This window comes from Pandoraea commovens (assembly GCF_902459615.1).
GTDB classification, from domain to species: domain Bacteria; phylum Pseudomonadota; class Gammaproteobacteria; order Burkholderiales; family Burkholderiaceae; genus Pandoraea; species Pandoraea commovens.
In genome coordinates this window covers 288,358-344,638 of the sequence record NZ_CABPSA010000006.1, presented here as the reverse complement: position 1 = coordinate 344,638, position 56,281 = coordinate 288,358, and the positions used below count along the sequence as shown (strand labels likewise).

The following is a 56,281-nucleotide window of genomic DNA, read 5'->3' as shown; positions in this document are numbered from 1 at the left end:
CTGTCGGCGTCGCCCGCGATGCGCGAGCCCAGCCACGGCAGCACTTTGAACGAATACGCGTCGTACGCCTTTTCCAGCGGCTGCCAGACCTTCGAGAACTCCAGCACCATGACCTTGCCGCCCGGCTTGATCACGCGGCGCATTTCCGCGAGCGCGGCGTCCTTGTGGGTCATGTTGCGCAGGCCGAACGCCACGGTCACCACGTCGAAATAGTTCGACGGGAACGGCAGCTTCTCGGCGTCGCAGAGCAGCGACGGCGTGACGATCCCGTCGTCGAGCAGGCGATCGCGGCCCACGCGCAGCATCGATTCGTTGATGTCGGTGTGCCAGACTTCGCCGGTCGGGCCCGCCGCCCGTGCGAACGCTTTCGACAAGTCGCCCGTACCGCCTGCGATGTCGAGCACCTTGAAGCCGGGGCGCACAGCGGCGCGTCCGATCGTGAAGGCCTTCCAGATGCGGTGCAGGCCGCCCGACATCAGGTCGTTCATGATGTCGTACTTGCTCGCGACGGAATGGAACACCTCGGCAACCTTGCCAGCTTTTTCCTTCTCGTCGACGGTCGTATAACCGAAGTGGGTCTGATCACCCATTGCACATCTCCAAAATCAGGTAAGCGGGCACACACTCGCGTGCGTGCGGCGCCGGGGCCTCAATGGTGGTGACAGCCACCGGCCGCCGGCGACACCATCGGCGTGTCGCGATCGACACCCGCTGCCGCAAGCTTGTCCAGGTATTCCTGCCACAGCGCGTCCTGACGCACGCACAGCTCGTAGAGGTAATCCCACGAATAGATGCCGGTGTCGTGGCCGTCCGAGAAGACGGGACGCACGGCGTAATTGCCGATCGGCTCCAGACCGTTCAGCGTGACGTCACGCTTGCCGGTTTGCAGCGTCTCCTGCCCCGGCCCGTGCCCACGCACTTCCGCCGACGGCGAGAGTACGCGCAGCAATTCGAACGGCAGGCGGTAGGTCTTACCGTCCTCGTAACCGAGTTCCAGCACCTTTGATGCGCGATGCAGCGTCAGGGAAACGGGAATCGGCGTGTCTTTCTCCAGCCCAGCCATGATCTTGCTCCAGAAAATTCGGTCGCCGCGCGCACATGCCGCGCGAGTGCCGCATACGGCACATCGGCGGGCAGTATAGCCGCTCGGGCGTGCTCAGTCAGGCCTCTGCATCAAGCAGGCCAGCCCGGCATGCGTTCCAATTCTGCCACGATGGCCTCGCGCAACGCCGGTAGCCATGCCGAGCGCTCTGCGATGACCGCCTCCGGCAGTTCGCGCTGCGGCGCGCTCCAGACCGAACCGGGAAAGTGGATGTCGTCGCGATAACGCGGAATCACGTGCCAATGCACGTGCGGCACCATATTGCCCAGGCTCGCGACGTTGACCTTGTGCGGCGACATCACCGTGCGTTGCGCGGTCTCGACGGCGAACACGGCGCGCATCACATGCTCGCGCGCCGCCTGCGGCAAATCGCTCATCTCCGCGACGTGCTCGCTCCAGATCACGCGCGCGAAACCCGGATAACCGGGCTCGCTCGCCAGCACCACGCGCAGCACAGGATCGCGCCACACCACTTCGCCGCCGTCACCAGCGCAAAACGGACATTCCATGATGATTCTCCCTCCCGTTGGCCTGTCGCGCTGCCGTCCCAAATGCGATGAAAGCAATGAAGGGACGGCACACGTCAGTGCTTCTTTCCTTTGCGGCGCTTACCGGTGGCCGGATCGACCGGCCCCAGAGCGAGTTCGGCGAAGTCGATTTCGCTGAGCAGCTCGCGTAGCGTTTCGTCGTTGATGCGGTGCGTAATGCGCAGACGCGACAGCTCCACACGCTCCGCCTGCAACGCGGCGGCCCGCAGGCGCCGCTCCACCTCGACCTCACGCACCGCGCGCTCACGCATCTCTTCGGTCGCCGTCGCAGCGTTAAGGGTTCGGCGATACCGGCCCATCACCCGCGCCGCCGCTTCCGCGCACACGGCCGTATCCAGTTCGTCACCCGACTTGGCGATCATCTTCTGCAGCGACTCCACCGCGCGAATCGCGGCCTCGGACGCCGCCAGCCGCGCCTCACCCATCTCGCGATTGCGCGGGTCTTCGACCGGCCAGCGCACGCCGCGCAGCAGGATCGGCAACCCGAGGCTGCCACCGATGAGCGAAAGCAGAATCACGCCAGCGGCGAGAAAGATCAGCAGATCGCGTCCCGGGAACGGCGCGCCGCCCGGCAGCGCCAGCGGCACGGAGAGCGCACCGGCCAGCGTCACCGCCCCGCGCACACCGGAAAGCGCCGTCACGCCGGTGAAGCGCATGCCCGGCTTCATCGTGATCTCGCCGCGACGCATGCCGAGGAAATACATCACGCGCCACGCCGCCCACACCCAGCAAAAGCGCAGGACGATAAGCACGGCGGAGATCGCGCCGACGTAGAACATCAATTCGCCGAGATTCGTCAGCGTTCCCCACAGATGCTCGCTCGGACGCAGCGCCGCGCGCACGATGTCCGGCAGTTGCAGGCCGAGCAGCACGAACACCGAGCCGTTGAAGACGAATTCGAGCATCGACCACACCCCGTTGCCGAGAATGCGCGTCGCTGTACGGGAGTTAAGCAGATCCGTCGAACTCACCGTCATGCCCGCCGCCACTGCCGCCAGAATCCCGGAAAAACCGAAGTGCTCCGCGAGCAGATAGGCGGCGAATGGCATGAGCAGCAGAAGCAGCACGACAGTCGCGGGCTCTTCCGTGGAGGCGTCCAGCACACGGCGATGGAATTGCGTGAACAGCCACGTCACCGCCCAGCCCGCGAGCAGGCCGCCCAGCGCGATGACGAAAAAGGAGAACGTGGCGTTGCCGATAGAGAAGATGCCTGTGGTCGCGGCCACCAGTGCGAACTTGAACGCGACGAGGCCCGACGCGTCGTTCATCATCGCCTCGCCTTCGAGTACATGCATAAGCCGCGTGGGCATGCGCATGCGCCCGGTGAGCGCAGAGACGGCGACGGCGTCGGTCGGCGAGAGCACGCCGCCGAGCGCGAACGCGACGGCCAGCGGAATCGACGGGATCATCCAGTGGATGAAGTAGCCCACGCCGAGCACCGTGAAGATCACGAGGCCGAGCGCCATCGCGACGATCGGCACGCGCAGGTGCCAGAACTCGCGCTTGGGCATGCGCCAGCCGTCGGCAAACAGCAGCGGCGGGATGAACAGCAGGAAGAAGATCTCGGGATCGAGATCGATGTGCAGACCCGCGCCCGGATAGGCGAGCGCGGCGCCCACGGCGATCTGCACGAGCGGGACAGGCAGGAATCTGACGAAGCTGACCAGCACGCCGGTCAGCGCCACTACGAACAGCAGGATCAGTGCTGTGTAGACTACCTCCATGCCACCTCCGTGGTCCGTCGGTCAATCATCGGCCGCGTCCCCCAGAGGCGCACGAGGGGTGAGAGGTGCATCAGACCAGCACGCGTTCGATGCCGCCGTTGTTTGCATCCTTGACGTAGTCCACCAGCCACTGATCGCCCAGAATGTGCTTGGCGATCTCGACGACGATGTAGTCGGCGGTGACATCGGCATCGTCGTTGTAGCGCGACAGACCTTGCAGGCACGACGGGCAGCTCGTCAGGATCTTGACGTCTTCCACCTTACCGTCCGCTCGCAGCTTCGCCGCGCCCTTGCGCATTTCCTCTTCCTTGCGGAAGCGGATCTGCGTCGAGATATCCGGACGCGTGACCGCCAGCGTACCCGATTCGCCGCAGCACCGATCGTTCTTCTCGATCTTGTAGCCGTCGTTCTCGCTGCCCATCAACTGGTTCACGAGCTTGACCGGGTCCATCGTCTTGATCGGCGTGTGGCACGGATCGTGATACATGTAGCGCGTACCGTTCACGCCTTCGAGCTTCACGTTCTTCTCAAGCAGGTACTCGTGGATGTCCACGATACGGCAGCCCGGGAAGATCTTCTCGAATTCGTAACCTGCGAGCTGATCGTAGCAAGTGCCGCACGACACCACCACCGTCTTGATATCGAGGTAGTTCAGCGTGTTGGCCATGCGGTGGAAGAGCACGCGGTTGTCCGTCACGATCTTCTCGGCCTTCTCGCCCTGCCCCGATCCGCGTTGCGGATAGCCGCAGCACAGATAGCCCGGCGGCAGCACCGTCTGCACGCCCACGTGCCAGAGCATCGCCTGCGTGGCGAGACCGACCTGCGAGAACAGGCGCTCCGAGCCGCAGCCCGGGAAGTAGAACACCGCTTCCGAATCCACCGTGGTGGCCTTCGGGTTGCGAATGATCGGCACCACCTTGTTGTCTTCGATGTCGAGCAGCGCGCGCGCCGTCTTCTTCGGCAAGTTGCCCGGCATCTTCTTGTTGACGAAGTGGATCACCTCTTCGCGCAGCGGCGGCTTGCCGACGGTTGCAGGCGGGTGTGCCGTCTGCTTCTTGGCGATCTTCTTGAAGATGTCCGCACCGAAGCGTTGCGCCTTGTAGCCCCAGTCGATCATCACCTTGCGGGTGATGTTGATCGTCTCGGGGTTGGTCGCGTTCAGGAAGAACATCCCGGCGGCCGCGCCCGGATTGAACTTCTTTTTGCCCATCTTGCGCAGCAGGTTGCGCATATTCATCGTCACGTCGCCGAAGTCGATCTTGACCGGGCAAGGCGTGGCGCACTTGTGGCAGACCGTGCAGTGATCGGCCACGTCGTTGAACTCGTCCCAGTGCTTGATCGACACGCCACGGCGCGTCTGCTCTTCGTACAGGAACGCTTCGATGAGCAGCGACGTTGCGAGAATCTTGTTACGCGGGCTGTAAAGCAGGTTCGCGCGCGGCACGTGCGTGGCGCACACCGGCTTGCACTTGCCGCAGCGCAGGCAGTCCTTCACGCTGTCGGCAATCGCGCCGATGTCCGATTGCTGCATGATCAGCGACTCGTAGCCCATCAGCCCGAAGCTGGGCGTATAGGCGTTGCGCAGATCGGCGGGCAGTTCGGGCAGATTGAGCAGCTTGCCCTTGTTGAAGCGCCCTTCCGGGTCCACGCGCATCTTGTACGCGCGGAATTCGCCGATTTCGGCTTCCGTCAGGAACTCCAGCTTGGTGATGCCGATGCCGTGTTCGCCCGAGATCACGCCGTCGAGCGAGCGCGCGATGTCCATGATGCGGGCCACGGCCTTGTGCGCATCCTGGAGCATCTCGTAGTTGTCCGAGTTCACCGGGATGTTCGTGTGCACGTTACCGTCGCCAGCGTGCATGTGCAGGGCTACGAACACACGACCGTGCAGCACGCGCTTGTGGATCGCCTGCGCTTCGTCGAGGATCGGCTTGAACTCGCCGCCCATGAAGATCTGACGCAGTTCGGCACGAATCTCCTGCTTCCACGAAATGCGCACCGTGCGATCTTGCAGCAGATCGATGAGACGCGTTTCCGGATGCTTGTTCAGACGGTCGTTCAGCGCGACGTTGATATCGCGAATGCCGTGACGATTGAGCAGCGGGATGGCGTCGGCGAGCGACATTTCGAAGTTGTCGCGCAGGTACTCCCAGCGAGCGCGCACCTCCCGCAGCATCGTGAGCGCCGTCTGCACGCGATCTTCGAGAAGTTCGGCCGACGGAATTTCGTTCGCGTCGTCTGTCTTGCCGAGCGGCAGATTGCCCGCTTCGAAGAACGTTTCGAGCGCGTCGACCAGTTGCAGCTTGTTCTTGAGCGAAAGCTCGATGTTGATGCGTTCGATGTGATCCGTGTACTCGCCCATGCGATGCAGCGGAATCACCACGTCTTCATTGATCTTGAAGGCGTTCGTGTGACGCGCGATGGCGGCCGTACGCGAGCGGTCGAGCCAGAACTTCTTGCGCGCCTCGGCCGACACGGCGACGAAACCTTCACCGCTCTTGCCGTTGGCCATGCGAATGACTTCCGACGTCGCTTGTGCGACTGCGTTGTCGTCGTCGCCGACGATATCGCCGATCAGCACCATCTTCGGGAACGCGTTGCGCTTCGACTTCGTGGCATAGCCCACTGCGCGCAGATAGCGCTCGTCCAGATGCTCCAGACCGGCGAGAATCGCGCCGCCCGCAGCCGTCTGCGCGAACATGTAGTCCTTGATTTCGACAATGCTCGGAATCGCTTCCTTCGCCTGGCCGAAGAATTCCAGACACACCGTGCGCGTGTGCGCGGGCATCTTGTGCAGAATCCAGCGCGCGCTCGTGATCAGGCCGTCGCAGCCTTCCTTCTGAATGCCCGGCAGACCGGCGAGGAACTTGTCCGTGACGTCCTTACCCAGACCTTCCTTGCGGAAACGCTTACCTTCGATCTCCAGCATCTCGGTCTTGAGCAGCACTTCGCCCGGGGCCTGATTGCCGTCGAACCATTTGAGTTCGAAGCGAGCGACCGGGATGTCGTGAATCTTGCCGAGGTTGTGATCGTGACGCGTGACTTCCAGCCAGTTGCCCTGCGGATCGACCATGCGCCACCAGGCGAGGTTATCCAGCGCGGTGCCCCACAGCACGGCCTTCTTGCCACCGGCGTTCATGGCGACGTTGCCGCCGATGCACGAGGCATCGATCGACGTCGGGTCCACCGCGAACACCAGACCGGCGCGCTCGGCGGCTTCGGCCACACGGCGCGTGACCACACCTGCGCCCGAGAAGATCGTGCCGACCGGCTTATCGACGCCCGGCAGTTGCAAGTATTCGACCTCGTCGAGCTGTTCCAGCTTTTCCGTATTGATGACGGCCGAGAACGGCGTGAGCGGAATCGCGCCGCCCGTGTAGCCCGTGCCACCTCCACGCGGGATCACCGTCAGCCCCAGTTCGAAGCAGCCCTTCACCAGCGACGCCATTTCGGCTTCGCTATCCGGGGTCAGCACCACGAACGGATATTCCACGCGCCAGTCGGTCGCGTCCGTCACGTGCGAGACACGCGACAGACCGTCGAACTTGATGTTGTCGCTGGCGGTCGTGCGACCGAGCACCTTCTTCGCGCGACGGCGCAGTTCCGCCATCTTCTCGAACTCGGCGGCGAAGTCCGCCACGGCGCGGCGTGCGGCCACTTCCAGTTGCTCGACGCGGGCAGCGCGCTCGCGGCCATGCGCGTCGGCGTGTTCGGCCACGTCGGCACGGCGACGCTTGTCGATTTCGTTCAGACGGTGGTCGAGCGCGTCGATCAGCAGCTTGCGGCGCTTCGGATTGTCGAGCAGGTCGTCTTGCAGATACGGGTTACGGCGTACCACCCAAATGTCGCCGAGCACTTCGTACAGCATGCGCGCCGAGCGGCCGGTACGGCGTTCGGCACGGAGTTCGTCGAGGATCGCCCAAGCGTCCGCGCCGAGCAAGCGCATGACGATTTCGCGGTCCGAAAACGACGTGTAGTTGTAAGGAATTTCACGCAGACGCGGGGGTTGAGCGGCTACGGCATGCTTAGCGTCGTGCGGCTCGAAGGCAGGCAAGGGTGCGTTCATCTTGTCGGGCTCGTCATTGCGGCGGTGCATCCGCCGTCGGCGTTCGTCTCGCGGGACGCGCCGAAAGTCAAAATCGGGTATGCGCTGGGCGTGCCGACCGCAGGCGCAAGGGGTGCGCGCGGGCCGGCAACGGTCAATCTGCGGTCAACGAGATCGACGACTGCCGTGCAAGGACGCCGATGACGAATCGTGTTCGGTCATCGGGCAGAAGCACAGAGGGGTGAGGCAGTTGGTGCGCATGCCCAGATCTTTCTTCCGGCTTGGGAAAGTGTTGGTAGGGGAATGTAGGTCGAATTGTACTTCATTGCACCGCAACACGTCGGCGCCGCGCCGAAAACCCCTGCGTGACGCGTCAATCCACTCTTTTCCATCGCACTTCCATCGCACGTGAACCTGCTGCGCGCCTCATCGCTACGTTGATGGCGGCTTCACAACGACGCCGACGCCAGCACCCACCCCTCACTTTCACCATAAAAGCACACCGCTATATTCCTTTAGATACAACGACTTGCGCCGTACTTCTGAACTGAAATTTCCAAGGAATGGGAGTATGTTCTACCCGTCCCCCGACTTATCCACCCATCAAGAGGTGTTTCCATGGCTTCGTTCCAACTGAACGGCAAAACGGTGAAGGTCGACGTCGACCCCGCCACTCCCCTGCTCTGGACCTTGCGCGACGCGCTCAACATGACCGGCACCAAGTTCGGTTGTGGCATGGCGTTGTGCGGTGCCTGCACCGTCCATCTCGACGGCCAGCCCATCCGTAGCTGCGTCACCCCTGTGTCTGCCGTCGAAGGCAAGAAGATCACCACCATCGAGAACGTCGGCGCCGATCCGGTCGGCGCTGCCGTGCAGGCTGCATGGGTCAAGCACGACGTGCCGCAGTGCGGCTACTGCCAGAGCGGCCAGATCATGTCGGCCACCGCCCTGCTGCGCGATAACAAGTCGCCGAACGACGAACAGATCGATACCGCGATGGCGGGCAACATCTGCCGTTGTGGCACGTACGCCCGCATTCGCGCGGCCATCAAAGACGCCGCATCGTCGCTGGCCTGAGGCGAGGAGACACCAACATGCGTGAACTTCGTTTCTCCCAACGTCCCGGCGTTGCCGTGGGCGACTTCACCGGCGTGAGCCGTCGTGGCTTCCTCAAGACGTCCGCCATTGCAGCGGGCGGCCTGATGCTGGAAATGTCGCTGCCCGGCATGATGCGCACGGCCAGTGCACAGGGCGCGGCCCCGGCAGCGGTCGTGCCGTCCGCCTTCGTGCATATTGCCCCGGACGACACTGTCACCATTCAGGTCAACCGACTCGATTTCGGACAAGGCGTGCAAACGGCGCTGCCGATGCTCGTTGCTGAAGAACTCGATTGCGACTGGTCGAAGGTCCGTGGCGAGCTGGCCCCGGCGGCCGACGTCTACAAAGACCCGATGTTCGGCATCCAGATGACGGGCGGCTCCGGCTCCATTGCGCACTCTTGGATGCAGTACCGGCGCATTGGCGCGTCGGCGCGTGCGATGCTGATTGCGGCGGCAGCCCAGCAATGGAAAGTCCCGGCCGACCAGTTGCGCACCGAAAAGGGCGTCGTGCTCGGCCCGAACGGTAAGCGCGCCACCTACGGCAGTCTCGCCGCTAAGGCGCAGGCCATGCCGGTCCCGGCCAACGTTGCGCTCAAGGATCCGTCCGCCTTCCGCCTGCTCGGCAAGCCGACGGGTCGTCTGGACGCCAAGGCCAAGTCAACCGGCACGCCGATGTACGGCATGGACTTCAAGCTGCCGAACCTCAAGGTAGCGGTCGTGGCGCGTCCGCCGGTGTTCGGCGCCAAAGTGAAGACGTTCGACGCCAAGGCGGCGAAGGCCGTCAAGGGTGTGCGCGACGTCCTTGAAATTCCGGACGACCGTGGCGGCACCGCCGTTGCCGTCATCGCCGATGGCTACTGGCAGGCGAAGACTGGCCGCGATGCGCTCAAGGCCGAATGGGACACCAGCGGCGTCGAGCATGTCGACACCACGGCGCAGTTGGCCAAGTACAAGGAAATGGCGAAGACGCCGGGCACCGTCGCCATCGACGCCGACGTCTCCAAACTCAAGGGCGCACCGAAAACCCTCGTGGCCGAGTACAGCTTCCCGTACCTCGCCCATGCCCCGATGGAACCGCTGAACTGCACGGTGCAGATCTCGGGCAAAGGCGCGGAAGTGTGGACCGGCACGCAGTTCCAGACCGTCGATCAGGCGGCCATTGCGCGCACGCTCGACCTCAAGCCTGAGCAGGTCAAACTGCATACGTTGATGGCAGGCGGCGGTTTTGGCCGTCGTGCGGTGCCGACGTCGGACTACGGCGTCGAAGCCGCGCAGGTCGCGAAAGCGTGGCACGGCGCGGGCCATCGCGAGCCAGTCAAGGTCATCTGGAGCCGGGAAGACGACATTCACGGCGGCTACTACCGTCCAATGTACGTGCACCGTGCCGAGATCGGTCTGGATGCCAAGGGCAACGTGCTCGCGTGGAATCACACCATCGTCGGCCAGTCGATTCTGGCGGGCACGCCGTTCGAGAAGATGATGGTGAAGAACGGCATCGACGGCACGAGTGTCGAGGGCGTCTCCGGCACACCGTACGCCGTGCCGTTGCGTCTGACGCTGCACAGCCCGAAGGTGAACGTGCCGGTGTTGTGGTGGCGTTCGGTGGGCAACACCCACACGGCATTCGTGATGGAGACGTTGATCGACGAATTGGCGAAGAATGCGGGCCAGGACCCGGTCGCGTACCGCTATGCGTTGTTGGGCGACAAGCATCCGCGTCACCGTGACGCGTTGGCATTGGCCGTGGAGCGCTCGGGTTACGGCAAGACCAAACTGCCCGCAGGGCAGGCATGGGGTGTGGCCGTACATGAATCGTTCGACTCGGTGGTGGCGTACGTGGTGGTGGCAGAGATGCCTAACGGTGCATCGGGTGCACCGCGTCTGGTGAGTGCCACGGCGGGCGTGCATTGCAACTTCGCGGTCAATCCGTTGACGGTTGCAGCGCAGGTTGAGGGTGCGGCGTTGATGGGCTTGGGCACAACGTTGCCGGGTGCGGCGATCACGCTCAAGGATGGCGAAGTCGAGCAGAGCAACTTCCACCAGTACACGGTGGCGCGTCTGACGGACATGCCCGCGATCAATGTGCACGTGGTTAGCTCGGGCGACGCACCGACGGGGATGGGCGAGCCGGGTCTGCCGCCGTTGGCACCGGCGTATGCGAACGCCGTGTTTGCGTTGACGGGCAAACGTCAGCGCGCGTTGCCGTTCGAGGTCACAAGCGCGTAATCACTAGCCACTAGCGCACTAGCGTACGAGCGCGTAAGAAGGTGGGTCCTGGGAAAGCATGATGGTGAGCCGGACCGGGGCCCCTTTCTGAACCGAGTTGGGTTTATGTCTGAGGGGCGGAAAGGGGCTCCGGTCCGGCCTCCGGACTTCGTGAGAACCGCCGAAAGCGGCCTCACTCAGCCGATGAGCAGATGCTTGAATGGCGCGAAGATGCCTTGCCAGAACGATTCGGGCACACGCAGCATCAGGTAGGTGATGGCGACGTAGCGGAGTGTCTTGCCGATGGCGACATAGATAAGGCATGAACGCCACGAGAGCCGGAGCCATCCGGCAAGGGTGCAGAGTGGATCGCCGACGACGGGCAGCCACGAAAGCAAAAGCAGCGGTGGTCCGAAGCGTCGCATCCAGCGGGTGTAGCGTTCGTTCATGGGCGCTTTGCCGTCCGCGTCCCCTTTGCCTGCCTTCGCCTGCGGCACATCGACAACCACGGCGACACCACCGACCGCCGCCGCCCGCGCATGCGCCCGTCGGCGCGCCTTGAGCCGCACGAACGCGCGACGCGCCGCGAACCCCATCCACCAGTCCAGCATGCCGCCGAGCGTATTGCCCACGCTCGCCACGACAATGGCCGTCCAGAACATATGCGGATTGAGCGCCACGTAGCCGAAGAGCGCGGGTTCCGAGCCCATCGGCAGCAGCGTGGCGGAGAGAAACGACACCAGAAAAATGGCGGGCAGGCCCACGCCGGGCAACGCCAACACGCCCAGCAACCAGGTGATGAACGACTCCATGCAGCTCCGCAGAAAGCAAAATCCGACCGAAAAGCATCGCAACGCCATCGCCCCCGACCGACCAGACGGTCAGTCAACGACACCGCGAATGCGTGCACACGCGTTTGGCAGAAACAAAAAGTCTGGCGCATAATGCGTGACCATGACCCGACCCTCGACGCCGCCCGTGGCCATTCTACTGGCAGGCGGACTCGGTACCCGCTTCGACGCGGCGGGGCGCCGGAACAAGCTGCTCGCGCCGCTACCCGGAGATCCCCTGAACCGACCCGTTGCCCTCGCCAGCGCCCACGCGCTGCTGGCTGCATTGCCGCGCGTAATCGCGGTGGTGCGACCGGACTCGGCCGAGCTGGAGAACGTGTTGTTGCAGGCGGGTTGTGAAGTCGTCATGAGCCACGCTACCAAGCGCGGCATGGGTGCGACCCTCGCGGCGGGCATCAACGCCGCCTCCGACGAAGATCCGCCCCCGGGGCTCGAGCATCTCGACGGCTGGCTCGTCGCGCTGGCCGACATGCCCTACATCCACCCGAATACCCTGCGCGCGATTGCAAACGGCCTCACGTCGCCCGAAGCCATCGTCGCCCCGAGTTATCAGGGACAGCGCGGCCATCCCGTCGCGTTCGGTTCCGCCTATACCTCACGTCTTGCCGCCCTCGATGGCGACATCGGCGCGCGCGACCTGTTGATTAGCGAGCACATTACGATCGTCGATGTCGACGACGCCGGAATCGTGCGCGACATCGACACCCCAGACGACCTACGCTAGGGCGCGCACTCCCCTTTCCAGTTTTTCCCCGAAAGACCAAGCGCGACCGCCCCGGCGGAAGTGCTGGTCTATCATTGTCCTTTTGTTCCTTGATGTGCCTAACCTGAAGAAGCCCTAAATCATGTCTGACGCAGCTCCCGACTATCTGAAGAAGATCCTGACCGCCAAAGTCTACGACGTCGCCTTTGAGAGCGAACTCGAACCGGCTCGCACGCTTTCCATGCGGCTGCACAATCGAATTTATCTCAAGCGCGAAGACAACCAGACGGTGTTCTCCTTCAAGATTCGGGGCGCGTACAACAAGATGGCCAATCTCAGCGAGGCCGAGCGCGAGCGCGGCGTGCTGACCGCGTCCGCCGGGAACCACGCGCAGGGCGTTGCCTACTCGGCGGCGCGTCTGGGCTGCAAGGCCGTCATCGTCATGCCGGTCACCACGCCGCAGGTCAAGATCGACGCCGTGAAAACCCACGGCGGACGCGCCGTCGAAGTCGTGCTCGCGGGCGACTCTTATAGCGACGCCTACGCGCACGCCATGACGCTGCAAGCCGAACGTGGCCTGACCTTCGTGCCGCCGTTCGACGACCCCGACGTTATCGCCGGTCAGGGCACCATCGGCATGGAAGTCCTGCGTCAACATCAGGGCCCGCTGCATGCCATCTTCGTGCCCATCGGTGGCGGTGGACTGGCGGCCGGTGTCGCGGCTTACGTCAAAGCCGTGCGTCCTGAGATCAAAGTCATTGGCGTGCAATCGGTCGACTCCGACGCGATGGCGCAATCCATCCACGCTGGCGAGCGCATCCTGCTAAACGACGTCGGTCTGTTCGCTGACGGCACCGCCGTCAAATACGTCGGCGAAGAAACCTTCCGCCTGTGCAGCGAGTATCTCGACGAAGTCGTGCGTGTCGACACCGACCAGCTCTGCGCCGCCATCAAGGATGTCTTCCAGGACACGCGCAGCGTGCTGGAGCCGTCCGGCGCGTTGTCCGTGGCAGGCGCGAAGCTGTATGCCGAGCGCGAAAAGCTCAAGGGCGAAACACTCGTCGCGATCACCTCGGGCGCCAACATGAACTTCGACCGCCTGCGCTTCGTCGCGGAGCGCGCCGAAGTCGGTGAAGCACGCGAAGCGGTGTTCGCCGTCACCATTCCCGAGGCACGCGGCAGCTTCAAGCGCTTCACCGAAGTGGTGGGCAGCCGCAATGTGACCGAGTTCAACTACCGAATTAGTGAAGCGTCCAGCGCCCACATCTTCGTGGGCATCCAGATGCACAACCGCGACGAAGGCGAGCGCATCAAGGCCGGTTTCGAGCGTCACGGCTTCCCGACGCTCGATCTGTCGAACGACGAACTCTCCAAGCAGCACATCCGCTACATGGTGGGCGGCCGCTCGGCGTTGGCCAGCCACGAAGTGCTGTACCGCTTCGAGTTTCCGGAGCGTCCGGGCGCGCTGATGAAGTTCCTCTCGGCCATGAGCCCGAACTGGAACATCAGCCTGTTCCATTACCGGAATCAGGGCGCGGACTACAGCAACATCCTCGTGGGGATTCAGGTCCCGAACGACGAGAAGGCCGCGTTCCGCGACTTCCTCGCAACGCTCGGCTATCCTTACTGGGACGAAAGCGACAACCCCGTGTACAAGCTGTTCCTCGGGTAAGTCGCGACGCACTCATTCACGCACTCAGCCACTGACACACGACAGGAAATCGCCGCCGCCATGCCCATCACGCTCGAGAACAAACTCGTTGTCGCGATCTCGTCGCGCGCGCTGTTCGACTTCGAAGAGGAGAACCGCGTGTTCGACGCGGGCGTGGCGAGCGGCGACGATCAGTCGTACATGCAGTATCAGCTCGACCGTCTCGACACGCCCGCCCCGGCGGGCGTCGCTTTCCCGCTCGTACAGAAGCTACTCGCGTTCAATCAGGGCGGTGATACCAGCAGTGCGAATGGAACCAATCGCGCCAGCGGTGCCGGTGACACGAAAGACAAACATCGCGTGGAAGTCGTGGTGCTCTCGCGCAACGATCCCGTGAGCGGCATGCGCGTGTTCCGCTCGGCGCGACAACTCGATCTCAAGATCGAGCGCGGCGTGTTCACGCGCGGGCGCGACCCGTTCGGCTATCTCAACGCGCTGGGGGCACATCTGTTCCTGTCGGCGAACGAGCGCGATGTGCGCGGCGCGCTTGCCGCCGGTTTCCCGGCCGCACGCGTGTATCCGGACTCTGCGAAAAAAGCCGAATTGCATCCCGACGAAATCCGCATCGCTTTCGACGGCGACGCGGTGCTCTTCTCCGACGAGGCGGAGCAGGTCTTCCAGCGCAACGGCCTCGACGCCTTCCAACAGCACGAAATCGAGCGCGCCGCCACGCCGTTGCCCCCCGGCCCGTTCAAACCGCTGCTGCTCGCGCTGCACCGTTTGCAAGCCCTCGCAGGCCATGAAGTGCCGGTCAAAATCCGCACCGCGCTCGTCACAGCGCGCTCGGCCCCGGCCCACGAGCGTGCCATTCGCACGCTGATGGACTGGAAAATCGACATCGACGAGGCGATGTTCCTGGGCGGGCTGGACAAAGGCGCATTCCTGCGCGAGTTCGAGCCCGATTTCTTCTTCGACGATCAGACTCGCCACTGCGAATCGGCGGCCCGCGTCTCCCCGACCGGTCACGTCATCAGTGGCATCGCCAATCATGACCACGCCTGAACAATCCTCGCTCGGCAAGGAAGTTGCCTACACCGAGCAGTACGACCCGTCCCAACTCTTCCCGATCGCCCGTGCGCCCGCGCGCGCCGAAATCGGCGTACCCGACGCCCTGCCGTTCTTCGGCGCGGACATCTGGAACGGCTACGAACTTTCGTGGCTCAACGAGAAGGGCAAGCCGCAAATCGCGCTGCTGACCGCGATGGTGCCCGCCGATTCGCCGTTCATCATCGAGTCGAAGTCGTTCAAGCTGTATCTTGGCTCGTTCGCGCAGACGAAGCTGGCGAATGTCGACGCCGCGCGCGCCCTGATCCAGCAAGACCTGTCGGAAGCCGCAGGCGCTCCGGTCCAGGTGCGACTCGTAGAGCCGAGCGGCTTTGCCAAGCTCGAACTCGACGAACTCGACGGCTTGCTCGTCGACCGGCTCGACATCGATACCGACATCTACGTGCCGGATGCGTCGCTACTCACCGCCGCGTTCGACGAAGCGCCCGTGGACGAAACGCTCGTGTCCAACCTGCTCAAATCGAACTGCCCGGTCACCGGCCAGCCCGACTGGGGCAGCTTGCAGATCCGCTACGTCGGCCCGCCGATCAATCAGGAAGGCTTGCTCAAGTACGTGATTTCGTACCGGCGTCACACCGGCTTTCACGAGCAATGCGTGGAAGGGATCTTCATGGACATCATGCGTCAGTGCAAGCCGACTCAGTTGGCGGTCTACGCCCGCTACACGCGACGCGGCGGACTCGACATCAATCCGTTCCGTACCAACTTCACGTTGCCGATGCCGGACAACGCACGTACGGCGCGTCAGTAAGCGAAACCGGGGCTGTCATCCCAGATAGCCCAGCTTCGCCATCAGTTTCAACGCGGCGTTCCTGACGTTGGCGTATTTCGGCTCGCCGTCGCAACGCACCAGCGTCTGCCTCATCGCCTGGCACGCGCCGTCGAACTGGCGCAGCTCGATCAGACACTCCCCCACGCGATACATCGGCCCGGGGGCGTCCTCGTCCAGGAGCGCCGCCGCCATGAACAGCGGCAGCGCCGCCTCGGGCTCGCCCTGACGTTGCATCGATAGCGCGAGCGCCACCGCGTAGTCCGCTTCAAGCGGACACGCTGACAGCAGCGGCGCAAAACACTCGATGGCCTGAGCAAAGTCGCCTCGCTCAAACGCCCCGTAGCCACAGCGATAGACGGCGTCGCACTGCGCAGCATCCCATGCGCCGGGGCGCGGCAGATCCATCGCCTCGCGTTGCGCTTCGGCGTCGCGCACCGCCGCCAGCGCTGCGTCGATCTTTCCGGCCATGAACGTCGACGAGGGCGCATGGCCCGCACATTCCAACGGATCGTCAGACATAGTCACGTGACCCGACCTCCCTCGGCGACTCGAATTGCACGCGCGTGCTCAACGACGTCATCTCACGCCCGGCCTCGCGCCGCTTCTTCAGGCACAGACAGACCTGCCCCAGCCCGAAAGTCACGGCGAGCGTCGACAACCCTGCCATCCCTCCGCCGACGCCCACGCCGATCCAACGATCCTGCGGCGTGACCTCCGAGTCGTCGTCCGAGGCGGAGGCTTCGAGGCAGTAATACGCGCCGGTCGCCAGCCCCAGCAGGCCAAGTACCGTAATCGCCACGCCGGTCAGTCCGCCCGACAGCCCACCGCGCCCCAACCGGCTCATGGTCTGGGAGCGTAAGCGGACGTCATCCGGCGTCACGGGGAAATCGATAGTGATGCGGGCGTCTTCGGCGGACTCGATGGCAGCGCGGTGCGTATGCGTAGCCGGTGCGCTCGGCCCTGTCTCGCCGATGGGTCCTGATCTCACGATGACCTCCTTTCAGGTTAGGAGGCTGAAGATTGCGCGCTTATGCGACAACGAACCATCGAAGGCAAACCGCAGACTTTGCGAAACGGTAACGTCCGTCTCGGTCAACCGGAAGGCGCAACGTCCAAATGAAAAAGCCGACGATGATCGTCGGCTTTCTTCAGATGCTCTCAGTCAGGCAGCGGCGACTTACGCAACCGGCTTCTTGTACGCCACGCAATCCACTTCCACCTTGCAGTCGATGACCATGCTCGACACCACGCAAGCGCGGGCGGGCGGATGATCCCCGAAGTACTCCTTGAACACCTTGTTGAACGACGCGAAGTCACGCGGGTCGTCTAGCCACACGCCGATGCGCATGACATGTTCGGTGCCGTAACCGGCCTCGGTCAGAATCGCGATCATGTTCTGGATCGCCTGATGCGACTGGGCGACGATGCCCCCGTCGATCACTTCGCCGTCTTTCATCGGGGTCTGTCCCGAGACGAACAGGAAGCCGTCGGCTTCGGTCGCGCGTGCAAAGGGCATGCGCTGGCCGCCAGTGCCCTGCCCGCCTTCCACGCCATATCGTTTGATGCTCATCATCGCTCCTTTCAACGAATCGTTTTCAACAACACCGGCTCAGAACAACAGTTCAAAGCACCGGCTGCGGCGTGCCGCGACGCACAAAGCGTCCGGCACGCGCGTTCTGCGTCGGTGCGCGGTCCTGCCACGAGAGCACACCGTTGACCCACACCGCCGAAATGCCATACGCGGGTTGCATCGGATCGGTAAACGTCGCGGCATCGGCCACGGTCGCCGGATCGAACAACACCAGGTCGGCCCAATACCCTTCACGCACAAGTCCACGCTCGCTCAGACCGAAACGCTCGGCGGAAAGCCCCGTCATCTTGTGGACGGCTTCCGCCAGCGGGAAAAGTGACTGCTCGCGGCTGTAACGTCCCAGCACGCGCGGGAACGCACCCCAAAGGCGCGGGTGCGGCAACGGATCGTTAGGCAGCCCGTCCGAGCCGACCACCGTCGCCGGGTGACTCAGAATGCGGCGCACGTCGTCTTCTTCCATGCAGTGATACACGGCGCCTGCCGGTTGCAGACGCTTCGCCGCTTCCATCAGATCGACGCCCCAGTCGGCAGCAATCGTCGCGAGCAGCTTGCCGCCCTGATCGGGATGCGACTGGGACCACGTAACGAGAATGTCGAAGTCGTCGGTGACTTGCTTGAGATCGAGCGTCGACGAACTCGCCGTGTATGGATAGCAGTCGCAGCCGACCGGCTGAAAGCGCTGTGCCTTGTCGAGTGCTTCGAGAATTTCGGTGCTGCGTCCCCAGTTGTCGACGCCCGCACACTTCAGATGCGAGACGACCACCGGCACGCGCGCATGACGTCCGATGCGGAAGGCTTCGTCGAGCGCTTCGAGAATCTCGGCGAATTCGGTGCGCAAGTGCGTCGCATAAAGACCGCCCGCCTCAGCCAGCGGTTCGGCCAGCGCGAGCACTTCCTCGGTCGGTGCGGCATTCGCGTTCGCGTAGGCCAGTCCCGTCGACAAGCCCAGCGCGCCGTTGTCCAGCGCTTCGCGCAGTTGCGCGCGCATGCCTTCGATTTCGGCTTCCGTCGCCGGGCGGTCGAGACGATCCATATGGTTGTTGCGCAGCGCAGTGTGGCCGATCAGCGCCGCCACATTGATCGACGGTTGCGCCTTTTCCAGCGCTTCGACATAGGCCGCGAAGGTCGGGTACTGGAATGCACTCGCCTCGCCCAGCAAGTTCATCGGATCGGGCGGATCGCCTTTGAGCGTGACCGGCGACGCGCTGATGCCGCAGTTGCCGACGACGACCGTCGTCACACCTTGCGACAGCTTCGGCGTCATTTCCGGCGCGCGCACGACGTTGGTGTCATCGTGCGTATGGACGTCGATGAAGCCGGGGCTCAGCACGTTGCCGTTGCCTGCGACGACTTGCTTCGCCTGCCAGCCCGAGCGCTCCCCCGCTGGCGTAATCGCGTGAATGCGGCCGCCGCGCAACGCCACGTCGAAACGGTCGTCCGTCATGGGTGCGCCGGAGCCGTCCGCCAGACGAACGTCGGTGATCAGCGTATCGACCGTGCGATCGGCAAGATTTTCGGTGCGGTCAGTCATGGTCAGTCTCCCAGAGGCTGGCGATCGCCGCCGCCCCGATGTGTGTCGAGCACATATTTGATTCGTCGCAACAGCGCCTGACTCTGCGGCTTGGCGAGCAGCGCCAGTTCCGTAGCCAGCACGTCCATGGCAAGCAGCATCGCGTAACGCGACGACGACGGTTTGAAAATGAAATCGGTTTCCAGCGCGCGGATCGGCAACACCTCGTCGGCGAGCGCTGCCAGCGGCGACCCCGTCGCGGTGACGGCAACGACCTGCGCCCCGTATTCGCGCGCAATTTCGCAGGCGGATAACAGCTCCGGCGTGTGACCGCTCACCGAGAAGGCGAGTACGACGTCGTCGCGTCCGAGCGTACCCGCGACCATCCGAGCCAGCACGGCGTCCTGATAGCTGGCGACCGGGCGGCCCAGACGCACAAGACGGTAGCGCGCCTCGTCGGCCAGCAGCGACGACCCGCCACCCATCCCGAACGCGTACACCATGCGCGCCGAGAGCAGTCGCGTGGCGGCACGTCGCACGGTATCGGGCTTGATGAGTCCGCGATGCACCTGCAACGTCGTCTGAATATCGTCGGCAATCCGGTCGATGGTCTCGCCGCCACCGTCTTGCCCGCTGGCCGCACTCGCGCCGAGAAAGCGCTGGCCGACGACCGCCGCCTGCGCCAGTCGCAGCTTGAGGTCGCGCACGTCGCGGCAACCCATCGCCTTGGCGAAGCGGGTCACGCTCGCCTCGCTCACGCCAGCGCGCTCGGCAAGCACGTTGATCGACGCTGCGGCAGCGCCCGCCACGTCTTCCAGCACGACCTGCGCGACTTTGCGTTCTGCCTGACTCAGGGCGTCGCTGCGTTCGGCGACGCGGGTCACGATATCGAAGGTTTCGGCCATATATCCGGTCTGTGCGGCGTCTCAACGGTCGGACGCCCAATATTTGTTACTTTATAACAAAACTGTCAAACGCTGGTAATTAAACGCTATTATAGGAGCCATCCAGCAGCTTTCAGCGCACAGACATGAGGAGATATGGGAATGAGTGATACAAACTATCAGCACGGTATGATCGATACCCTCAACAAGGGTCTGGGTGCGCTGGACGCGCCGCTCGCGCCCTCCAACACGATCGGTCTTGGCTGGAATCTGCTGAACGAAGACCTGAGCCTGCCGACGGCGGTGCTCTACGAGGACAAGATTCGTCACAACCTCGCGTGGATGCAGCGCTTCGTGCACGAATATGGCGTGAAGCTCGCCCCGCACGGCAAGACGACGATGGCCCCGAAGCTGTTCCGTCGCCAGTTGGATGGTGGCGCATGGGGCATCACGCTCGCCACGGCACAGCAGACGTACGCGGCCTACCATCACGGCGTGCGACGCGTACTCATGGCGAACCAGCTCGTCGGCAAACGCAACATGACGATGATTGCCGACCTGCTGAAGGATCCCGACTTCGAATTCTTCTGTCTGGTGGACTCGGCTGCTGCGGTGGCGCATCTGGGCGAGTTCTTCCGCACGCGTGGTCAGACGATTCAGGTATTGATCGAACTCGGCGTGACGGGTGGTCGCACGGGCGTGCGCGACGCTGCGCAGCAGCAAGCCGTGCTCGACGCACTCACGCAGTATCACGACGCCGTCAAACTGGCAGGCGTGGAAGTGTACGAAGGCGTGCTGAGCACGGAAGCCGACATCCGCGCCTTCCTGCAACGCGCCGTGAGCATCACGCGCGAACTGGTCGCAGCCGGTCGCGTCGAGCGTAACCCGGCAGTGCTCTCAGGTGCGGGTTCGGCATGGTACGACGTGGTCGCGGACGAATTCGCACACAAGGACGTGGGCGCACCGCTGGACGTAGTCCTGCGTCCCGGTTGCTATCTCACGCACGACGTAGGCATTTACAAGGCGGCGCAGGCACAGATCGCGACGCGCAACCCCATCGCGAAGCAGATGCGCTCGCAACTGCAACCGGCGCTGCAACTGTGGGCGTACGTGCAATCGATTCCCGAACCCGAGCGCGCCATCATTGCGCTGGGAAAGCGCGACGCCGCGTTCGACGCAGGCATGCCGGAACCGGCACAGCAGTTCCGTCCGGGCGAAAGCAAGTCGCCGAAGGCGACGCCCGAGCATTGGGAAGTCACCGGCATGATGGACCAGCACGCTTACCTTCGCATCGCCCCGGGCGACGACATCCGCGTGGGCGACATGATTGCGTTCGACATCTCGCACCCGTGCCTGACGTTCGACAAGTGGCGTCACCTGCCGGTCGTCGACGGCGATTACAACGTCGTGGAGATCGTGCAGACGTTCTTCTGATCGTCGTCACACCGTTTGTCCTGAACACAGCAAGGAAAAAGCCGCTTCGAATTCGAAGCGGCTTTTTTGTGGTCGACATCCGCCGGGGCGAGCGACCTATGACGCGTTTTTGGAAGCACGCTTTCTTGCAGGCGTGGTGTCCGTGGCGTTCGCAGCGCTCCCTGCGTTCGCCGCGTTCGATCCGGCAGGTGCAGCAGCACCCGATTTCGCTCTGGACGCCACCGACTTGAACTGCGCCTCCAGATGCACGAGCGCGCTCTCCAGCGTGGCGATCTCATCCGGCGTCATGCCTTCGAGCGTGTCGTCGAAGAAAGCCTGACGGCGCGGCGTCGCCTCGTCGTGCACGGCCATGCCCGCTTCCGTCAGCGTGACGTTCGTCAGACGATTGTCGTCGGGGTCGGTCGCGCGCGACAGCCAGCCGAGCGCTTCCATTGATTGAAGTTGACGCGTGAGCGACGCCGGGTCGAGTCGGCAATGCTCCGCAAGAAACTTCTGCGAGCAGGTGCCGCGTTCGGCCAGCGAGAGAATGATGCGCCAGCGCGGCAGCGGATGTCCGACCTGCGCGTCGAAGGCGAGCATCATCGCGCGGTAGGTCAGACTCAGTTGCTGAATGACGTTACGTTTCAAAGCGGTCGGCATCGCGTCACTCCCCGGCTGGCGGCTGCGGTTGCGTCTTCGCGCCGCGCGTCAGACGAATGAGCGGCACGCGTCGCACAAACCACAACCCGGCAAGCGCCGCCGCGAGCGACACCATCTGGCCATTGTGAATGGCGGCGACGAGCGACGTGCGCGCCGATTCGATAAACAGCGCGCCGTTCTGGCCCATGTGCGCGAGCGTCATCAGGAAGTCGCTTTGCGCGGTAGCGTTCACGAGGATCTGCGGATCGGAGAGCTGCGACGTGAAACGCGTGCCTTCGTTAGCCGCCAGCGCATCGGTGACGCGTGCCGTATAGCTGTGATTCACCAGCGTGCCGACGATGGCCGTGCCGAGCATCCCACCGATCATGCGCAGCGACTGCATCAGTGCGGTGGCGATGCCGAGGTGCGCACGCCCGGCGACCTCCTGTGCGAAGACCGTCAGGTTCGGCATCACGAAACCGAGGCCGAGACCCGCAAGGAACATGTAGGCGGCGATCAGCAGATGCGAGGTACCGCGATGCGTAGTGATGATGCCTGCACAGGCCAGCGCAAGCAGCAGGAAGCCGCCGTACAACATTACGTTCGGATTCCGCAGACGGGTAATCAGACGCCCGTTCACGATGCTTCCCACGGTGATACACACGACCAGCGGCGTGATGAGCAAACCGGTTTCGCGCGGCGAGAGTCCGAAGCCGCCTTGCAGCAGCAACGGCGCATAGAACAGCAGCCCGAACATCGAAAAGCCCGCAAAGACGGACAGCACGAAAAGCGGCGCGAGCGATTTGTCACGGAACATCTCGAACGGCAGGATCGGATGCGAGGTGCGCTGCTCCCACCGATAGAGCGCGAGCGACGAGACGACCAGCACGACAGCCAGCGTCACCACGCCGCGCGAGAGACCGTCGGCAGGCAGCCATTCGACGAGCATCTGCAAGCTACCGAGCGCTGCGGTGATGAGCACCGCGCCGAGCCAGTCGATACTGGCTTTGCTGTGTTCTTCGGCACGCATTTGCGGCAGGTGGCGTCCGATGAACCAGATGCCGAGCAAACCGACGGGTAGATTGACGTAGAAGACCGAACGCCAGCCGTAGGCTTCGGTGAGAAAGCCACCGAGCGAAGGGCCAATGGCGTTCGCAATGCCGAAAGCGGAGCTGAGCATGACCTGCCAGCGTAGACGCACGTGAGGATCGGGGAACAGTTCGGGGACACACGCGAACGCGGTCCCGACGAGCATACCTCCGCCGATGCCCTGCAGGGCGCGGGCCAAGACGAGGAACGGCATGCTGTTCGCCGCACCGCAGAGGACCGACGCGGCTGTAAAGACGATGATCGCCGCCATGACGAAGCGCTTGCGGCCGTAGAAATCGCCGAGGCGTCCGAAGATGGGGACGGTGATGACGGAGGTGAGGAGATACGACGTTGCGACCCACGCGTAGTACTCGAACCCCTTGAGTTCCGCGACGATGGTCGGCAGTGCGGTCCCGACCACTGTCTGGTCGAGCGCCACCATCATCGTGCAGAAACAAAGGCCGAGCATCGCCACGAGCGACTGTCGGAAGGGCAACACCTGCCCCGCCGAGTGCGGGGTGCTAGGACTGGGAGCCATTTTTTGGATGGATCAATGTTTGATCAGTCAACGATTCTAGCACGTTTGCTGCGTAGGGGATTTGGACGAGCTGCTAATAGCAATAAAAACGGTAAAGGCGTAGCGGGGTCGGGGGTGACCCGTAGGCCACACTGCCGGGCACGGGTCATATAGCGGCAAAGTGTTACGACCGCTTTCGGCCATCAAGAGCCACTGCTCTTTTCGCCCTCAATGGCCAATCAGCGCCGCGTTCCGGCCGTTCGGCGCTCAAAGTAGACCCCTCCCCGAGACACGAGGAGTTGCTGGTTCTGACACATTGGTCGACTTAACCTCTCAGCTTGCCGGATTGCGTGCCATGACGATCCACGCGGCGCCGTTGATCATCACCGACCGCTCGCCGGGAAGGCTCGCAAAGGCGGCACTAACTGCGGCCGAGGCGCGCGCGCGGATGTCGTCGGGCTGATCAGCGAGCGCACGCGACAGTGGGCCGACCTCGAGCGTCATCCTCACTGCGTCGTCGATCGCAGCGTCCCGCGTTTCGCCCTCGCCGAATGGGACGACCGCGTCGAAGGGCGAGATAGCGATATCGGTAAAGCCGGCCGCCGTCAGGATGCCTGCCACGCGTTCCCGGTCGCCGAACGAAAACGGGCCGGGCGCTTCGGGATTGGGCAGCGCGGTCGGCGGGAGGATGCCCTTGAGCGCGCCAACCGGCAGGCGCATCCAATCGTTCTCGGTCGCGCCGCGCCAGCAGACGAAAGCGACCCGACCGACCGGCCGGAGCGCGCGTCGCATATGGGCGAACGCCGCTGTCGGATCGTCGAAGAACATCACCCCGAAACGCGAGAACAGGATGTCGAACGCGCCCTCGGGCAGCTCTGCGCTGCTGGCGTCGGCCACCTGAAACAGGGCCGGCGTATCCGGTCGCGCAAGCGCGCGCGCCTGGCCGATCAGCGGTTCGGATATGTCCACGCCCAGCACTTGCCCCCTCGCGCCGACGCGGGCGGCCAGAGCCAGACTCGACGCGCCCGCGCCGCAGCCGATGTCCAGCACGCGCTCACCCGTCGCGGGCGCGACGGCTTCGATCGCGGCCTGGCCGAACACCGACACCAGAGCGTCGAGCCGGGCCTGGTTGGCAACCCAGCGCTCCCCGCTTTGACCGTTCCAGTCACCCACCTGATCAGCACTTTGCTTTGCCATGTCATCTCCTTGACTCGACGGTCTGCCTTTCACCGCGCCGATCTACGCCGACCTTTTCGAAGGCGACGACGCAGCGGGAGAAAGGAACCTGTGCTCTCAAACCACCATCGATTGCTGGGCGAAGATGCCCGCCATCGCACCCTGCGAGGATGCCTGGGTGACCGACGGCAAGAAGGGCGTGGCAAGGTCGCCGGCGGCGTAGATGCCGGGCATGCTGGTTTGGCGTCGGTCGTCGACGTTGAGGACCACGCCGGTGGGCGTATCGAGCGTGGCGAGGCCCAGTGATTCATGCAGGCTTGCGGACGGCTTGTTACGCGGATTGGCGAACAGGATGTCAACGGCGACATTGCTGCCGGTATCGAGATTGACGGTGGTGATATGGCCCTTCTCGTGGGCGATCTCGACGATTCGGCCATCGACGAGAGGTATGTTGCGGCGTGCCAGATCGGCCTGGATATCGGGCGCGATGTCATGTCCATCGGCGAAGACAGTCAACGTGTCAGTCCAATCGCGGAACAGCTTGGCAGACTGATACGACTGCGGACTGGACCAGACAAGGCCCCAATGCTGGCCAGCGACTTCAAAGCCGTCGCAATACGGGCACGGCACGATGGACGTGCCCCAGCTTTCGGCAAAGCCCGGCACATCAGGCATCTGGTCGGCGACACCATAGCTCAGGATCACGCGGCGCGCCCTCAGGCTTTCGTGATCGTCAGTGACAACGCAGAAATCGTCGATGGCGCCAGACACGCTCTCGGCCCGGGCATTGACGAGGCTGATCGTTGGATAACGCGCCAGCTGCTGCCGCGCCTCGGCCAGGATGTCCAGCGGCGGCTTGTGGTCGTGGCCGAGCAGGCCATGCGAGTGGCCGGCAAAGCGGTTGCGCGGCCGGCCCGTATCGAGAACGGTGACCTTGCGGCGGGCACGGCCGAGTTGCAGGGCGGCGGCGAGGCCGGCAAAGCTGCCGCCAATGATGATGACGTCGTTCATGGTGATGGGCTCCGGGTTGTGAATGAGGAGTGGGCCGGGGACACCGGATCTGGACAACCGGTTGAAACCTGCCCTTGGCTTGCACATTGCGATACTGGATGGTATCGTATTAATCAATTTGAATACTGTCAAGTACTGGAATTATCGTGACCGAAAACAGCCAGGGCCGGCGCGGCCGGCCCGCCAACGAGGCGCTTCGCCAAACGATCGTCGACGCGGCCTGCGAACTCTTTGTGGAATTGGGTTTTCAAGCGACGACGATGGACAAGGTCGCCCAGCGGGCGAAGATTTCCAAGCTGAGCATCTATCGGCACTTCGAGAACAAGGAGGCGCTGTTCAGCGCGGCCATGGTGGCCCATTGCCACCAATTTGCACCGCAGGCCCTTTCTGAAGGCGTCGACGGTTCGGCCGAAGATCAACTCATGGCGGTCGGGGCCTCCCTGCTCCGTACGCTGTTGAGCCAGGGCGCTCGAAGTGTCGAAGCCATGGTGTTGGCCGACAAGACGAATCAACCGTCGTTAAGCAAGCTCCATTACGAAGCTGGGCCTGCCTATGTCATCTCCCAAATCGAGGCTGTGTTGCGTCAGTTGCACGCGAAAGGGATGCTGAACGTGCCCGACGCGCACCTGTCCGCCCGCTTGTTTGCCGCGCTTTTCAAAGGATCGGATCTGCTGCTGATCGCACGCTTCGATGAGGCGAGAGCAGAGGACGACAACGAAATCGAATCCTATTGCCGGTCGGCCGTCGCCCTGTTCATCGCTGCGCACGGTGGAGCCTAAAGGCGCGCTCTCGCGGCCGCTGAAGAACACGCAGCAATTGCATACGCTGTTCGCCCCGAGCAACCTATGGATGATGCGTGGACGGCTGATGGGCTAGTCTCATTGCATGAGCGCAAAAGCCGCCCGCGCAGGCAGGCAGAGGCCGCTTTCACACGATAGCGGTCGCTACTGCGGCCTGAGTGGAACGACAGAGAAGGGTCGAAAATCGCCGTTCGTTATCATCTGTGTAACCGACTTTATTCCTCAGCACTACGCAGATCGCTCGCCGGGGCGTGACCGTAACCGTTTGAACGGGGAATAGCGATCCCATTGTTTTCAAGTAGTTACTACGCGTCGTGGTAACCGTTTTTATTACTAATATCAGCTGCTAATAGCAATAAAAACGGTAAAGGCGTAGCGGGGTCGGGGGTGACCCGTAGGCCACACTGCCGGGCACGGGTCATGTAGCGGTCAAAGCGTTACGACCGCTTTCGGCCAAGAAGGGACGCTCCACGTCGACACCGAGATCTCGGATGATTCGCGCTTGGATGACTCTCATCCGCGAGTTGCTCTAAAACAGTAGAAGCAAATGTCCATGGCTTTTCCCAATCGAGAAACGCAATCGCAGCCTTGATGAGTTCCGATTTGGTCGTATGCCTGGGAACAAGAGCAAACTCACCTGGCAGAAGCCACCGCTAAAGCTCCGATAAATTTGGGCGATCCGGACGAGACTTCAAATGGCGTCGAATGTCCGAGACCCGGCAATACGCCCTGATGGCGCATCGCTGGGTCGCGTCGATTTGTCTCACCGACGCTCGTCAAGTAACTGAACCACCACAACGTCGGTATCGTCGAGCGCGGTGACCGACACTTCGGACTCGCCGGTCACCAGTGCGCCGTCGCGTGGCTCCAGCCGTATCCCGCCAATGTCGAGTCGGCCGTGGTCGCTCACGAAATAGGCGGCTTGCGCTACCTCCAACGCCACGTGTGCCGTGGTGCCTTCGCGCAACGTCGCAATCCTGACGCGGGCATCGGCGTCGATCGGCAACGCCCCGGCGCGTACATCAGCAGGGTCTCCGCTCGCGAGGGTGACGAAGCGGCCGTCGCGTCGCGCCGGCGAGCAGCTTCCGGTGGTCCACGACGGCGCGCCGCCAGGCGCACGCGGTTGCAGCCAGATCTGGAACAGCCGAGCCGGCACGTCTTCGTCATTGCGCTCGGCGTGATGAATGCCCGTGCCGGCATGCATGGCCTGCACGCTTTCGGCCACGAGGCGCGCGCGATTACCGGTGTCGTCCTCGTGCGTGATGGCGCCCGCGCGGACCCACGTCACGATTTCGATGTCGCGATGCGGGTGCAACCCGAAGCCCGAGTGCGGCGCAAACTCGTCGTCATTCCAGACGACCAGTGGCCCCATCGGCCGATGCGCGAGTTGCCCGATATTGCCGACGCGAAAGTGCAAGCGCGCTTTCAGCCAATCGGTAGACAAGGCGCCCAATGACGTAAAGGGGCGATGTTCAATCATGATTGCGGACTCCCAAGACAGCCGGCTGCGCCACGCCAGATGGGCAGCCGGCTTCGATGCCTGCTCGGCTTAGATTTGCTGTTGACCGCCGTCGACGAACAGTTCCGCGCCGTTCACGAAGCTGGCGTCGTCGGACGCGAGGAACAGCGCTGCGCTGGCGATTTCCGTCGCTTCGCCGAGACGCGCCAGCGGGATCTGTGCGGCAAGGTAGTCGGCCAACCCCTGACGTTGCGCTGCGTCGTCGCCTGCGAGGTCGAGCAGACCGGGAGTGCGGGTCGCGCCCGGGCTGATCGTGTTCACGCGGATGCGGCGCGACTTCAGGTCAAGAATCCAGCTGCGGGCAAACGCGCGCACCGCTGCCTTCGAGGCCGAGTACACACTGAACGCCGCAGTACCCGAGCTGCCAGCCGTCGATCCTGTCAGGATCACCGATGCACCGTCTGCCAGCAACGGCAGCGCCTTCTGAACAGTGAACAGCACGGCCTTTACATTACGGTCGAACGTCTCATCGAAGTGCGCCTCGGTGATGTCGCCGAGTGCGAGCATTGAGCCGCCGCCAGCGTTGGCAAACAACACGTCGAGACGGCCGTGGGCTTCGCCGATTTGCTTGTACAGCGAATCGAGTTCTTCCAGTTTCGTCGAGTCGACGCGAAGACCGGTGGCCTTGCCGCCAACTTCACGGATCGACGCGACGGCCGCGTCGAGTTCCGCCTGACGGCGGCCGGTCAGATAGACGTGGGCGCCTTCGGCGGCGAAGCGTTGCGCGGTGGCCAGGCCAATGCCACTGGTGGCGCCGGTGACGAGTGCGATCTTGTTGTCGAGTTTGCGGTTCATGGTGTCACTCCTGTATGCGGTTGAGTCGTTCGGTTTGCGCCGGAATTCGGCGTTCGCTGCGGGTTGTGTGCTGCGATGTGTGGAGAATATCGACGTGCCGATGTTTTCGAAATAGAATGCATCGCAAATCAACGTTGCAAATTTGAAATGATGGGTGACCATGTCGAAGCTGCCTGATTTCGAAGGACTCGCGATGTTTGCCAAGGTCGCGGAGGAGGGCTCGTTCGCGGCGGCCGCGCGCGAGATGGGGGTATCGGTCGCGACCGTGTCGCGTGGCGTGGCGCGTCTGGAGGATCGACTGGGCGCGAGACTGCTCAATCGCACGTCGCGCCAGCTCGCGCTGACCGAGTTCGGCCGGACGCTGTGCGAGAAGGCCGGCGAGATCTATCGTCAGGCCGAGGCCGCCGAAGGTGCGGCGCGCGAGTTGTCGGTGCAGCCGCGTGGGCTCGTACGGCTTGCCGTGCCGATGTCGTTTGGCCTGCGCTGGGTCGCACCGCTGATGCCGGCGTTCTTCCGCCGCTATCCCGACGTGCAGGTCGATCTGCATCTGGCGGACTCTACCGTCGATCTGGTGGCTGACGGGTTCGACGCGGCGCTGCGGATAGCCGCCCTGCCCGATTCGTCGCTGGTCGCACGTCGCCTGTGTGCAGTCACGCAATACGTGGTGGCGTCGCCCGCCTATCTGGCGCGCGAGGGACGGCCGGCGCATCCGGACGACCTGGTGGACCGCCCGTGCATGTCCTACGCGTATCGCGCGCGCAGCGACGTGTGGCGTTTCACCAATGAGGCTGGCGACGAAGCACCGGTGATGCCGACCGGCCCGCTGCGTGTGACGAATTCGGATGCTCTGCTGCCGATGCTGCTGGAGGGGCTGGCGATCGCCGAGCTGCCGGAATTCATCGCGGGGGAGTATCTGATCGATGGTCGGCTGGAAGCGATCCTCACCGACTGGTCGCTGACGAAGGGCGGCCTGTACTTCGTCACGCCATCAGCCCGTGCGAGGCCGGCGAAGGTGAGCGCACTGTCGGACTTCTTCGCTGAACACCTGAGCGAGCCGACCTGGCGCTGGCCGAAATGACCGCCGCACGCCCTGCCGGCAGCATCATTTCAAATATGCAACGATAAGTTACAAACACTTCTATTTCGCAAAATTCGACGGGTCCGTATTCTCCATTCCATCGACTGCACGACTTCTCCGGGCAGCCTGACAACCAACGAATGGAGCTACGAAAATGACCACGCAAAACTCGCAAGTTGCTACCCCGAACGCCGCCACCGTCGCGCTGCTGGACATCCTGAACCAAGCCGAAGGCCCGGGCCTTGAAACGCTTTCGCCGGCGGCGGCCCGTGAAGTGCTGGCTGGTGCGCAACGCGGCATTGCCGTCGACGTGTCGGGCATCGATGTCACGCAGCGCACGATCACCCAAGGCGGCATCACGGTGCCGCTGACCATCGTGAAGCCGCAAGTGGCCGTTGGCGTGCTGCCGGTGTTCATGTTCTTCCACGGTGGCGGCTGGATTCTCGGCGACTACCCGACGCATGAGCGTCTGGTGCGCGATCTCGTCGTGCAATCGGGCGCCGCGGCCGTGTTCGTCAACTACACACCGTCGCCGGAAGCGCGTTATCCGGTCGCCATCAACGAAGCATATGCGGCCACGCAATGGGTCGCGGCAAATGGCGCAGAAATCGGTGTCGATGGCAGCCGGCTGGCGGTGGTGGGCAACAGCGTCGGCGGGAACATGGCGGCGGCGATCAGCCTGCTGGCGAAGCATCGCCAGGGTCCGGCGATCCGCTTCCAGGGGCTGATGTGGCCGGTCACGGATCACACGTTCGACAACGGTTCGTACAACGCCTATCCGGACGGCTACTTCCTGAGCCGCGCCATGATGAAGTGGTTCTGGGATGCCTACACGACCGATGAGGCGCAACGCAATGAGGCCTATGCCTCGCCGCTGCGGGCGCCGGCCGATGCGCTCAAGGGCTTGCCGGCCGCGCTGATCCAGACCGCGGAGTTTGACGTGCTGCGCGACGAAGGCGAGGCGTACGGTCATCGTCTCGATCTGGCGGGCAACGAGGTGACGGTTACGCGCTACAACGGGACGATCCACGACTTCGGGCTGCTGAACGCACTCGCCGGTGATGCACCGACGCGCGCTGCGATGAAGCAGTTGGCCAACGAGTTGAAGACGCGTCTTCAATAACTGCACGACGACACTGCGTGAACGGCGCATCGAGTGCGCCGTTCTCTGCCACGCCATATCACCGGATGAAACCCATCATGAAAAACGCTACCCAACTGCTTGCCGCTTACCTCGACGCCATCAGCGACCCCAAGGCTGCTGCCGCACTGTTTGCCGACGACGGCGTGCTGGAACTGCCGTATCTGAAATCCGCTCGTGCGCAGGGGCCTGAGCAGATCGAACGCTTCATCGGGGGCTTGCTCGCGAAGGTGCCCGACTTCAAGTTTCACAACGTGCAGTATTTGATCGAGACGCCGGAGCAAGTGTTTGCCGAGTATGAAGTCGAGGCGCTAGTGCCGTCGACGGGGAAGATTTATCGCCAGATGTATGCGGGCCGGCTTGTGGCGCGCGACGGGAAGATCGCACTGCTGCGCGAAGCGCTCGATACCGCCGCTGCTGCGGCGGCGTTCTCTGCCAATTGAATGTAGCTTCGACGCAGTGTCGTTGAACGGCCCCGTTCCCGACGATGCATCAAGGACCACCGCTTGCCGGAGCGATATAAGGCACCTGGCAAGCGGTGCGTGAAATTCCAGCGGTTTCGCAAATTTCGATATCAAACCAACTCATGAATACGAACGCCAACACCAGCGATTACAGCGCACAGTTTCCCGATCACGGGCAATCTCCGGCAGACCATGACAAGAATCTGGCTACGGCCATCGTTGTCACGGCCTACTACCGGGTTGATCCCGCCGATCGCCAAACATTTGTCGATGCCGTCATTCCCGAAATGACCGCCGCACGGCAGATGCCGGGCTGCATCTATTACGCCTTTGCCGCCGACCTGACGGACGAGAACCTCTTTCACCTGGTCGAAGGTTGGGCAGATCAGGAGGCGTACGAGTATCACGAGAACGCCAGCTCATTCCTCACTGCGTTGGCGACGGTGGTAAAGCACGTCCGGATTCTCGATCGCCAAGGCGTGCGATATGAAATCGCGCGTCAAATCATCGACGACCCCCGAGAAAAAGTCGCTTGAGCGCAATCTCTGCCAAATTCAAATAAGTCCCCCGCTGTGATCGGCGATGTTGCGATATTGCCCTTTGAAATACAGCAATGGCTGATTCGCCGCAGCATCCTGCACGTCTAACGCCTTGACTTCACCGATCACAATCACGTGATCGCCTGCCGCGTGTTCCGCGTAAATTTCGCAATCCAGCCAGTGAAGACTGCCCGGAATGATGGGATTGCCCAGCGGCGAGGTCTGCCAGTCGACGCCATGCCATTTGTCCGTGCCTCGCCGGGCGAACTGGTTGGAAATTTCTGCTTGCTCTCCCGAGAGGATGTTGACGGCGAAGCGTCCCGCCTGACGGATCTTGGGATAGCTGGCCGATGTGGCCATCACGCTGAACGACACCAGCGGCGGATTCGTCGACACGCTATAGAACGACTGACACGTAAAGCCTAGCGGCTCGTCGTCGATGTGCGACGTAATGATTGTGATACCGGAGGCGTAGTGCCCGAGCGCTTCGCGAAAGCGCAATGGCTCGATGGCCGGACTGGGAAGTGACATAGCGGGGGAGAAATACCGGGGGGGCAATTCAACTGGCGCAAGCCAACCCGCTCGCCGTGCCACCCGATCCCTTCAGATGGGTAACAACGTCCCACGGGCCGACTTACGCCGGACGACTCAGACCTCAGTTCGACAGTTCGCGACGCACGATTTCCGCACCGGCACTCAGTGCAGCCAGCTTGCCGCGTGCCACCGCACGGGGCAGCGGTGCCATACCGCAGTTGGTGCACGGAAAAAGCTTGTCGGCATCGACAAACTTCAATGCCTTGCGCAGCGTGCTGGCGACTTCTTCCGGCGTCTCGATGGTTTCGGACGCCACGTCAATGGCCCCGACCATCACCTTCTTGCCGCGAATGAGCTCGATCAGATCGATGGGCACATGCGAGTTGTGGCATTCCAGCGAGATCATATCGATGCTGGATTTTTGCAGCTTCGGGAAAGCTTCTTCATACTGACGCCACTCCGTGCCCAGCGACTTCTTCCAGTCAGTATTGGCCTTGATGCCATAGCCATAGCAAATGTGAACGGCGGTCTCGCACTTGAGCCCTTCAATGGCGCGCTCCAGCGTCGCCACGCCCCATTCGTTGACTTCGTCGAAGAAGACGTTGAATGCCGGTTCATCGAATTGAATGATGTCGACGCCCGCCGCTTCCAGTTCCTTCGCTTCCTCATTGAGAATCTTGGCGAATTCCCAGGCGAGCTTTTCGCGGCTCTTGTAGTGATCGTCGTACAGCGTGTCGATCATCGTCATCGGGCCGGGCAGCGCCCACTTGATCGGCTGCTTGGTCTGCGCGCGCAGGAACTTCGCGTCTTCGACGAAGACCGGCTTTTGGCGGGCGACAGCGCCCACGACCGTCGGCACGCTCGCGTCGTAGCGGTCGCGAATTCGCACGGTCTGACGGCTATTGAAATCGACGCCGCTCAGGTGTTCGATAAACGTCGTCACGAAATGCTGACGCGTTTGCTCGCCGTCGCTGACGATATCGATGCCCGCGTGCTGTTGCTCTTGCAGAGACAGACGCAATGCATCTTGCTTGCCCTGAACCAATTCATCTCCTTCCAGCTTCCAGGGCGACCAGAGTTTCTCGGGTTCTGCGAGCCAGGACGGTTTCGGCAAGCTACCTGCAGTCGAAGTCGGCAACAATTTTTTCACGATGAATGACCTTGCGTTTAAGTGAGTCAATGAGCGTAGTTAGCGGACCACTGATCAAGCGTGGCGCGGTAGGGTTTGACGAAGTGCTCCTCGACAAACTTTCCCTGCTCAATAGCCAGACGGCTACGTTCTTCTCGATCGTAGACAATGCGAGTCAGCGAGTAATCCTGATGCTTCAGGCTCGGCTGATAGGATTCCCCGGCGGCGGAATTCGCGTTGTAAATCTCAGGGCGATAGATCTTCTGGAACGTGTCCATCGTGCTGATGGTGCTGATCAGTTCGAGATCCGTGTAATCGCCCAGCAAATCGCCTGAGAAATAGAAAGCCAAAGGCGCGACGCTGTTGCGAGGCATGAAATAGCGCACTCTCAAGCCCATCTTCGCGAAATACTCGTCGGTCAGCGAATACTCGTCCTGCAAGTATTCGGTACCCAGCACAGGGTGCACATTGGCCGTTCTGCGGTAGGTGCGCGTGCTCGATACGCTCAGGCAAATAACAGGCTGCTTGTTGAAGTTGGCTTTGTAAGCGTCCGAGTTCACGAACGACTTGAACAGCTTGCCGTGCAGGTCGCCGAAATTCTCCGGCGTGCCGAACTTCGGCTGGTCCTTGTTGTGCGCCAGCAGGAGCACGCTGAAGTCGTAATCGCGCACGTACGACGAGAAGTTGTTTCCCGCCATGCCGTCGATAAGCACGTTGTTCTTCTTGTCGAAAATACTGGTTTTCAATATTTCGATCAGCGGAAGCGCGCTTCCATTGTTTTCACCGCCAATGCTCATTTCGACGGAAATGATGTCGAGCTTGACGGTGTAACGGTCGCCCTTCGGATTGTCCCAATGCGCCAGCGCGTTGAAACGGTTGTCGATCATCTGAAGCGTGTTGCGCAGGTTTTCCTGGCGGCTGCTGCCACGGGCCAAATTAGCAAAGTTGGTCGTGATGCGCGTATTGTCCGACGGGCGATAGTCCTCGTCGAAACTAATGCGCTTGATGGCGAAGGTGAAATCTTGACTCATGATGATCTGACGCTCTGATTCTGAAATTGAAACTTACTCGCCCTGTTCTGCGGCTTCGTTACCGTAGAACATCACGCCGAGCTGAATGCGCTCACGACCGCTCTGCATACGATGCTTGTTCGTGTCGCGCAGCGAATAGACACAGCCGCAGTACTCCTGCTGATAAAAGTTCTCGCGCTTGCTGATCTCGATCATGCGAGCGGACCCGCCGCCTTTGCGCCAGTTGTATTCCCAGTAATGCATGTCGGGGTAGTGAGACGCAGCACGTACGCCGCAATCGTTGATCTGCTGCATGTTTTTCCAGCGAGAGATCCCGAGCGAACTCGTGATGACCGGGAAGCCATGCTCGTGGGCGTACAGCGCAGTGCGCTCGAAGCGCATGTCAAAGCACATCGTGCAACGCACGCCGCGCTCCGGCTCGTGCTCCATGCCTTTGGCACGTTCGAACCAGTTATCGCGGTCGTAATCGGCGTCGACGAACGGAATCCCGAACTTCTCGGCAAAACGGATGTTCTCGTTCTTGCGAAGCTCGTATTCCTTGAGCGGATGGATGTTCGGGTTGTAGAAGAAGATCGTGAAGTCGATGCCGGAAGCCTGAATGGCTTCCATGACTTCACCGGAGCACGGCGCGCAGCATGAGTGCAGCAACACCTTCTTGTGCCCGCCGGGTAATGCCAATGGCTTGCGTTCGATTGCGGACACCACGAGAAGCTCCATGAATAACGCCCGCGTACATCGGACTATGAGCTTCGGATTATGGTGTCCGACCCACCATTATGAAAATCGATAAATTCTCATATTTCCATGAATTGTGTTCATTTAGATCACTACAACGAAACCTCAGACTTTCGCGGGCTTCTTCGCCTGCTCGATAAACGCGCGCAGATAATCGGTCTCCATATCGGCCTCGCGAGCGCCCAGATAGATGTGCTTGGCGATGCCGTTCTTGCCCAGCCGGACGGGCACGACGTCCATCTTGTCCGCGTACTCCAGCACCAGCCAGCGAGGTAGCGCCGCCACGCCACGCCCGCTCGCGACCATCTGCATCATGATGTCGGTGGTTTCGATGGGTTTATGGCGCTTCGGTGTAATGCCCGCCGGTGTGAGGAACATGTTGTAGATATCCAGACGGTCGACCGGCACCGGATAAGCCACCAGCACCTCATTAGTCAGTTGCTTGGGCTTGATGTATGCCTCATTGGCGAGCTTGTGGTTGCTGGCAACGACGAGTACCTGTTCGTAGTCGAACACCGGCTCGAAGACAAGTCCTGGCTTGTTCAGCGGATCGGGCGTGACCAGCAGATCGATCTCGTAACCGAACAGCGCGCCGATCCCACCGAACTGGAATTTTTGTTTGACGTCGACATCGACATCCGGCCAGGCGGCCAGATAGGGCGACACGACTTTGAGCAACCACTGGTAGCAAGGGTGGCATTCCATGCCGATGCGCAGCGCGCCCCGCTCACCCTGCGCGAACTGCTGCAAGCGCTCCTCGGCCAGATCCAGTTGCGGCAGCACCCGGTTGGCCACCGCCAGCAAATATTGACCGGCCTGCGTCAGACGCAAACTCCGGCCCTCGCGCAACCAGATGTTGGTGCCCAGTTGCTGCTCGAGCTTCTTCATGCTGTGGCTCAACGCCGACTGCGTCACGTGCAGCACCCCTGCGGCGGCGGTCAGCGACCCCTGCTTTTCCACCTCCTGAACGATGGACAAATGGATACGGTCAAGCATGATGGATGAGCAAAATTCATATTTTGATGGGATGCCGGGATTTTACGTCATCAAACTACGCGCTTGCCACGCGACCTGCCATCGTCATCAAGCCGGATGAAGCGCCCCTGTCGCAATGACCGGGCCGGTGGGCTGCCCGGTCGGAGATCCCCCTGGCGGTTCGAGGGAGACGGCGAGGACGGCAGCGGCGCCGCGCAACGCGGCGGCCGTCGTGGGAGAAAGCGGGATGGTCGCGGTTTGCGCGGGATCGAAAACGCCGAGCGGGACGGGTTTCGCATCGCCCTGCACCAGCCACAGCTCGGTCACTTTGTTCTCGGCAATCGATGGCCGCGTCGCGGGGACGATAAGGAGTTGATCCTGTTGCGACGCGATGGTCGCCGTCCAGTGGGCAACGCCATCCTGTCGCGCGATGGTGGCCACCCGATAATCGAGCGAGACGGATTGCGTCGGCGCGCCACCCGGCAAGGTGAACTTGAGCGCCACGGCGAGCAACACCAGCGCGGCAACGCTCGCGCCAATGCCCAGCCATCGCCACAGTGGCAGATAATTCCAGAGCCCAACCGGCGTTGCATGGGGCGTCGCACGGGTCGTAGCACTCGGTTGGGTCGGCCGGATCGCCTGCTCGACACGCTGCCACACCCAATCCGGTGGCGCTTCCAGCGGCATGTCTTCGGCCAACGGCGTCAGACGATCCTGCCAGAACGCCAGTCGCGCCTGCACCGCCGGATTCGCCAATGCATCCCGCTCCAGTGCGCGACGTTCGTCCGCCTCCATCACGCCGAGCACATACTCGGCGCAACGCAGATCGTCGTCGGAATGCGCGGGCGTGTTCATGGCTCAAGACACCCCTTTAGCTGCATGAGGCTGCGACGTATCCAGCTCTTCACGGTGCCCAGCGGGACAGCAAGACGCTCCGCAAGCTCGCTATATGCCAGCCCGCTGAAAAATGCCTCGCACACGGCATTGCGTTGTTGTGGCGGGAGAAGTTGCAGGCAGTGCTCCAGTCGACGCCGTGCTTCGCTCGCCTCTGCCATCCGCAGCGGTGAGGGGGTGTCGGCGGGAATACTGAGGGCGTGGTCCTCGTCGAGCGACGCTTCGCGAGACTGCCGCAGGCGGTCGATCACGCGGTTGCGAGCCAGCGTAATCAGCCAGGTCATCGCTGTGCCACGGGTGACATCGAATGCCGAAGCGCGTCGCCACACATTGACATAGACGTCCTGCAGCAGATCCTCGGCTTCAGCACGGTCGGACACCATGCGCAGGATCACACCAAAGATCCGTGCCGACGTCTTTCGATAGAGGGCGGCGAACGCCTCGCGATCTTCGTTCGCGACGGCACTCAGCATCGCGCCGAGTTCCTCGCGCGCAGCCATATGTGCGTCGTCCGCAGGCGGGCGTGCAGACGCTGGGCTTGGCCGATCTTCACTTTCCCGGGACTCGTTCATGCGCATCAGACAGTCGCGAAAATCACTACGGTGGGGTTCAGCGGAATATAGCACCTTCGCCTCCGGTCGGGAGATGCCTCGACAATCCAGCCGTTCGCACTGCGCGCAAGGAACGGCGTACCTGTCTACACATACGAGCGACGAGCGCGCGCGGATGCACCGCGTCCGCCATTCGCCCCGGTTGCATCGCCTTCTTCGCGACGAGACCCTCTTTTTTTGGCTCCCTCGCATCCGGAGGCGAAGTCGACTCGTATTTACCGTTGCTTCCGCTTTGCGAAGCGCCATAGAACAGGTGAAGACATGAGAACGCAACGATTTGGTGGATTTCTGCTGGTCCTGCTTGCAGCCGGTTACTTCCCGAGCATGCACGCCACGGCGGCGTCGATGGACGGCAGCGAAAAGACCGTCATGGTGGGCGGGGCGGCGATGTACCCATCGAAGAACATCATCGAAAACGCCGTGAACTCGAAGGACCACACGACACTGGTCGCCGCCGTGAAGGCTGGCGGTCTGGTCGACACACTGTCCGGGCCGGGACCGTTCACCGTCTTCGCGCCGACAAACGAAGCCTTTGCCGCGCTTCCCGCTGGCACCGTCGACACGCTGCTCAAGCCGGAGAACAAGCCGACGCTGGTCAAGGTGCTGACGTATCACGTCGTCCCCGGCAAGCTGGGCGCACAAGAACTGATGGGCATGGTGAAAAGCGGCGGGGGCAAAGCGATGCTCAAGACCGTCGAAGGCGACTCGCTGACCGTCCAGCAAAGCGGTCATGGGCTAACCGTCACCGACGACAAAGGCAATGTCGCCAAAGTCGCCATCGGCGACGTATTCCAGTCCAATGGCGTGATTCACGTCGTGGACAAGGTGCTGATGCCCTGAGCCTAGGTCAGGCGCAAATGGAAGTGACGCAGTGTTGTTAGTTTGGATGACGAGACGAATGGAACGTTTCGGACGTTCAAGCGCTGAACGTATACTGCGTCCCTCCCCCCAATTGATGCACACCATGGAATCCCTGCTGCAACTGCGCAACGCGCGCCCGGCTGACGTCGACCGCTGCTACGAAATCGAGATCAGCGCCTACGAAGGCGACGAAGCCGCCACCCGCGAAAAAATCGCCACGCGCATCGACCAATACCCCGAAGGGTTTCTCGTCCTGACGCGCGACGACCGGATCGTCGGCTTCATCAACTCGGGATGCGCGCACGAAGTCGTCATGTCCGACGAAGCGTTCAAGGAACTGGTCGGCCATGACGCGGCCGCACCGAACGTGGTGATCATGTCCGTCGTGCTCGCCCCGGACGAACAGGGCAAAGGCTACGCCCGCATGCTGATGACGGCCTTCGTCGAGCGTATGCGCGCGGCCGGGAAGGCGACCATCCACTTGATGTGCAAGGAGCGGCATGTGCCGCTGTACGAACGCTTCGGCTACACATACGTCAAGCCGTCCCCATCGGACCACGGCGGCATGGCGTGGCATGAAATGGTGATGACGCTCTGACGTCCACGGCTGGCGGGGATGGCTCGGACCATCCCGGCCAGCCCCCACCGCACCATTCCGTCTCGCCCCGCGCTCCAGAGGGCGATTTGTTGCGCCAAAGCGGCATGCCTTAGGGAAAAGTAGTTCCACATCTGTCTCCCGCAGTACAATCCCCCCCACTCCGCATTCCCGGGGACACTTATTCGCACTTGAGGAACAGAACTTTGGCTTCATCGGAACACGACCCGTCCGCACCGTCCGAATTGCGCCGCTCCCTGTCGGCGCGCCACCTGACGATGATCGCCGTCGGCGGGTCCATCGGCACCGGCCTGTTCGTCGCCTCGGGCGCTACCATCGCGCAGGCTGGCCCCGGCGGGGCGCTGCTCGGTTATGTGCTGATCGGCCTCATGGTCTACTTCCTGATGACGAGTCTGGGCGAACTGGCTGCCGCCATGCCCGTGTCCGGCTCGTTCTCGACCTATGGCGCGCGCTACGTCGACGAAGGCTTCGGCTTCGCGCTGGGCTGGAACTACTGGTACAACTGGGCCGTCACTGTCGCGGTGGACCTCGTGGCCGCGCAACTCGTCATGGCGTACTGGTTCCCCGACGTTCCCGGTGTCTACTGGAGCGCCCTCTTCCTCGCGATCACCTTCGGTCTGAATGCGTTATCGGCACGCGGGTTCGGCGAAGCCGAATTCTGGTTCGCGCTCATCAAGGTGATTGCCGTACTGGCTTTCGTGGTGATGGGCGTGATGATGCTGCTGGGCATCATTCGCGGCGGCGAAACGGGCGGCGTGGCCAACTGGACGGTGGGCGACGCGCCTTTCGCTGGCGGCTTCGCGGCGCTGATCGGTGTAGCGATGGTCGTGGGCTTCTCGTTCCAGGGCACCGAGCTCATCGGCATCGCAGCGGGCGAATCCAAGGATCCGGCGCGCAACCTGCCGCGCGCCGTGCGCCAGGTCTTCTGGCGCATTCTGCTGTTCTATGTGGCGGCGATCCTCGTGATCGGCCTGCTGATTCCGTACACCGACCCGCATTTGCTGCGCAATGACGTGACCGATATCAGCGTCAGCCCGTTCGCACTGATCTTCGAGCGTGCGGGGCTGCTGGGCGCGGCGTCGGTCATGAATGCCGTGGTGCTGACCTCGGTGCTCTCGGCGGGCAACTCGGGGATGTATGCCGCAACGCGCATGCTCTATAGCCTGGCGCGCGACGGCAAAGCGCCGAAGATCTTCGGCAACATCTCGCGCAACGGGGTGCCGATGTCCGCGCTGCTGGCGACGGCGGCTGTCGCCGCTCTATGCTTCTTCACGTTCGTGTTCAGCCCCAACGCCGTCTACATCTGGCTGCTCAACACCTCGGGCATGACGGGCTTCATCGCGTGGCTGGGTATCGCAATCAGCCATTACCGCTTCCGTCGCGGCTACGTCCGGCAGGGCCACGATCTGGCCAATCTGCCTTACGTTTCGCCGTTCTTCCCGTTCGGTCCGATCTTCGCATTCGTGCTGTGCCTGATCATCACGCTGGGCCAGAACTACGAGGCATTCCTTCAGGACAAGATCGATTGGGGCGGCGTGGTGGCAACGTACATCGGCATCCCCCTGTTCTTGTTGATCTGGGCGGGCTACCGACTCGTGCGCGGGTCGCATTTCGTGAAGTATCGCGATATGCATTTCCCGCACGGACAAATGCGCGCTCGCACGAATTCGATGGATGGGGAATCGGTTGGGGAGACGGCCTGAAAGGCCGACACTTCGGACGTACTCTAAGACGTACATTCGGACGTTCTGCAAGGGCGAAGCTGTTGATCCCCAACCCGCCCTTGCATTGATTCGCGACTTCAGAAATTACTTCAGCACGCTGTCCAGTGCCTTCGCGAACCGGTCCACGGCAGCGTCGACATCGTTGAGCTTATCAAGGCCGAACAGGCCGATACGGAACGTCTTGAAGTCTTCCGGCTCGTCGCAACGCAGCGGCACACCGGCCGCGGTCTGCACACCCACCTCGGCAAACTTCTTCCCGGAGCGGATGCCATCGTCGTCGGTATAGCAGACGACAACGCCCGGCGCTTCGAACCCTTGCGCCGCCACACTCTTAAAGCCCTTCTCCGCGAGCAGCGCACGAATGCGTCGGCCGAGTTCGAGCTGCTCGTCACGCACCTTCTCGAGACCGTCGGCCTCGGTTTCCTTGATGACGTCGCGCAGCACGGCGAGACTGTCGGTCGGCATCGTGGCGTGATACGCGAAGCCGCCCTTCTCGTAGGCTTCCATGATCTGGAGCCACTGACGAAGATCGCACGCGAAGCTGGTGCTCGTGGTGCTGTCGATGCGCTCACGCGCGAGTGCGCCGAGCATCACCAGTGCACAGCAAGGCGATGCGCTCCAGCCCTTCTGCGGGGCGCTGATCAGCACGTCCACACCGCACGCCTGCATATCGACCCACACCGTGCCCGATGCAATGCAATCGAGTACGAACATACCGCCGACCGAATGCACCGCATCGGCCACGGCGCGAAGGTACGCGTCGGGCAGCATCATGCCGGAAGCCGTCTCGACGTGCGGCGCAAACACCAGATCCGGCTTCTCTGCCTTGATGGCGGCAACCACTTCGTCGATGGGCGCGGGTGCAAACGGCGCTTGCCGACCTTCCTGAACAGGACGCGCCTTGAGCACCACCGTCTCAGACGGAATATTGCCCATGTCGAAAATCTGCGACCAGCGGAAGCTGAACCAGCCGTTACGAATCACCAGACACTTCTTTTTCGTCGCGAACTGGCGCGCCACGGCTTCCATGCCGAAGGTGCCGCTGCCCGGCACGACCACGACCGACGCCGCGTTGTAGACCTTCTTCAGGCCATCGGAAATGTCGCGCATCACGCCCTGAAAGCGTTGCGACATGTGATTGACGGAACGGTCGGTGTAGACGACCGAGTATTCGAGCAAGCCGTCGCGATCGACGTCGGGGAGTAAACCTGGCATGTCTGCCTCCGATAATAGTTATGTGAATCGGTCTGGAACAGATTCTAACGAAATCCCATTGCCAGCGCCCTGATGGAAAGCCCCGTCCCGATCAGGGTTCTCCATGACACCCACCCGACGCCTGCCTCCGACTTACATGCTGCGCATGCCCGCGTCCTCGTCCACGAGCGCCGACTTGTCGAGATAGTCGTGGAAGTGCACCGTCACCTGATCGAGGTGACGTGGGAATGGGCCAACAATGCCCGTCGCGCAAGAATAGCGTGTGACAGACAGGTGCCATCGTACCCCGGGCGCTCAACACCGGGATGAGCCTCCGGCATCGAAAGGAGGATCGGCGTTATAATTACGCCGATCCCATCGGTCGCCGTTTAGAAAACGCCGTCTACGAACGCAACGACGCGTCTCGCCACCTCAGCCTTCGCCCGTCATAACGTCACACTCAATACCATGTCCTTCATCAGCACCGGCGTCGAATACAGCCTGCACTGCCTGCTTTTCCTTGCGGATTCTTCCGCCGGTGTTCGCGACGCCAGTGTGCGCGATCTCGCAGAGATGCAGGGCATTCCGGTGGAGTATGCGGCCAAGCTCTTTACCCGCCTGTCGAAGGCCGGGCTGGTCGTGGCGACGGAAGGCGTGCGGGGCGGCTACTCGCTGGCGAAAGACAGCAAAGACATCTCGGTGCATGACGTCGTGATCGCTATCGACGGCGAGAAGGGGCTGTTCGACTGCCGCGAAGTGCGACGTCAGTGCGCGCTGTTCGAAGGGGATCCGCCCGCCTGGGCGTCGAAAGGAAAGTGCTCGATCAACGCGATCATGCAATCGGCCGAAGAAAGCATGCGAGCCGAGTTGCGCAAGCACACGCTCGCCGATCTGGCCGCAGGCGTGAACGCGAAAGCACCGGCCGCTTACGGCAAGCGCGTCATTACGTGGTTCGACGACCGCGCTGCGGCACGACGCGCGCATTAACGTTAAATTAACGTCAAACACCGGCACGAACACGCGCGCAATACCTGACGGTCGCGCCGCCCTCGCGCGACCGCTTCCCATCATTCACCGTTCGAGATAACGGCTCAGATCCCGTTCGCAGTCGAGCAGCGCCTGCTCGGCCTGCGGCGGCATGACCATCCCCTGCATGGGGAAGAACGTCACATCCTTGATACCGATGCAGCCCAGCGCATGCCGGAGGTATGGCGTCAGAAAGTCCGGCTGACGGGCATTCTCGCCCGTGTGAAACCCGCCGGACCCGATGATGACGATGGTCGGCCGGTCCTTCAGCAATCCCACTTTGCCTTCGGGCGTACTCGCGAACGTGCGTCCGATGCGCAACACATAGTCGATCCACAACTTGAGCGCCGCAGGCACCGTGAAGTTATGCATCGGTGTGGCAATCGCGAGAAACGACGTCGCCTCGATCTCTTCGATCAGTTGTTCGGACAAGACGAAATGCGTCGGATCCGGCTCTCTCGATGTAATGGCCGTCGCGTAATCGACCGAGATCGGCGGCAAAGGCGACGCAACCAGATCGCGAACGATCACCGGGCCGTCACCATAGCGCCGGGCGTTGTTTTCCAAAAACGTCTGGGCCATACCGAATGCGCGGCTAGCCGGACCATGCGGGCTGGCGTTAAGCAGAAGACTTCTCATCGGCTCGCCTCGCTCGACGTCGTCAACGGTTCCACAAAGTGCATGCCCTTCGCGAGCAGACCATTGCGGAAATAGAACCGTTGCGCGAGCGGCATATGCAGCCCGGTATCCAGCACGAAGTTGGCACATCCCGCCTCGCGGGCAATCGCCTTGACCTCGTTCAACAGTTGCGACCCTGCGCCGCCCCGCTTGTTGTCGGCTGCCACGACAAGATCGTCGACATAGACGAACCGGCCGTACAGCAGGTTCGTCACGTGACGGTAGCCCGCGAGGCCCAGCAGGCGTTCGCCGTCGAACGCCCCCAACAGCCGATATGCCTCCTTGCGCTGAGCGTCCACCTGCTCGACGAAAGCCTCGGCGCTCGCCAGATGCGGGCGAAGTTCTTTCATGACGGGATAGGCCGCGTGCACCGCGCCGGGCGTCTCAAGGTGTTTGAAAGTAAGCAACGTATTCATGATCTCTCTGACAGTCGTTCACTGAGGACTCTATCTGCCGGTTTTGGCCCAGACCAGTGACAAGAACTGTCGAAACTTCCGGGACAAGACACGTCCTTCCGCAAAAAATCCTTGCACAACAAAACTCCGACTCATAGAATCGGCGTTATCGTATCACAGCGATAACCGCCCCAATTCATCTCCTCCCCCCGAGTTTTCAGGAGCAATCAGCATGACCCAACGTATTCTTGTCATCGGCGCAGGCTTTGCCGGAACGTGGAGCGCCCTGGCTTCTGCGCGTCTGCTTGACATGGCCGGACGCACCGACGTGGAAATCGTCCTCGTCGCGCCGGAACCGCATCTTCATATTCGCCCCCGTCTGTACGAGAAGAACCCTGGCGGCATGAAAGCCCCGTTGAAGCAGCTTTTCGATACGGTTGGCGTCCAGTTCATTCAGGGACGTGTCGCGCACATCGACGTGGAACACAAGATGGTGACGATCGCCGATCTCGACGCCGAGACCCCGCACGGCGCCATCAGCTACGACCGTCTGGTGCTCGCCGCAGGCAGCCGTCTGTTCAGCCCGCCGATTCCGGGCATTCAGGAACACGCGTTCAACGTCGACCAGATTGCCGATGCCGTGAAGCTCGAAGCGCATCTCGACGGTCTCGCGAGCCGCCCGGCAACCGTGAGCCGCAACACCGTGGTGGTCGCCGGTGCAGGTTTCACCGGCATCGAAACCGCCGCAGAAATGCCCTCGCGACTGCGCGAAATCCTCGGTGAGAACGCCGACGTGCGTGTGATCATGGTAGAGCGCAACGACGCCATCGGCCCGGATCTCGGTCCGGGTCCCCGCCCGGTGATTACGCAGGCGCTTCAGGAACTGGGCGTGACGTGGAAGCTGGGATCGGGCGTCGCGAACATCGACGCCAATGGGGTGACGCTGGAAAACGGCGAGCGCATCGACGCCGACACCGTCATCTGGACGGCTGGCGCACGCGCCAATACGCTCACGGCGCAGATTCCCGCCGAGCGCGACGCCTTCGGTCGTCTGCACGTCGACGCTAACTTGAAGGTGATCGGTCTGGACGCCGTCTACGCCACGGGCGATTGCGCTCGCGCGACGACCACCGACGGCGGCGACAAGCCCACCATGATGGCGTGCCAGCACGCGATTTCACTGGGGCGTTCGGCTGGCCACAACGTGGCGGCGGACCTGATCGGCGAAGCGCCGATTCCCTACAATCAGCCCAAATACGTGACGTGTCTCGACCTCGGTCCGTGGGGCGCTGTCTACACGGAAGGCTGGGATCGTCAGGTCGTGCTGCAGGGTGCGCAAGGCAAGAAGCTGAAGACGGAGATCAACACGCAGTGGATCTATCCGCCGAGCAACGCCACCCGTGCACAAGCGTTGGCAAGCGCAGACCCGCGTCAGGCCGTGGTCGCGTAATGTGACGGCGCGGTGGGGTCCCCCCGTCCCGCCGCGCCAATGCATTGCGGCATGGGTGGGCTACTGCGCCACCCATCCTTTCGCTTGCCCCGTCTCCATCTGCGCACGAAGCTCCGCCACCAGATAGTCGACGAATGACGCGATGCGCGCCGAGATCGCGGTGTTGCGGTAGTACACGGCGTGAATCGGCTGACGCACGTCCTGCGCCTGACGCGCCAGCACCGGCGCGAGACGCCCCGCTTCACAGTCACGCACCGTCATGAAATCGGACAGGCATACGATGCCCGTCCCTTCCAGCGCGAGTTGCCGAAGCGTCTCACCGCTAGACGACATCACATCCGGCGCGATCCGGTACGGCTCACCGTCTGCGCCGAGAATCGGCCACACGTTCAGCGATTCGGGTTGCGAGAAGCCAAGTAGCGTGTGCTTCGCCAGATCCTCCACGCGGCGCGGATGTCCGTGCTTTTCCAGATAGGCCGGACTCGCGAACATACGCGTGCGACTGTTGCCGATGAGTCGGCTATGCAGCGTCGAATCCTTGAGCCGACCGATTCGGATGGCCACATCCGTGCGACGCTCCAGCAGATCGATGAAGCCTTCGTTGCTGTTGAGCTCAAGCTCCACCTCGGGATAGCGCTCACGATAGCCCGGCACCAGCGGCACGATCACGTGCAGCATGAACGGCGTCGCGGCATCGACACGCAGTCGGCCGGACGGCTTTTCACGGCGCGTCACCATCTGCTCTTCCGCACTTTCGACCGAATCGATGATGGCGCGCGCATTCACCAAGAACGCGTTGCCCTCCTCCGTCAGCGCCAGCCGACGGGTCGTGCGGCGCAGCAGCGTCGTCTTCAGCTTCTCTTCCAATCGCCCCAATGTCCGGCTGGTGGCCGACACCGTCAGGTCCAGTTGCTGGGCCGCCGCCGTGATCGACCCGGTATCCACCACGGCCACAAAGGCTTGCAGTTCGTCGAGCGTGATCTTCATTGTTGATTTGAAATCAAAATAATTTCGTTTATAGGCTACTTTTTCTGCAAAAGTAAAGGGCGCAGACTGCCGTTCAACTTCACCGACCCGGGAATTCCCGTCATGAACCAGTCCTCCCCCCAACCCTCGACATCGTCGGCGCATGCCACGCTGTCGCTTCTGGCCCTGGCCATCGGCGCGTTCAGCATCGGCACAACGGAGTTTTCGCCGATGGGCCTGCTCCCCGTGATTGCCGAGGGCGTCCACGTCTCGATCCCGACGGCGGGCATGCTGATTACGACTTACGCCCTCGGCGTGATGATCGGTGCGCCTATCATGACGCTGATCATGTCGCGCTGGTCGCGCCGCACGGCACTGATCGCGCTGATGGCCATCTTCACCATCGGCAACCTGCTCTCGGCCGTCTCGGCGAACTACACGACGCTGCTGCTCGCCCGTCTTGTCACGAGCCTGAACCACGGCGCGTTCTTCGGGCTGGGCTCGATCGTCGCCGCCAGCGTGGTGCCGCGTGAGAAGCAGGCCAGCGCCGTCGCCACCATGTTCATGGGGCTGACGATTGCGAATATCGGCGGGGTGCCTGCCGCCACATGGCTGGGCCAGACCATCGGCTGGCGCATGTCCTTCGCCGCGACGGCCGGACTCGGCCTGATCACCATGCTCACGCTGCGCTTCGCGCTGCCCAGAGGGGAAGCCGGACGCATGCCGGATATCCGCCGCGAGTTGTCGGTACTCACGCGCCCGGTCGTGCTGATGGCGATGGCGACGACCGTCCTGGGTGCAGGCGCGATGTTCACCCTGTACACGTACATCGCACCGACGCTGCAAACCATTACTGGCGCCTCGCCCGGCTTCGTCACCGCGATGCTCGTGCTGGTGGGCGTCGGCTTCTCGGTTGGCAACATCGCCGGGGGCAAACTCGCCGACCGCTCGATCAACACCAGCCTGATCGTCTTTCTGGTGCTGCTCGTCGCGATCATGCTTGCCTTCCCCATTCTGGCCCGCACGCATATCGGCACCGCCCTCGCGGTCGTGGTCTGGGGTATCGCAACGTTCGCGCTCGTCCCGCCGCTGCAAATGCGGGTGATGCGCGCTGCCTCCGAAGCGCCGGGACTCGCGTCGTCGGTCAACGTCGGCGCCTTCAACCTCGGTAATGCCGTGGGGGCAGCCGCCGGTGGCGCAGTGATTTCGGCCGGTTATGGCTACACGGCGGTGCCCATCGTCGGGGCGCTGATTGCCGGATCGGGCCTGTTGCTGGTGCTGCTGCAAATGGCAATGCACCGCACGCCGATGCAGACGGTCGGTAACTAAGCAACGCTTTCGACTCACAACACACAGCAGCACGTTTTTCGTCACCCAATTGATTAAGGAGCTCACGATGAGCCACATTCCCGCTTTCGGTCTCGGCACGTTCCGCCTCAAGGACCAGGTTGTCATCGATTCCGTCCGTACCGGCCTTGAACTCGGCTACCGTGCTATCGACACCGCACAGATCTACGGCAACGAAGCCGAAGTCGGTCAGGCGATTGCCGAGTCCGGCGTCGCTCGCGACGATCTGTTCCTCACCACGAAAATCTGGGTCGAGAACTATGCCAAAGGTAAGCTGGCCGCCAGCCTCGAAGACAGCCTCACGAAGCTGCGCACCGACTACGTCGACCTCACGCTGATCCACTGGCCCGCGCCGAATAACGGCGTGTCGCTCGAAGAGTTCATGACGGCGCTGGCCGACGCGAAGGCCAAAGGTCTGACGCGTCGGATCGGCATCTCGAACTTCAACATCGAGTTGACGAAGCAGGCGATGGCCGCCGTGGGCAAAGACGCCATCGCGACGAACCAGATCGAACTGAGCCCGTACCTGCAAAACCCCAAGCTTGTGGGTTTCCTTGAGGAGCAGGGCATTCACGTCACGTCGTACATGACGCTCGCTTACGGCAAGGTGCTGGGCGATGCGGTCATCGGCAAGATCGCGCAACGACATCAGGCCACGCCCGCACAAGTGGTGCTCGCCTGGGCGCTGCAACGCGGCTTCTCGGTGATTCCGTCGTCGACCAAGCGTGAAAATCTGGCGAGCAATCTGCTGGCGCAAACGCTGCGTCTGACGGACGACGACATGGCGCAGATCGCCGCGCTCGACCGCAACGGTCGCGAAGTCAGCCCGGACGGACTCGCCGCCAAGTGGGACGACTGATCCCCTTGCGATCGAACCTTATCGAACCTTTAAGTCGTTGCCTGCGGGCAACGACGACAACACTGCACACATCATGACTCAGGATCCTCTGTTTCAACCGCTACAACTCGGCGCGGTCACGTTGCCGAACCGTATCGTGATGCCGCCCATGACCCGCTCGCGTGCGAGCCAGCCCGGCGATGTCCCCAACGCCCTGATGGCCGAGTACTACGCGCAACGCGCCGGTGCCGGTCTGATCGTCAGCGAAGGCACATACATCGCGCCGCTCGGCAAAGGCTATGCGTGGACGCCGGGCATCCATTCACCCGCACAGATCGCCGGCTGGCGCACCGTGACCGAGGCCGTGCATGCTGCTGGCGGACACATCTTTGCGCAGTTGTGGCACGTGGGCCGACTGAGCCACACTAGCCTGCTCGGCGGCCGTCAGCCGGTGTCGTCGTCGCCGATTCAGGCCGAAGGGGTGAACGTCTTCATCGCAGGCGAAGACGGCACGACGCCCGGCTTCGTGCAGGCCTCGGCACCGCGCGCGCTGAGCATCAAGGAAATCGGAGAGATCGTCGACCAGTACCGCGCGGCAGCGCGCAACGCCATCGAAGCGGGTTTCGACGGCGTGGAATTGCACGGCGCTAACGGCTATCTCGTGAATCAGTTCATCGACTCGAATGCCAACACGCGGACCGACGCCTACGGCGGCTCGTTGGAAAACCGTCTGCGCTTCCTGCGCGAAGTGGCCGAAGCACTGATCGAGGGGGTAGGCGATGCGAAGCGCGTCGGCATCCGTCTTGCGCCGCTGACCACGCTCAACGGCTGTGTCGACGCCGATCCGGAAACGACCTACCTCGCAGCGGCGAAGTTGCTGGGTGAGTTGGGCGTCGGCTACATCCACATCGCGGAAGCGGACTGGGACGATGCGCCGGTGATGCCCGTCGAATTCAAGCTGAAGTTGCGTGCGGTGTACCCGGGCGTGCTGATTTACGCAGGCGGTTACACGGCAGAGCGCGCGCGTGAAGCCGTCTCGGAAGGATGGGCCGATCTCATCGGCTTCGGCCGTCCGTTCGTGGCCAATCCTGATCTGACGGAGCGCCTGCGCGTCGGTGCGCCACTGGCCTTGCATCATCGCGACACGTTGTTCGGTGGCGGTGCGCGCGGCCTGACGGACTATCCGGCGATGGTCAAAGAAGCGGCCTGAACGGACTAGTGGACGTCACGATGACGTGGCGACGCGTGCCTTCCCGGTGCGGGTCGCCCGCCAGCAGAGGATCGACCCGCCGCAGACCATGCATGCGCCCTGCCAGAAGGGCGCGGACAGCGGCGTGTGCAGCAACAGTGCGGCGAGCGCCGCAGACAGCACGGGGATGAAATACGACGCGCCGACGAGGATCGTCACATTGCCGCGCAGGATGCCCACGTTCCACGCCGCATAACCGAAGCCCATTGCGGCGGCCGCCAGCACGAGATAAGCGCCCGAGTGCAGGTCCAGCGACATCGCACCACCGCCACCGGCGAAATACTTGATCCAGAGCGCGACGGCCACGAGCATGAAGAACGGCGTCACGCCATTCTTGCCCTCGGCGATGCGCGCCGTCACCGTGCAATACCCCGCCCAGATGATCGCGCCGACGAACGCCAGTCCATAGCTGAGCGGGTTATCGGCAATGTTGACGAGCATGCCGGGCAGATCGAGCCCCTGATCGCCGCCGAGCACCCAGCAGATGCCGAGCATCGACAACACAAAACCGGGCACGACCAGCCAGTTCGCGCGCTGTTTGTTGAAGAGAATGGCGGAAACGAGTGTGAACGTCGGCCACAGGTAATTCACCATACCGACTTCAATCGCCTGACGTGCCGTGTTCGCGTATCCGATGGACAGCGACAGGCACAGTTCGTAGGCGACGAACAGCAAACCGCCCCACACCAGATAGCGACGCGGGAACGTGCTGAGCTTCGGGAAACCGACCGTCAACACGAGAAACAGCGACGCCACGGAATAGATCGCCGCAGCGCCGCCCGTCGCACCCAAGCTTTCGCTCACGCCGCGAATCAGCGCCACAATCGACGCCCAGAGCACCACTGCGCTCAGCCCAATGAGTGTCGCCTTGTTCCTGCTGTTCATGCGGTTTCCTGCGTCGATGGAAAGTAAGTGGCCAGCGCGGGATTATACGAAATGCGGATTTGCGTAGCGGCGTCGCTCAGACGGTCTACAGGGACCATCGCAGGTCGGCCTCGATCGGTACTCGCTATACACCGGCAAGATTGCCGTCGCCCAGCTTCTCACGTGCAAACGCCCGCACGTGCTCCACAAACGAATTGAGCAACAGCGGCACCGGACGCTGCGAAGGCGTCAGCACCGAAGTGTCGGTGAATATGGCTGGCTCGAACCGCTTGAACACCACGCCGGTGCCACGGTAGCTCCACGCACTGAACGCATCGATCAGCGCAACCCCGGCCCCCGCCTCGACAAATGAGCAGATGGCGTACGAAATCTGACTCTCCATCTGCATTTTGACTTCCACACCGTGCGACGCGAGCAACGCATCGATCTGCAATCGTGCCTCCACGCTGCGTGGGTGCGCGACGAATCGCTCGCCGTCGAGATCGCTCGGCCCTACGACATCACGCTCGCAAAGGCGATGTCCCGCAGGCAGCGCACAGATCATCTTGGCCGCAACAAGTCGCGAGGCATTCGCCGTCGGATGACTCAGCGACAACCGCGCGAAGCCCACGTCGCAGCGCTGCCCCATGACCATATCGACGATGGAGCGGGTCGAATGCATGACCATCGACACATGTGCCTCCGGTCGTGTCTTCAGGTAATCCGCAATCGCATGCGGCATGAACGAAAGCGCCAGCGCGGGCGCCGCCGCAACGTGAAGCGTGCCCCGCTGCATGTTGCGGATCTCGTCGGCCGCCCGCGCGATCCGGTCGACGCCGACCAGCGAGCGCTGTACCTCCTCGTACAAGGCACGGGCTTCGACCGTCGGATACAGCCGTCCCTTGACCCGTTCGAACAATGTGAATTTCAGCGACCGCTCCAGATCGGCGATCAACCGCGTGGTCGCGGGCTGCGAAATGTGCAGCATCTCGCTGGCGAGCGTCACCGTCTGGTGCAGCATCACGGCGCGAAAGGCTTCGAGTTGACGGAGTTTCACGTGGGCATCCAATAACAAAACATTATCGATTTGCAAAAAGAAAGCATTTCACAAGCGGATTTTGACTTTCTAATCTTCCGATATCCCCAATTCTATTTGGTTGTACGGGGGGATCATCAGCAATAACGATATGTGTTGGAAAGGGGGTTTACCCCAATCTTCCGGAGGATGACTCACCTTATGAGCAACGAAACTGCGTACACGCTCCCGCCCCCGGCGACGCGTGACGAGACCCCACCCGCGCCCTCACCGGACCTGCGTATTCATCCGCGCCCGAAGAAATCGGACTGGCTCTGGTATGGGTTGTTCGGCATCGCGCTGATCCTTTTCTACCAATGGTTCATCGACAACCCGCGTTGGCAGTGGGACGTCGTCGCCCATTACCTCTTCAACGCCCGCGTACTCGCGGGCCTTGGAAACACGCTGATCCTCACGGCACTTGCCAGTGCGCTAGGCCTCGTGCTCGGCGCCATCGTGGCGGCGTGCCGCATGTCCGGCAATCCGGTTCTGCGCGGCGCGGCGTTCGCCTACATCTGGATCATTCGTGCGACACCGACGTTGGCGATGCTGTTGTTCCTATTTTTCATCTCGGCGCTCGTGCCTCGCCTCTATCTGCCGATACCGTTTCTGAACCTGAATCTGTTCGACATCGACACCAGCAACGTGATCTCGCGACTGAGCGCCGCCACAATCGGGCTGGCGATCTATCTCGGCGGCCACAGTGCGGAGATTTTTCGAAGCGGCCTCGGTGCCGTCGACAAGGGACAACGCGAAGCCTGCAAAGCAATGGGCATGAGCGACATGCGGATGATGTGGCACGTGGTCATTCCGCAGGCGGTTCGCGTCATCATCCCGCCGCTGGCCAACGAACTCATCACGATGTTCAAGAACACGTCGCTGGCCTCGGTCATCGGTTACGTCGAGCTCCTCACGACTGTCCAACTGATCTATTCGACGACCTTCGAAACCATTCCGCTGCTGACCGTCGCCTGCCTCTGGTATCTGTTCCTGACCAGTCTGGCCATGTGCGGGCAGCTCCTGCTCGAAAAGCGCTTCGGCAAAGGAGTCCACCCGTGATGAACTCGCACCACGACGCCATTCATCTGCAAGCTCAGCCGCCGTTGCTGCAAATGCGTAATGTGACGAAACAGTTCGGCGCGTTTACTGCGCTGCACGGCATCGACTTCAATCTGTATCGCGGCGACGTCGTCGCCATCATCGGCCCCTCCGGATCGGGCAAGAGCACCCTGCTTCGCTGCATCAACATGCTCGATCTGATCGACGCCGGTGTCGTGACGTTCAACGGCGAAGTGCTCGGCAGCGAGATGCGCGGAACACGCTGCGTCAGGTTGCCCAAAAAGGAACTGGACCGGCAGCGCCGGTACTTCGGCATGGTGTTCCAGGGATTTCATCTCTTTCCCCATTACACCGTGCTCGACAACGTGCTTTCCGGGCCGCGCATCGTCGGCGGCGCCGCGCGCAAGGATGTTGTAGAGCGTGGCAAATCGCTGCTCGCCCGCGTCGGCCTGTCCGACAAGATGAATCACTACCCGTCGCAACTCTCCGGCGGACAGAAGCAGAGAGTCGCTATCGCCCGGGCGCTGGCGATGGAGCCGGAGGTCATGTTGTTCGACGAACCGACCAGCGCACTCGACCCGGAACTGGTTCAGGAGGTGCTCGACGTCATGAAAGAACTGGCAAGCACCGGCACCACGATGGTGGTCGTCACGCATGAAATGGAATTCGCCCGGAAGGTCTCGAACCACGTCGTATTCATGGACGGTGGCCGCATCGTCGATCAAGGCTCGCCCGACCACATCTTCCAGGGCGGCGGTACAGCGCGAAGCCAACGCTTTCTCGCGAACGCTCGCGCATAAGTCCGGCGAGAGGTGCCTGCGACGCTCGTGCGACGCGCGCCCCGCCATCACACTCGATAAAACAGGATTCGAAATGTCAAACGACGGAATGATGAGACTGGGTGTCTCGATGCGCTATCTGGGCTATCACATGGCGGCGTGGCGTCATCCCGATGTTCCCGCCGACGGCGCCATCGACTTTCACTACTTCCTTGAAAGCGCGCGCAAGGCCGAAGCGGCGAAGTTCGACATGATCTTCTTTGCGGACGGCGTTGGCGTGCGGGCCTCCGATACGCCCCCGGGATCGGCGGCGCGCGACGCGAAAAACGCCGAACTCGAACCTTTGACGCTGCTCGCGGCGATCGGCGCCTGCACGAAGCATATCGGCCTCGTGGGGACCGCGTCGACGACCTATAACGAGCCGTTCCATATCGCACGCAAGTACGCCTCGATCGATCACATCAGCGCCGGACGCGCAGGCTGGAACGTGGTCACGTCGTGGTCTCAGCAAGAAGCGTGGAACTTCAACCGCGACGAACATCTGGGCTATGAGGAGCGATACGAGCGTGCCGACGAATTCGTCGACGTCGTCAAGAAACTCTGGGACAGCTGGGAAGACGACGCCTTTATCCGCGACAAGGCCAGCGGCATCTTCTACGACGAGAACAAGTTGCACGTCCCGCACCACAAGGGCAAACATTTCAAGGTGCGCGGCCCGCTGAATTCGGCGCGTACGCCGCAGGGCCGCCCCATCATCGTTCAGGCTGGCGCTGCCGACGCCGGGCGAGAGATCGCCGCGAAAAACGCCGACGTGGTGTACAGCGCATCGTTCGACATTCAGTCGGCCAAGGCTTACTACGACGATTTGAAAGGCCGCCTCGCAAAATACGGTCGCACGCCGGACCAGCTCCTGATCATGCCGGGACTGACGCCCTACGTGGGCCGCACACGACAGGAGGCACAAGACAAGTTCGATCAGTTGCAGGAGCTGATCGATCCGCTCAGCGGTCTGTCGATTCTCTACAGCGTGCTCGGCGACCTCTCCGGCTACGACCTCGATGGCCCGGTGCCCGCCACCAGCGCCGGTCCCGTCAGCAGCATCGGCAATGGATTGCTGGAACTGGCCCGTCGCGAGAACCTCACGATTCGCCAGCTCTACAAGATTCGCGCTTCGGGCGGACGCCAGTTGATCGGCACAGCGCAGGACATCGTCGACGATATGGAATCGTGGTTCCGCGAAGGTGCCGCCGACGGCTTCAATCTCTGCCCCGCGACGCTTCCCGGCGGTCTCGACGATTTCATCGAATTCATCCTTCCCGAACTGCGTCGTCGCGGCTTGTTCCGAACCGAATACGCGGCACAGACGCTGCGAGGCAATCTCGGACTCGGCGCACTGTCATTCGGCGGCTGAACGCGATCTGGTGCGACGTGTGCGGCCCAGACTTGCCGTACGCGTCGCGCGCTTCATCAGAACTCAAGAGGTATCCGTATGAACGACCAAGTTTCCTCCGACGTCTTTCGACACGCCATGACGTGCTTTGCCAGCGGCATCACGGCGGTGACCACGTACGAAGACCGTGTGCCGTCCGGTCTGATCGCCACTTCGGTGTGCAGCCTGTCTGCCGATCCGGCCACGATCCTCGTGTGCGTGAACAAGACCGCGTCGGCACATGACGTCATCCTTCGGACACGGCGCTTTGCCGTCAACTTGTTGTCTGCCGAACAACTGGCCGTAGCGAAGCGCTTCACTTCGATGCGCGGTCCCGAGCGCTTCGATCCCGTGAACTGGCAAGCCGGGGAACTCGACGTCCCCACCCTGACAGGGGCCGTCGTCGTATTCGAATGCCAACTGGCCAAAGTGCATGACGGTTTCACGCACAGCATTATCGTCGGCCAAATTACCCGGGCTACCGTGAACGACGAAGGGGCTGCCGACTGTCTGCTCTGGCATCACCGGGATTTCGCCCGCACCGTTCAACAAGCTGCCTGATACGCCACCGACCTGCCGACATCCAGAGGTTTTCGTATGACGATCGAATTCAAATTCGCGACGGTATGTGTCGTCGCATGGCTCGGGATTGTGAGTCCCGCGCACGCGCAGGAGCCGCCTGCACGCCCGGCCATCAAGGTCGACCCTGCGCTCGCCGCACAAGTCCCGAAGTTCTACCGTGAGCGCGGCACACTGACCGCTGGCGTCAATCCCGACGTGGCGCCAATCAAGTTCGTCGACGGCGACGGCAACATCGTGGGGTTCACCCC

55 protein-coding genes (2 of these 55 running past the window's edge) are annotated in these 56,281 nt (G+C 62.4%); 25 read left to right on the top strand and 30 right to left on the bottom strand.

The annotated features are described in order from the left end of the window. The 5 genes from ubiE to PCO31010_RS18640 form a co-directional block, all read right to left on the bottom strand. Positions 1–590, bottom strand: partial view of a bifunctional demethylmenaquinone methyltransferase/2-methoxy-6-polyprenyl-1,4-benzoquinol methylase UbiE gene (gene ubiE, locus PCO31010_RS18660; protein WP_039396086.1) — the 5' portion only. 145 nt of this gene lie to the left of the window's left edge; the window shows 590 of its 735 coding nt (coding positions 1–590); it begins with the start codon at positions 588–590; its stop codon lies off the left edge, out of view. Positions 591–649: 59 nt separating this feature from the next. Then, the gene (locus tag PCO31010_RS18655; protein WP_150665565.1) at positions 650–1,063 is read right to left on the bottom strand and encodes a gamma-butyrobetaine hydroxylase family protein; all 414 of its coding nucleotides are present in this window, start codon (positions 1,061–1,063) and stop codon (positions 650–652) included. A gap of 110 nt (positions 1,064–1,173) precedes the next feature. Beyond that, entirely contained in the window at positions 1,174–1,611 is a 438-nt protein-coding gene (locus PCO31010_RS18650) for an HIT family protein (RefSeq protein WP_150665564.1), read from the bottom strand. Between the two features lie 74 nt (positions 1,612–1,685). Then, the gene (locus tag PCO31010_RS18645; RefSeq protein ID WP_150665563.1) at positions 1,686–3,374 is read right to left on the bottom strand and encodes a Na+/H+ antiporter; all 1,689 of its coding nucleotides are present in this window, start codon (positions 3,372–3,374) and stop codon (positions 1,686–1,688) included. Positions 3,375–3,444: 70 nt separating this feature from the next. Then, positions 3,445–7,440, bottom strand: a complete 3,996-nt coding sequence (locus PCO31010_RS18640; RefSeq protein ID WP_150665562.1) for a DUF3683 domain-containing protein — start codon at positions 7,438–7,440, stop codon at positions 3,445–3,447. A 597-nt stretch (positions 7,441–8,037) separates the two neighbouring features. Here PCO31010_RS18640 and PCO31010_RS18635 point away from each other — a divergent pair. Both PCO31010_RS18635 and PCO31010_RS18630 read left to right on the top strand, forming a co-directional pair. Beyond that, complete coding sequence (locus PCO31010_RS18635; RefSeq protein WP_150665561.1) at positions 8,038–8,496, top strand: (2Fe-2S)-binding protein; 459 nt, start codon at positions 8,038–8,040, stop codon at positions 8,494–8,496. Positions 8,497–8,513: 17 nt separating this feature from the next. After that, on the top strand, positions 8,514–10,745 hold the full coding sequence (locus PCO31010_RS18630; protein WP_150665560.1) for a xanthine dehydrogenase family protein molybdopterin-binding subunit: 2,232 nt from the start codon (positions 8,514–8,516) through the stop codon (positions 10,743–10,745). Positions 10,746–10,921: 176 nt separating this feature from the next. Here PCO31010_RS18630 and PCO31010_RS18625 read toward each other — a convergent pair whose 3' ends face one another. Next, entirely contained in the window at positions 10,922–11,536 is a 615-nt protein-coding gene (locus PCO31010_RS18625; protein ID WP_150665559.1) for a YqaA family protein, read from the bottom strand. A gap of 142 nt (positions 11,537–11,678) precedes the next feature. On the opposite strand from PCO31010_RS18625, the gene PCO31010_RS18620 reads away from it, so the two are divergent. The 4 genes from PCO31010_RS18620 to queF all read left to right on the top strand — a co-directional run bounded on the left by PCO31010_RS18620 (position 11,679) and on the right by queF (position 15,805). Continuing rightward, a complete protein-coding gene (locus PCO31010_RS18620; protein WP_150665558.1) occupies positions 11,679–12,299 on the top strand; it encodes a nucleotidyltransferase family protein in 621 nt (206 codons plus the stop codon). Between the two features lie 121 nt (positions 12,300–12,420). Continuing rightward, positions 12,421–13,950: a threonine ammonia-lyase, biosynthetic gene (ilvA, locus tag PCO31010_RS18615; protein ID WP_150665557.1), complete on the top strand. Its 1,530-nt coding sequence runs from the start codon at positions 12,421–12,423 to the stop codon at positions 13,948–13,950. Positions 13,951–14,010: 60 nt separating this feature from the next. Further along, on the top strand, positions 14,011–14,991 hold the full coding sequence (locus tag PCO31010_RS18610; protein ID WP_150665556.1) for a 5'-nucleotidase: 981 nt from the start codon (positions 14,011–14,013) through the stop codon (positions 14,989–14,991). Next, a complete protein-coding gene (gene queF, locus PCO31010_RS18605) occupies positions 14,978–15,805 on the top strand; it encodes an NADPH-dependent 7-cyano-7-deazaguanine reductase QueF (RefSeq protein ID WP_150665555.1) in 828 nt (275 codons plus the stop codon). The genes PCO31010_RS18610 and queF overlap by 14 nt, the downstream gene beginning before the upstream one ends. Before the next feature lie 15 nt (positions 15,806–15,820). On the opposite strand, the gene PCO31010_RS18600 is transcribed toward queF, so the two are convergent. From PCO31010_RS18600 to PCO31010_RS18580, 5 genes are all read right to left on the bottom strand, one after another. Further along, positions 15,821–16,351 carry a hypothetical protein gene (locus PCO31010_RS18600; protein ID WP_150665554.1) on the bottom strand — a complete coding sequence of 177 codons (531 nt, stop codon included), beginning with the start codon at positions 16,349–16,351 and terminating at the stop codon, positions 15,821–15,823. After that, positions 16,338–16,814, bottom strand: coding sequence for a hypothetical protein (locus tag PCO31010_RS18595; protein ID WP_150665553.1), 477 nt, complete (start codon positions 16,812–16,814; stop codon positions 16,338–16,340). Before PCO31010_RS18595 ends, PCO31010_RS18600 begins: the two co-directional genes overlap by 14 nt. 189 nt (positions 16,815–17,003) lie before the next feature. Then, a complete protein-coding gene (locus PCO31010_RS18590; protein WP_150665610.1) occupies positions 17,004–17,390 on the bottom strand; it encodes a RidA family protein in 387 nt (128 codons plus the stop codon). A gap of 58 nt (positions 17,391–17,448) precedes the next feature. Next, positions 17,449–18,948, bottom strand: coding sequence for an N-acyl-D-amino-acid deacylase family protein (locus PCO31010_RS18585; RefSeq protein WP_150665552.1), 1,500 nt, complete (start codon positions 18,946–18,948; stop codon positions 17,449–17,451). A 2-nt stretch (positions 18,949–18,950) separates the two neighbouring features. Then, entirely contained in the window at positions 18,951–19,832 is an 882-nt protein-coding gene (locus PCO31010_RS18580; RefSeq protein WP_150665551.1) for a MurR/RpiR family transcriptional regulator, read from the bottom strand. Between the two features lie 141 nt (positions 19,833–19,973). On the opposite strand from PCO31010_RS18580, the gene PCO31010_RS18575 reads away from it, so the two are divergent. Then, entirely contained in the window at positions 19,974–21,245 is a 1,272-nt protein-coding gene (locus tag PCO31010_RS18575) for an amino acid deaminase (RefSeq protein WP_150665550.1), read from the top strand. A gap of 96 nt (positions 21,246–21,341) precedes the next feature. On the opposite strand, the gene PCO31010_RS18570 is transcribed toward PCO31010_RS18575, so the two are convergent. From PCO31010_RS18570 to PCO31010_RS18555, 4 genes are all read right to left on the bottom strand, one after another. Continuing rightward, positions 21,342–21,884, bottom strand: a complete 543-nt coding sequence (locus PCO31010_RS18570; RefSeq protein ID WP_150665549.1) for a MarR family winged helix-turn-helix transcriptional regulator — start codon at positions 21,882–21,884, stop codon at positions 21,342–21,344. Positions 21,885–21,888: 4 nt separating this feature from the next. After that, positions 21,889–23,490, bottom strand: a complete 1,602-nt coding sequence (locus PCO31010_RS18565; protein ID WP_150665548.1) for an MDR family MFS transporter — start codon at positions 23,488–23,490, stop codon at positions 21,889–21,891. Between the two features lie 312 nt (positions 23,491–23,802). Beyond that, complete coding sequence (locus tag PCO31010_RS18560) at positions 23,803–24,666, bottom strand: class I SAM-dependent methyltransferase (protein WP_150665547.1); 864 nt, start codon at positions 24,664–24,666, stop codon at positions 23,803–23,805. A 96-nt stretch (positions 24,667–24,762) separates the two neighbouring features. Further along, complete coding sequence (locus tag PCO31010_RS18555) at positions 24,763–25,656, bottom strand: NAD(P)/FAD-dependent oxidoreductase (protein WP_150665546.1); 894 nt, start codon at positions 25,654–25,656, stop codon at positions 24,763–24,765. A gap of 146 nt (positions 25,657–25,802) precedes the next feature. Between PCO31010_RS18555 and PCO31010_RS18550 the strand changes: the two genes are divergently transcribed. Then, the gene (locus PCO31010_RS18550) at positions 25,803–26,435 is read left to right on the top strand and encodes a TetR/AcrR family transcriptional regulator (RefSeq protein WP_150665545.1); all 633 of its coding nucleotides are present in this window, start codon (positions 25,803–25,805) and stop codon (positions 26,433–26,435) included. 784 nt (positions 26,436–27,219) lie between these two features. On the opposite strand, the gene PCO31010_RS18545 is transcribed toward PCO31010_RS18550, so the two are convergent. Both PCO31010_RS18545 and PCO31010_RS18540 read right to left on the bottom strand, forming a co-directional pair. After that, on the bottom strand, positions 27,220–27,936 hold the full coding sequence (locus PCO31010_RS18545; protein ID WP_150665544.1) for a pirin family protein: 717 nt from the start codon (positions 27,934–27,936) through the stop codon (positions 27,220–27,222). A gap of 69 nt (positions 27,937–28,005) precedes the next feature. Beyond that, entirely contained in the window at positions 28,006–28,770 is a 765-nt protein-coding gene (locus tag PCO31010_RS18540) for an SDR family NAD(P)-dependent oxidoreductase (RefSeq protein ID WP_150665543.1), read from the bottom strand. 160 nt (positions 28,771–28,930) lie between these two features. Here PCO31010_RS18540 and PCO31010_RS18535 point away from each other — a divergent pair, with 160 nt between their 5' ends. From PCO31010_RS18535 to PCO31010_RS18520, 4 genes are all read left to right on the top strand, one after another. After that, positions 28,931–29,848: a LysR family transcriptional regulator gene (locus tag PCO31010_RS18535; RefSeq protein WP_150665542.1), complete on the top strand. Its 918-nt coding sequence runs from the start codon at positions 28,931–28,933 to the stop codon at positions 29,846–29,848. Between the two features lie 154 nt (positions 29,849–30,002). Next, positions 30,003–30,971, top strand: a complete 969-nt coding sequence (locus tag PCO31010_RS18530) for an alpha/beta hydrolase (RefSeq protein ID WP_150665541.1) — start codon at positions 30,003–30,005, stop codon at positions 30,969–30,971. Between the two features lie 77 nt (positions 30,972–31,048). Then, positions 31,049–31,432 carry a nuclear transport factor 2 family protein gene (locus PCO31010_RS18525; protein WP_150665540.1) on the top strand — a complete coding sequence of 128 codons (384 nt, stop codon included), beginning with the start codon at positions 31,049–31,051 and terminating at the stop codon, positions 31,430–31,432. Positions 31,433–31,575: 143 nt separating this feature from the next. Beyond that, positions 31,576–31,989, top strand: coding sequence for a putative quinol monooxygenase (locus PCO31010_RS18520; protein WP_150665539.1), 414 nt, complete (start codon positions 31,576–31,578; stop codon positions 31,987–31,989). Positions 31,990–32,007: 18 nt separating this feature from the next. Here PCO31010_RS18520 and PCO31010_RS18515 read toward each other — a convergent pair whose 3' ends face one another. From PCO31010_RS18515 to PCO31010_RS18485, 7 genes are all read right to left on the bottom strand, one after another. Then, positions 32,008–32,523, bottom strand: coding sequence for a flavin reductase family protein (locus PCO31010_RS18515; RefSeq protein WP_150665538.1), 516 nt, complete (start codon positions 32,521–32,523; stop codon positions 32,008–32,010). Positions 32,524–32,647: 124 nt separating this feature from the next. Further along, the gene (locus PCO31010_RS18510; protein ID WP_174984918.1) at positions 32,648–33,676 is read right to left on the bottom strand and encodes a methionine synthase; all 1,029 of its coding nucleotides are present in this window, start codon (positions 33,674–33,676) and stop codon (positions 32,648–32,650) included. 26 nt (positions 33,677–33,702) lie between these two features. Then, positions 33,703–34,686, bottom strand: coding sequence for a DUF1852 domain-containing protein (locus PCO31010_RS18505; RefSeq protein WP_150665537.1), 984 nt, complete (start codon positions 34,684–34,686; stop codon positions 33,703–33,705). A 33-nt stretch (positions 34,687–34,719) separates the two neighbouring features. Continuing rightward, a complete protein-coding gene (locus PCO31010_RS18500; protein WP_150665608.1) occupies positions 34,720–35,391 on the bottom strand; it encodes an epoxyqueuosine reductase QueH in 672 nt (223 codons plus the stop codon). 135 nt (positions 35,392–35,526) lie between these two features. Next, positions 35,527–36,417: a LysR family transcriptional regulator gene (locus tag PCO31010_RS18495; RefSeq protein ID WP_150665536.1), complete on the bottom strand. Its 891-nt coding sequence runs from the start codon at positions 36,415–36,417 to the stop codon at positions 35,527–35,529. An 87-nt stretch (positions 36,418–36,504) separates the two neighbouring features. After that, a complete protein-coding gene (locus PCO31010_RS18490) occupies positions 36,505–37,251 on the bottom strand; it encodes an anti-sigma factor (protein WP_150665535.1) in 747 nt (248 codons plus the stop codon). Further along, complete coding sequence (locus tag PCO31010_RS18485; protein ID WP_246184672.1) at positions 37,248–37,790, bottom strand: sigma-70 family RNA polymerase sigma factor; 543 nt, start codon at positions 37,788–37,790, stop codon at positions 37,248–37,250. The genes PCO31010_RS18490 and PCO31010_RS18485 overlap by 4 nt, the downstream gene beginning before the upstream one ends. Before the next feature lie 435 nt (positions 37,791–38,225). On the opposite strand from PCO31010_RS18485, the gene PCO31010_RS18480 reads away from it, so the two are divergent. The 3 genes from PCO31010_RS18480 to PCO31010_RS18470 all read left to right on the top strand — a co-directional run bounded on the left by PCO31010_RS18480 (position 38,226) and on the right by PCO31010_RS18470 (position 41,081). After that, positions 38,226–38,741: a fasciclin domain-containing protein gene (locus PCO31010_RS18480; RefSeq protein ID WP_246184679.1), complete on the top strand. Its 516-nt coding sequence runs from the start codon at positions 38,226–38,228 to the stop codon at positions 38,739–38,741. Between the two features lie 124 nt (positions 38,742–38,865). Further along, the gene (locus tag PCO31010_RS18475) at positions 38,866–39,360 is read left to right on the top strand and encodes a GNAT family N-acetyltransferase (protein WP_150665532.1); all 495 of its coding nucleotides are present in this window, start codon (positions 38,866–38,868) and stop codon (positions 39,358–39,360) included. A 203-nt stretch (positions 39,361–39,563) separates the two neighbouring features. Then, positions 39,564–41,081 carry an amino acid permease gene (locus tag PCO31010_RS18470; protein WP_174984915.1) on the top strand — a complete coding sequence of 506 codons (1,518 nt, stop codon included), beginning with the start codon at positions 39,564–39,566 and terminating at the stop codon, positions 41,079–41,081. A gap of 105 nt (positions 41,082–41,186) precedes the next feature. Here PCO31010_RS18470 and PCO31010_RS18465 read toward each other — a convergent pair whose 3' ends face one another. After that, on the bottom strand, positions 41,187–42,317 hold the full coding sequence (locus tag PCO31010_RS18465; protein ID WP_150665531.1) for an aminotransferase class V-fold PLP-dependent enzyme: 1,131 nt from the start codon (positions 42,315–42,317) through the stop codon (positions 41,187–41,189). Between the two features lie 447 nt (positions 42,318–42,764). Here PCO31010_RS18465 and PCO31010_RS18460 point away from each other — a divergent pair, with 447 nt between their 5' ends. After that, entirely contained in the window at positions 42,765–43,283 is a 519-nt protein-coding gene (locus PCO31010_RS18460; protein WP_150665530.1) for an RrF2 family transcriptional regulator, read from the top strand. Positions 43,284–43,367: 84 nt separating this feature from the next. On the opposite strand, the gene PCO31010_RS18455 is transcribed toward PCO31010_RS18460, so the two are convergent. Beyond that, positions 43,368–43,961, bottom strand: a complete 594-nt coding sequence (locus PCO31010_RS18455; protein WP_150665529.1) for an FMN-dependent NADH-azoreductase — start codon at positions 43,959–43,961, stop codon at positions 43,368–43,370. Further along, a complete protein-coding gene (locus PCO31010_RS18450; RefSeq protein ID WP_150665528.1) occupies positions 43,958–44,416 on the bottom strand; it encodes a GNAT family N-acetyltransferase in 459 nt (152 codons plus the stop codon). Before PCO31010_RS18450 ends, PCO31010_RS18455 begins: the two co-directional genes overlap by 4 nt. 211 nt (positions 44,417–44,627) lie before the next feature. On the opposite strand from PCO31010_RS18450, the gene PCO31010_RS18445 reads away from it, so the two are divergent. Beyond that, positions 44,628–45,845 carry an NAD(P)/FAD-dependent oxidoreductase gene (locus tag PCO31010_RS18445; protein WP_150665527.1) on the top strand — a complete coding sequence of 406 codons (1,218 nt, stop codon included), beginning with the start codon at positions 44,628–44,630 and terminating at the stop codon, positions 45,843–45,845. Positions 45,846–45,905: 60 nt separating this feature from the next. Here PCO31010_RS18445 and PCO31010_RS18440 read toward each other — a convergent pair whose 3' ends face one another. Then, a complete protein-coding gene (locus PCO31010_RS18440; protein WP_150665526.1) occupies positions 45,906–46,832 on the bottom strand; it encodes a LysR family transcriptional regulator in 927 nt (308 codons plus the stop codon). 102 nt (positions 46,833–46,934) lie between these two features. Here PCO31010_RS18440 and PCO31010_RS18435 point away from each other — a divergent pair, with 102 nt between their 5' ends. From PCO31010_RS18435 to PCO31010_RS18425, 3 genes are all read left to right on the top strand, one after another. Further along, entirely contained in the window at positions 46,935–48,140 is a 1,206-nt protein-coding gene (locus PCO31010_RS18435; RefSeq protein ID WP_150665525.1) for an MFS transporter, read from the top strand. 67 nt (positions 48,141–48,207) lie between these two features. Next, positions 48,208–49,017, top strand: a complete 810-nt coding sequence (gene dkgB, locus PCO31010_RS18430) for a 2,5-didehydrogluconate reductase DkgB (RefSeq protein ID WP_150665524.1) — start codon at positions 48,208–48,210, stop codon at positions 49,015–49,017. A gap of 73 nt (positions 49,018–49,090) precedes the next feature. Beyond that, a complete protein-coding gene (locus PCO31010_RS18425; RefSeq protein ID WP_150665523.1) occupies positions 49,091–50,206 on the top strand; it encodes an alkene reductase in 1,116 nt (371 codons plus the stop codon). A gap of 15 nt (positions 50,207–50,221) precedes the next feature. Here PCO31010_RS18425 and yddG read toward each other — a convergent pair whose 3' ends face one another. Both yddG and PCO31010_RS18415 read right to left on the bottom strand, forming a co-directional pair. Then, positions 50,222–51,130 (bottom strand): aromatic amino acid DMT transporter YddG, encoded by a 909-nt coding sequence (gene yddG, locus PCO31010_RS18420; RefSeq protein WP_150665522.1) that lies wholly within the window; start codon positions 51,128–51,130, stop codon positions 50,222–50,224. Between the two features lie 124 nt (positions 51,131–51,254). After that, a complete protein-coding gene (locus PCO31010_RS18415; protein WP_150665521.1) occupies positions 51,255–52,166 on the bottom strand; it encodes a LysR substrate-binding domain-containing protein in 912 nt (303 codons plus the stop codon). A 180-nt stretch (positions 52,167–52,346) separates the two neighbouring features. Between PCO31010_RS18415 and PCO31010_RS18410 the strand changes: the two genes are divergently transcribed. From PCO31010_RS18410 to PCO31010_RS18390, 5 genes are all read left to right on the top strand, one after another. Continuing rightward, positions 52,347–53,243, top strand: a complete 897-nt coding sequence (locus PCO31010_RS18410; protein WP_246184671.1) for an amino acid ABC transporter permease — start codon at positions 52,347–52,349, stop codon at positions 53,241–53,243. After that, positions 53,243–54,043 (top strand): amino acid ABC transporter ATP-binding protein, encoded by an 801-nt coding sequence (locus PCO31010_RS18405; protein WP_246184670.1) that lies wholly within the window; start codon positions 53,243–53,245, stop codon positions 54,041–54,043. Before PCO31010_RS18410 ends, PCO31010_RS18405 begins: the two co-directional genes overlap by 1 nt. 73 nt (positions 54,044–54,116) lie before the next feature. Next, complete coding sequence (locus tag PCO31010_RS18400) at positions 54,117–55,433, top strand: LLM class flavin-dependent oxidoreductase (RefSeq protein ID WP_150665519.1); 1,317 nt, start codon at positions 54,117–54,119, stop codon at positions 55,431–55,433. A gap of 78 nt (positions 55,434–55,511) precedes the next feature. Continuing rightward, positions 55,512–56,012: a flavin reductase family protein gene (locus tag PCO31010_RS18395; RefSeq protein WP_150665518.1), complete on the top strand. Its 501-nt coding sequence runs from the start codon at positions 55,512–55,514 to the stop codon at positions 56,010–56,012. 36 nt (positions 56,013–56,048) lie between these two features. Continuing rightward, on the top strand, positions 56,049–56,281 hold the start of the coding sequence (locus PCO31010_RS18390; protein WP_150665517.1) for an ABC transporter substrate-binding protein. It continues 652 nt past the right edge of the window; 233 of the gene's 885 nt are visible here — the first part of the coding sequence; the start codon lies at positions 56,049–56,051; its stop codon lies off the right edge, out of view.

Excerpts from the sequence above, each read along its gene's own strand:
- PCO31010_RS18655 (WP_150665565.1), bottom strand. The coding sequence starts at position 1,063 with ATGGCTGGGCTGGAGAAAGACACGCCGATTCCCGTTTCCCTGACGCTG.
- PCO31010_RS18650 (WP_150665564.1), bottom strand. The coding sequence starts at position 1,611 with ATGGAATGTCCGTTTTGCGCTGGTGACGGCGGCGAAGTGGTGTGGCGC.
- PCO31010_RS18645 (WP_150665563.1), bottom strand. The coding sequence starts at position 3,374 with ATGGAGGTAGTCTACACAGCACTGATCCTGCTGTTCGTAGTGGCGCTG.
- PCO31010_RS18640 (WP_150665562.1), bottom strand. The coding sequence starts at position 7,440 with ATGAACGCACCCTTGCCTGCCTTCGAGCCGCACGACGCTAAGCATGCC.
- PCO31010_RS18635 (WP_150665561.1), top strand. The coding sequence starts at position 8,038 with ATGGCTTCGTTCCAACTGAACGGCAAAACGGTGAAGGTCGACGTCGAC.
- PCO31010_RS18630 (WP_150665560.1), top strand. The coding sequence starts at position 8,514 with ATGCGTGAACTTCGTTTCTCCCAACGTCCCGGCGTTGCCGTGGGCGAC.
- PCO31010_RS18625 (WP_150665559.1), bottom strand. The coding sequence starts at position 11,536 with ATGGAGTCGTTCATCACCTGGTTGCTGGGCGTGTTGGCGTTGCCCGGC.
- PCO31010_RS18620 (WP_150665558.1), top strand. The coding sequence starts at position 11,679 with ATGACCCGACCCTCGACGCCGCCCGTGGCCATTCTACTGGCAGGCGGA.
- ilvA (WP_150665557.1), top strand. The coding sequence starts at position 12,421 with ATGTCTGACGCAGCTCCCGACTATCTGAAGAAGATCCTGACCGCCAAA.
- PCO31010_RS18610 (WP_150665556.1), top strand. The coding sequence starts at position 14,011 with ATGCCCATCACGCTCGAGAACAAACTCGTTGTCGCGATCTCGTCGCGC.
- queF (WP_150665555.1), top strand. The coding sequence starts at position 14,978 with ATGACCACGCCTGAACAATCCTCGCTCGGCAAGGAAGTTGCCTACACC.
- PCO31010_RS18585 (WP_150665552.1), bottom strand. The coding sequence starts at position 18,948 with ATGACTGACCGCACCGAAAATCTTGCCGATCGCACGGTCGATACGCTG.
- PCO31010_RS18580 (WP_150665551.1), bottom strand. The coding sequence starts at position 19,832 with ATGGCCGAAACCTTCGATATCGTGACCCGCGTCGCCGAACGCAGCGAC.
- PCO31010_RS18575 (WP_150665550.1), top strand. The coding sequence starts at position 19,974 with ATGAGTGATACAAACTATCAGCACGGTATGATCGATACCCTCAACAAG.
- PCO31010_RS18570 (WP_150665549.1), bottom strand. The coding sequence starts at position 21,884 with ATGCCGACCGCTTTGAAACGTAACGTCATTCAGCAACTGAGTCTGACC.
- PCO31010_RS18565 (WP_150665548.1), bottom strand. The coding sequence starts at position 23,490 with ATGGCTCCCAGTCCTAGCACCCCGCACTCGGCGGGGCAGGTGTTGCCC.
- PCO31010_RS18560 (WP_150665547.1), bottom strand. The coding sequence starts at position 24,666 with ATGGCAAAGCAAAGTGCTGATCAGGTGGGTGACTGGAACGGTCAAAGC.
- PCO31010_RS18555 (WP_150665546.1), bottom strand. The coding sequence starts at position 25,656 with ATGAACGACGTCATCATCATTGGCGGCAGCTTTGCCGGCCTCGCCGCC.
- PCO31010_RS18545 (WP_150665544.1), bottom strand. The coding sequence starts at position 27,936 with ATGATTGAACATCGCCCCTTTACGTCATTGGGCGCCTTGTCTACCGAT.
- PCO31010_RS18540 (WP_150665543.1), bottom strand. The coding sequence starts at position 28,770 with ATGAACCGCAAACTCGACAACAAGATCGCACTCGTCACCGGCGCCACC.
- PCO31010_RS18535 (WP_150665542.1), top strand. The coding sequence starts at position 28,931 with ATGTCGAAGCTGCCTGATTTCGAAGGACTCGCGATGTTTGCCAAGGTC.
- PCO31010_RS18530 (WP_150665541.1), top strand. The coding sequence starts at position 30,003 with ATGACCACGCAAAACTCGCAAGTTGCTACCCCGAACGCCGCCACCGTC.
- PCO31010_RS18525 (WP_150665540.1), top strand. The coding sequence starts at position 31,049 with ATGAAAAACGCTACCCAACTGCTTGCCGCTTACCTCGACGCCATCAGC.
- PCO31010_RS18520 (WP_150665539.1), top strand. The coding sequence starts at position 31,576 with ATGAATACGAACGCCAACACCAGCGATTACAGCGCACAGTTTCCCGAT.
- PCO31010_RS18515 (WP_150665538.1), bottom strand. The coding sequence starts at position 32,523 with ATGTCACTTCCCAGTCCGGCCATCGAGCCATTGCGCTTTCGCGAAGCG.
- PCO31010_RS18505 (WP_150665537.1), bottom strand. The coding sequence starts at position 34,686 with ATGAGTCAAGATTTCACCTTCGCCATCAAGCGCATTAGTTTCGACGAG.
- PCO31010_RS18495 (WP_150665536.1), bottom strand. The coding sequence starts at position 36,417 with ATGCTTGACCGTATCCATTTGTCCATCGTTCAGGAGGTGGAAAAGCAG.
- PCO31010_RS18490 (WP_150665535.1), bottom strand. The coding sequence starts at position 37,251 with ATGAACACGCCCGCGCATTCCGACGACGATCTGCGTTGCGCCGAGTAT.
- PCO31010_RS18485 (WP_246184672.1), bottom strand. The coding sequence starts at position 37,790 with ATGGCTGCGCGCGAGGAACTCGGCGCGATGCTGAGTGCCGTCGCGAAC.
- PCO31010_RS18480 (WP_246184679.1), top strand. The coding sequence starts at position 38,226 with ATGCACGCCACGGCGGCGTCGATGGACGGCAGCGAAAAGACCGTCATG.
- PCO31010_RS18475 (WP_150665532.1), top strand. The coding sequence starts at position 38,866 with ATGGAATCCCTGCTGCAACTGCGCAACGCGCGCCCGGCTGACGTCGAC.
- PCO31010_RS18465 (WP_150665531.1), bottom strand. The coding sequence starts at position 42,317 with ATGCCAGGTTTACTCCCCGACGTCGATCGCGACGGCTTGCTCGAATAC.
- PCO31010_RS18460 (WP_150665530.1), top strand. The coding sequence starts at position 42,765 with ATGTCCTTCATCAGCACCGGCGTCGAATACAGCCTGCACTGCCTGCTT.
- PCO31010_RS18455 (WP_150665529.1), bottom strand. The coding sequence starts at position 43,961 with ATGAGAAGTCTTCTGCTTAACGCCAGCCCGCATGGTCCGGCTAGCCGC.
- PCO31010_RS18450 (WP_150665528.1), bottom strand. The coding sequence starts at position 44,416 with ATGAATACGTTGCTTACTTTCAAACACCTTGAGACGCCCGGCGCGGTG.
- PCO31010_RS18445 (WP_150665527.1), top strand. The coding sequence starts at position 44,628 with ATGACCCAACGTATTCTTGTCATCGGCGCAGGCTTTGCCGGAACGTGG.
- PCO31010_RS18440 (WP_150665526.1), bottom strand. The coding sequence starts at position 46,832 with ATGAAGATCACGCTCGACGAACTGCAAGCCTTTGTGGCCGTGGTGGAT.
- PCO31010_RS18435 (WP_150665525.1), top strand. The coding sequence starts at position 46,935 with ATGAACCAGTCCTCCCCCCAACCCTCGACATCGTCGGCGCATGCCACG.
- dkgB (WP_150665524.1), top strand. The coding sequence starts at position 48,208 with ATGAGCCACATTCCCGCTTTCGGTCTCGGCACGTTCCGCCTCAAGGAC.
- PCO31010_RS18425 (WP_150665523.1), top strand. The coding sequence starts at position 49,091 with ATGACTCAGGATCCTCTGTTTCAACCGCTACAACTCGGCGCGGTCACG.
- yddG (WP_150665522.1), bottom strand. The coding sequence starts at position 51,130 with ATGAACAGCAGGAACAAGGCGACACTCATTGGGCTGAGCGCAGTGGTG.
- PCO31010_RS18410 (WP_246184671.1), top strand. The coding sequence starts at position 52,347 with ATGAGCAACGAAACTGCGTACACGCTCCCGCCCCCGGCGACGCGTGAC.
- PCO31010_RS18405 (WP_246184670.1), top strand. The coding sequence starts at position 53,243 with ATGAACTCGCACCACGACGCCATTCATCTGCAAGCTCAGCCGCCGTTG.
- PCO31010_RS18400 (WP_150665519.1), top strand. The coding sequence starts at position 54,117 with ATGTCAAACGACGGAATGATGAGACTGGGTGTCTCGATGCGCTATCTG.
- PCO31010_RS18395 (WP_150665518.1), top strand. The coding sequence starts at position 55,512 with ATGAACGACCAAGTTTCCTCCGACGTCTTTCGACACGCCATGACGTGC.